General features: G+C 61.9%; 42 protein-coding genes and 1 pseudogene (1 of these 43 cut by a window edge). 26 read left to right on the forward strand and 17 right to left on the reverse strand.

Going from position 1 to position 42,466, the window contains the following annotated elements; translation table 11 throughout:
* The 7 genes from fabD to gmk all read left to right on the forward strand — a co-directional run.
* On the forward strand, nucleotides 1-106 hold the 3' portion of the coding sequence (gene fabD, locus AC0L3E_RS12870; protein ID WP_473604893.1) for an ACP S-malonyltransferase. Its footprint begins 836 nt before the window's first position; 106 of the gene's 942 nt are visible here — the last part of the coding sequence; its start codon lies off the left edge, out of view; its stop codon occupies nucleotides 104-106.
* Between the two features lie 57 nt (nucleotides 107-163).
* Nucleotides 164-901 carry a 3-oxoacyl-[acyl-carrier-protein] reductase gene (gene fabG / locus AC0L3E_RS12875; RefSeq protein ID WP_127271122.1) on the forward strand — a complete coding sequence of 246 codons (738 nt, stop codon included), beginning with the start codon at nucleotides 164-166 and terminating at the stop codon, nucleotides 899-901.
* A gap of 210 nt (nucleotides 902-1,111) precedes the next feature.
* Nucleotides 1,112-1,348, forward strand: a complete 237-nt coding sequence (locus AC0L3E_RS12880) for an acyl carrier protein (RefSeq protein WP_006203723.1) — start codon at nucleotides 1,112-1,114, stop codon at nucleotides 1,346-1,348.
* Between the two features lie 34 nt (nucleotides 1,349-1,382).
* Nucleotides 1,383-2,645, forward strand: a complete 1,263-nt coding sequence (fabF, locus tag AC0L3E_RS12885) for a beta-ketoacyl-ACP synthase II (RefSeq protein WP_128309554.1) — start codon at nucleotides 1,383-1,385, stop codon at nucleotides 2,643-2,645.
* Nucleotides 2,646-2,747: 102 nt separating this feature from the next.
* A complete protein-coding gene (gene mltG / locus AC0L3E_RS12890; protein WP_473604894.1) occupies nucleotides 2,748-3,998 on the forward strand; it encodes an endolytic transglycosylase MltG in 1,251 nt (416 codons plus the stop codon).
* Nucleotides 3,999-4,153: 155 nt separating this feature from the next.
* Nucleotides 4,154-5,044 (forward strand): YicC/YloC family endoribonuclease, encoded by an 891-nt coding sequence (locus AC0L3E_RS12895; RefSeq protein ID WP_256745642.1) that lies wholly within the window; start codon nucleotides 4,154-4,156, stop codon nucleotides 5,042-5,044.
* 3 nt (nucleotides 5,045-5,047) lie between these two features.
* Nucleotides 5,048-5,704, forward strand: coding sequence for a guanylate kinase (gene gmk, locus AC0L3E_RS12900; protein WP_013532512.1), 657 nt, complete (start codon nucleotides 5,048-5,050; stop codon nucleotides 5,702-5,704).
* A 137-nt stretch (nucleotides 5,705-5,841) separates the two neighbouring features.
* Here the strand turns inward: gmk and rsmA are convergent, their stop codons facing one another.
* The 6 genes from rsmA to lptF all read right to left on the reverse strand — a co-directional run bounded on the left by rsmA (nucleotide 5,842) and on the right by lptF (nucleotide 13,473).
* Entirely contained in the window at nucleotides 5,842-6,681 is an 840-nt protein-coding gene (gene rsmA / locus AC0L3E_RS12905) for a 16S rRNA (adenine(1518)-N(6)/adenine(1519)-N(6))-dimethyltransferase RsmA (protein WP_473604895.1), read from the reverse strand.
* Between the two features lie 10 nt (nucleotides 6,682-6,691).
* On the reverse strand, nucleotides 6,692-7,720 hold the full coding sequence (pdxA, locus tag AC0L3E_RS12910) for a 4-hydroxythreonine-4-phosphate dehydrogenase PdxA (protein WP_127268605.1): 1,029 nt from the start codon (nucleotides 7,718-7,720) through the stop codon (nucleotides 6,692-6,694).
* Between the two features lies 1 nt (nucleotide 7,721).
* Nucleotides 7,722-8,651, reverse strand: coding sequence for a peptidylprolyl isomerase (locus AC0L3E_RS12915; RefSeq protein ID WP_127321184.1), 930 nt, complete (start codon nucleotides 8,649-8,651; stop codon nucleotides 7,722-7,724).
* 99 nt (nucleotides 8,652-8,750) lie between these two features.
* Nucleotides 8,751-11,189 carry an LPS-assembly protein LptD gene (locus AC0L3E_RS12920; RefSeq protein ID WP_473604896.1) on the reverse strand — a complete coding sequence of 813 codons (2,439 nt, stop codon included), beginning with the start codon at nucleotides 11,187-11,189 and terminating at the stop codon, nucleotides 8,751-8,753.
* Entirely contained in the window at nucleotides 11,189-12,274 is a 1,086-nt protein-coding gene (gene lptG, locus AC0L3E_RS12925; RefSeq protein WP_031213741.1) for an LPS export ABC transporter permease LptG, read from the reverse strand. Before lptG ends, AC0L3E_RS12920 begins: the two co-directional genes overlap by 1 nt.
* Complete coding sequence (gene lptF / locus AC0L3E_RS12930; RefSeq protein WP_127267686.1) at nucleotides 12,271-13,473, reverse strand: LPS export ABC transporter permease LptF; 1,203 nt, start codon at nucleotides 13,471-13,473, stop codon at nucleotides 12,271-12,273. Before lptF ends, lptG begins: the two co-directional genes overlap by 4 nt.
* Before the next feature lie 352 nt (nucleotides 13,474-13,825).
* Between lptF and AC0L3E_RS12935 the strand changes: the two genes are divergently transcribed.
* Entirely contained in the window at nucleotides 13,826-15,337 is a 1,512-nt protein-coding gene (locus AC0L3E_RS12935) for a leucyl aminopeptidase (protein WP_128308106.1), read from the forward strand.
* A gap of 28 nt (nucleotides 15,338-15,365) precedes the next feature.
* Complete coding sequence (locus AC0L3E_RS12940) at nucleotides 15,366-15,815, forward strand: DNA polymerase III subunit chi (protein ID WP_023813773.1); 450 nt, start codon at nucleotides 15,366-15,368, stop codon at nucleotides 15,813-15,815.
* A 57-nt stretch (nucleotides 15,816-15,872) separates the two neighbouring features.
* Here the strand turns inward: AC0L3E_RS12940 and AC0L3E_RS12945 are convergent, their stop codons facing one another.
* Both AC0L3E_RS12945 and AC0L3E_RS12950 read right to left on the reverse strand, forming a co-directional pair.
* Nucleotides 15,873-16,391 (reverse strand): DUF995 domain-containing protein, encoded by a 519-nt coding sequence (locus AC0L3E_RS12945; protein ID WP_473604897.1) that lies wholly within the window; start codon nucleotides 16,389-16,391, stop codon nucleotides 15,873-15,875.
* A gap of 133 nt (nucleotides 16,392-16,524) precedes the next feature.
* Nucleotides 16,525-17,448: a glycoside hydrolase family 26 protein gene (locus tag AC0L3E_RS12950; protein WP_127319805.1), complete on the reverse strand. Its 924-nt coding sequence runs from the start codon at nucleotides 17,446-17,448 to the stop codon at nucleotides 16,525-16,527.
* A 611-nt stretch (nucleotides 17,449-18,059) separates the two neighbouring features.
* Between AC0L3E_RS12950 and AC0L3E_RS12955 the strand changes: the two genes are divergently transcribed.
* A complete protein-coding gene (locus AC0L3E_RS12955) occupies nucleotides 18,060-19,940 on the forward strand; it encodes a glycosyltransferase family 2 protein (protein ID WP_473604898.1) in 1,881 nt (626 codons plus the stop codon).
* 257 nt (nucleotides 19,941-20,197) lie between these two features.
* Nucleotides 20,198-20,605 (forward strand): hypothetical protein, encoded by a 408-nt coding sequence (locus AC0L3E_RS12960; protein WP_256745637.1) that lies wholly within the window; start codon nucleotides 20,198-20,200, stop codon nucleotides 20,603-20,605.
* A 261-nt stretch (nucleotides 20,606-20,866) separates the two neighbouring features.
* Here AC0L3E_RS12960 and AC0L3E_RS12965 read toward each other — a convergent pair whose 3' ends face one another.
* From AC0L3E_RS12965 to AC0L3E_RS12975, 3 genes are all read right to left on the reverse strand, one after another.
* Complete coding sequence (locus AC0L3E_RS12965) at nucleotides 20,867-21,868, reverse strand: glycosyltransferase family 2 protein (RefSeq protein ID WP_473604914.1); 1,002 nt, start codon at nucleotides 21,866-21,868, stop codon at nucleotides 20,867-20,869.
* Nucleotides 21,869-21,912: 44 nt separating this feature from the next.
* Nucleotides 21,913-22,839 (reverse strand): lysylphosphatidylglycerol synthase domain-containing protein, encoded by a 927-nt coding sequence (locus AC0L3E_RS12970; RefSeq protein WP_473604899.1) that lies wholly within the window; start codon nucleotides 22,837-22,839, stop codon nucleotides 21,913-21,915.
* Nucleotides 22,840-23,027: 188 nt separating this feature from the next.
* Entirely contained in the window at nucleotides 23,028-24,653 is a 1,626-nt protein-coding gene (locus AC0L3E_RS12975) for an ArnT family glycosyltransferase (protein ID WP_352584842.1), read from the reverse strand.
* A 328-nt stretch (nucleotides 24,654-24,981) separates the two neighbouring features.
* On the opposite strand from AC0L3E_RS12975, the gene AC0L3E_RS12980 reads away from it, so the two are divergent.
* Both AC0L3E_RS12980 and AC0L3E_RS12985 read left to right on the forward strand, forming a co-directional pair.
* Complete coding sequence (locus tag AC0L3E_RS12980; protein ID WP_473604900.1) at nucleotides 24,982-25,485, forward strand: DUF995 domain-containing protein; 504 nt, start codon at nucleotides 24,982-24,984, stop codon at nucleotides 25,483-25,485.
* Nucleotides 25,486-25,834: 349 nt separating this feature from the next.
* Entirely contained in the window at nucleotides 25,835-26,275 is a 441-nt protein-coding gene (locus AC0L3E_RS12985; protein ID WP_473604901.1) for a hypothetical protein, read from the forward strand.
* Here the strand turns inward: AC0L3E_RS12985 and galE are convergent.
* Both galE and AC0L3E_RS12995 read right to left on the reverse strand, forming a co-directional pair.
* On the reverse strand, nucleotides 26,229-27,308 hold the full coding sequence (galE, locus tag AC0L3E_RS12990; RefSeq protein ID WP_473604902.1) for a UDP-glucose 4-epimerase GalE: 1,080 nt from the start codon (nucleotides 27,306-27,308) through the stop codon (nucleotides 26,229-26,231). The two genes, AC0L3E_RS12985 and galE, sit on opposite strands and share 47 nt — an antisense overlap.
* The gene (locus AC0L3E_RS12995) at nucleotides 27,305-28,342 is read right to left on the reverse strand and encodes a UDP-glucuronic acid decarboxylase family protein (RefSeq protein ID WP_127270640.1); all 1,038 of its coding nucleotides are present in this window, start codon (nucleotides 28,340-28,342) and stop codon (nucleotides 27,305-27,307) included. Before AC0L3E_RS12995 ends, galE begins: the two co-directional genes overlap by 4 nt.
* 706 nt (nucleotides 28,343-29,048) lie before the next feature.
* On the opposite strand from AC0L3E_RS12995, the gene AC0L3E_RS13000 reads away from it, so the two are divergent.
* The 6 genes and pseudogenes from AC0L3E_RS13000 to AC0L3E_RS13025 all read left to right on the forward strand — a co-directional run.
* Entirely contained in the window at nucleotides 29,049-29,654 is a 606-nt protein-coding gene (locus tag AC0L3E_RS13000; RefSeq protein ID WP_128310088.1) for a hypothetical protein, read from the forward strand.
* A gap of 62 nt (nucleotides 29,655-29,716) precedes the next feature.
* Nucleotides 29,717-30,571 carry a 23S rRNA (adenine(2030)-N(6))-methyltransferase RlmJ gene (locus AC0L3E_RS13005; RefSeq protein WP_473604903.1) on the forward strand — a complete coding sequence of 285 codons (855 nt, stop codon included), beginning with the start codon at nucleotides 29,717-29,719 and terminating at the stop codon, nucleotides 30,569-30,571.
* A 193-nt stretch (nucleotides 30,572-30,764) separates the two neighbouring features.
* Nucleotides 30,765-31,217, forward strand: a complete 453-nt coding sequence (locus AC0L3E_RS13010) for a hypothetical protein (RefSeq protein WP_127268684.1) — start codon at nucleotides 30,765-30,767, stop codon at nucleotides 31,215-31,217.
* A 133-nt stretch (nucleotides 31,218-31,350) separates the two neighbouring features.
* The gene (locus tag AC0L3E_RS13015) at nucleotides 31,351-31,932 is read left to right on the forward strand and encodes a TetR/AcrR family transcriptional regulator (RefSeq protein WP_473604904.1); all 582 of its coding nucleotides are present in this window, start codon (nucleotides 31,351-31,353) and stop codon (nucleotides 31,930-31,932) included.
* Nucleotides 31,929-32,765 carry an EamA family transporter gene (locus AC0L3E_RS13020; RefSeq protein WP_473604905.1) on the forward strand — a complete coding sequence of 279 codons (837 nt, stop codon included), beginning with the start codon at nucleotides 31,929-31,931 and terminating at the stop codon, nucleotides 32,763-32,765. Before AC0L3E_RS13015 ends, AC0L3E_RS13020 begins: the two co-directional genes overlap by 4 nt.
* Before the next feature lie 28 nt (nucleotides 32,766-32,793).
* Nucleotides 32,794-33,105, forward strand: a pseudogene (locus tag AC0L3E_RS13025) (LysE family translocator); the annotation flags it as partial.
* A gap of 21 nt (nucleotides 33,106-33,126) precedes the next feature.
* Here the strand turns inward: AC0L3E_RS13025 and AC0L3E_RS13030 are convergent.
* Entirely contained in the window at nucleotides 33,127-33,432 is a 306-nt protein-coding gene (locus tag AC0L3E_RS13030; RefSeq protein ID WP_473604906.1) for a transcriptional regulator, read from the reverse strand.
* 465 nt (nucleotides 33,433-33,897) lie between these two features.
* Nucleotides 33,898-34,479 carry a hypothetical protein gene (locus AC0L3E_RS13035; RefSeq protein ID WP_256745626.1) on the reverse strand — a complete coding sequence of 194 codons (582 nt, stop codon included), beginning with the start codon at nucleotides 34,477-34,479 and terminating at the stop codon, nucleotides 33,898-33,900.
* 417 nt (nucleotides 34,480-34,896) lie between these two features.
* On the opposite strand from AC0L3E_RS13035, the gene AC0L3E_RS13040 reads away from it, so the two are divergent.
* The gene (locus tag AC0L3E_RS13040; protein WP_473604907.1) at nucleotides 34,897-35,493 is read left to right on the forward strand and encodes a glutathione S-transferase family protein; all 597 of its coding nucleotides are present in this window, start codon (nucleotides 34,897-34,899) and stop codon (nucleotides 35,491-35,493) included.
* A 118-nt stretch (nucleotides 35,494-35,611) separates the two neighbouring features.
* Here the strand turns inward: AC0L3E_RS13040 and AC0L3E_RS13045 are convergent, their stop codons facing one another.
* Nucleotides 35,612-36,274, reverse strand: a complete 663-nt coding sequence (locus tag AC0L3E_RS13045; RefSeq protein ID WP_292567147.1) for an outer membrane protein — start codon at nucleotides 36,272-36,274, stop codon at nucleotides 35,612-35,614.
* Nucleotides 36,275-36,687: 413 nt separating this feature from the next.
* On the opposite strand from AC0L3E_RS13045, the gene AC0L3E_RS13050 reads away from it, so the two are divergent.
* The 6 genes from AC0L3E_RS13050 (at nucleotide 36,688) to AC0L3E_RS13075 (ending at nucleotide 41,812) form a co-directional block, all read left to right on the forward strand.
* Nucleotides 36,688-37,452 (forward strand): SDR family oxidoreductase, encoded by a 765-nt coding sequence (locus AC0L3E_RS13050; protein ID WP_256745625.1) that lies wholly within the window; start codon nucleotides 36,688-36,690, stop codon nucleotides 37,450-37,452.
* Complete coding sequence (gene uvrC / locus AC0L3E_RS13055) at nucleotides 37,449-39,512, forward strand: excinuclease ABC subunit UvrC (RefSeq protein ID WP_256745624.1); 2,064 nt, start codon at nucleotides 37,449-37,451, stop codon at nucleotides 39,510-39,512. Before AC0L3E_RS13050 ends, uvrC begins: the two co-directional genes overlap by 4 nt.
* Before the next feature lie 97 nt (nucleotides 39,513-39,609).
* On the forward strand, nucleotides 39,610-40,206 hold the full coding sequence (pgsA, locus tag AC0L3E_RS13060) for a CDP-diacylglycerol--glycerol-3-phosphate 3-phosphatidyltransferase (protein WP_023673449.1): 597 nt from the start codon (nucleotides 39,610-39,612) through the stop codon (nucleotides 40,204-40,206).
* A 1-nt stretch (nucleotide 40,207) separates the two neighbouring features.
* Entirely contained in the window at nucleotides 40,208-40,465 is a 258-nt protein-coding gene (gene moaD / locus AC0L3E_RS13065) for a molybdopterin converting factor subunit 1 (protein WP_127267618.1), read from the forward strand.
* A 1-nt stretch (nucleotide 40,466) separates the two neighbouring features.
* Nucleotides 40,467-40,937 (forward strand): molybdenum cofactor biosynthesis protein MoaE, encoded by a 471-nt coding sequence (locus AC0L3E_RS13070; RefSeq protein WP_473604908.1) that lies wholly within the window; start codon nucleotides 40,467-40,469, stop codon nucleotides 40,935-40,937.
* 110 nt (nucleotides 40,938-41,047) lie between these two features.
* Nucleotides 41,048-41,812 (forward strand): YbaY family lipoprotein, encoded by a 765-nt coding sequence (locus tag AC0L3E_RS13075; RefSeq protein ID WP_128310011.1) that lies wholly within the window; start codon nucleotides 41,048-41,050, stop codon nucleotides 41,810-41,812.
* Nucleotides 41,813-41,876: 64 nt separating this feature from the next.
* Here AC0L3E_RS13075 and ndk read toward each other — a convergent pair whose 3' ends face one another.
* Nucleotides 41,877-42,299 carry a nucleoside-diphosphate kinase gene (gene ndk, locus AC0L3E_RS13080; protein WP_013532476.1) on the reverse strand — a complete coding sequence of 141 codons (423 nt, stop codon included), beginning with the start codon at nucleotides 42,297-42,299 and terminating at the stop codon, nucleotides 41,877-41,879.
* Nucleotides 42,300-42,466 lie beyond the last annotated feature (167 nt).

The raw sequence follows: 42,466 nt of genomic DNA on the forward strand, positions 1-42,466 counted from the left end.
CGGCAAGGTGCTTTCAGGATTGGCGCGGCGCATCAGCCGCGATGTCGCCACCGCGTCGGTCGGCACCGCGGCTGACGTCGAGGCGGCCATGGCGGCGCTTGCATAAAGCGTCATTTGATCCCATCCCTGTAAAGGGTGTTCTCTTCTCAATCAGGAGACAAAAATGTTCGAATTGACTGGCCGCAAGGCGCTCGTCACCGGCGCATCCGGCGGCATCGGCGAGGCGATCGCCAGGATGCTGCATGCGCAGGGCGCGATCGTCGGCCTGCATGGCACCCGCGTCGAGAAACTGGAAGCGCTGGCTAGCGAGCTTGGCGACCGGGTCAAGCTGTTCCCGGCCAATTTGTCCAACCGTGAGGAGGTCAAGGCGCTCGGCCAGAAAGCCGAAGCCGATCTCGAAGGCGTCGACATCCTGGTCAACAACGCCGGCATCACCAAGGACGGCCTGTTCGTGCGCATGTCGGATGCCGACTGGGACAGCGTGCTCGAGGTCAACCTGACCGCCGTGTTCAGGCTGACCCGCGAACTCACCCACCCGATGATGCGCCGCCGCCATGGCCGCATCATCAACATCACCTCGGTGGTCGGCATCACCGGCAATCCCGGCCAGACCAATTACTGCGCCTCAAAGGCCGGCATGATCGGCTTCTCCAAATCGCTGGCACAGGAGATCGCCACCCGCAACATCACCGTCAACTGCGTCGCCCCGGGCTTCATCGAATCGGCGATGACCGACAAGCTCAACGACAAGCAGAAAGAGGCGATCATGGCGGCGATCCCGACGCGGCGCATGGGCACCAGCGTTGAAGTCGCGTCCGCCGTCGCTTATCTCGCCTCCAACGAAGCCGCCTACGTCACTGGCCAGACCATCCACGTAAATGGCGGCATGGCTATGATTTGACGAGGTTCGGCAGCAACGCCGGCGGGTTGTGAAAAGAGACCATTTCGGCTTGGACCTCAGCTATTTTTCGTGTAATGCGGCCCGCAACCCGGCGGTTCGGGCAAAAACCGGTCCGTAGTCGTTGCGTTTTCGGCAGGACCATCTTTCAGCTTGATTAGCGGCATTCTGCCCGCTAACGAAGACAGACAAACAAAAGACGAGGATGCCCAAATGAGTGACACCGCAGAGCGCGTCAAGAAGATCGTCATCGAGCACCTTGGCGTCGATGCCGACAAAGTGACGGAGCAGGCGAGCTTCATCGATGATCTGGGCGCCGACAGCCTCGACACGGTCGAACTCGTCATGGCGTTCGAAGAAGAATTCGGCGTCGAGATTCCCGACGATGCGGCTGAGACCATCCTGACCGTTGGCGATGCCGTGAAGTACATCGACAAGGCTTCGGCCTGACGCTTTCCGCAGTCATCACCGGGGAGGACCTGCGATGAGGCGTGTCGTCGTCACGGGCCTTGGGTTGCTGTCGCCGTTCGGCATGGGCTTCGAGCACAGCTGGAAGGAACTTCTGACCGGCCGCAGCGCTGCCAAGCGCATCACTGAGTTCGAGGTGGAGGATCTTGCCTGCAAGATCGCCCACGTCATTCCGCGTGGTGGCGGCAGCAATGCCACCTTCAATCCGGAGGCCGTGCTCGAGCCGAAGGAACTGCGCAAGATCGGCGACTTCATCCTTTACGGGATTGCCGCCGCCGACGAGGCGCTGAAGGATTCCGGCTGGGAGCCCAAGACGCATGAAGAGCGGTGTGCCACCGGCGTTCTGATCGGCTCCGGCATCGGCGGCATCGAGGGCATCGCCGAGAACGCGATGATCCTCAAGGAGCGCGGCCCGCGCCGCATCAGCCCTTTCTTCATCCCGGGCCAGATCATCAATCTCGTCTCCGGGCAGGTTTCGATCCGGCACGGACTGAAAGGCCCGAACCATGCCGTCGTCACGGCCTGTTCGACCGGCGCGCACGCCATTGGCGATGCTGCCCGGTTGATCATGTGGGGCGATGCCGACGTGATGGTCGCCGGTGGCGCCGAAGCGCCGGTGACGCGGCTGTCGATCGCCGGCTTTGCCGCATGCCGGGCACTGTCGACGGAACGCAATGATTCGCCGCAAACGGCGTCGCGACCCTATGATCGCGACCGCGACGGCTTCGTCATGGGCGAGGGCGCCGGCGTTGTCGTGCTCGAGGAGCTCGAACATGCCAGGGCGCGCGGCGCCAAGATCTATGCCGAGGTGACGGGTTATGGTCTCACCGGCGATGCGCATCACATCACCGCGCCCGCCGAGGATGGCGATGGTGCCTTCCGTTGCATGACGGCGGCACTGAATCGGGCCAAGTTGACGCCGGCCGATGTCGACTACATCAACGCGCACGGCACCTCGACCATGGCCGACACGATCGAGCTCGGCGCTGTCGAGCGGCTTGTCGGCAATGCCGCGTCGAAGATTTCGATGTCGTCGACCAAGTCGTCGATCGGCCATCTGCTTGGGGCGGCGGGTGCCGCCGAAGCGATCTTCTCGATCCTGGCCATCAGGGACAATGTCGCGCCGCCGACCATCAACCTCGACAACCCGGAACGCGAAACCGCGATCGACCTGGTGCCGAACAAGCCGCGTGCCCGCCAGATCGACGTGGCGCTGTCCAATTCCTTCGGCTTTGGCGGGACCAACGCGTCGCTGGTCTTCCAGCGCTACAATGGCTGATCGTCCGGCTGCCGGGCCGCGCTTTGGCGTGCCGTCAATTTTGCCATATTCGCCCCTACTCTGCCGCTGGGGATTCGTCGGGCGATCAAACGGTAGGGCGAAATGAACACAAATCCGGCAGGCAACGGAGAATTCGGGCAACGGCCGCCGACATCCGGCCCGATCGTGCCGAAAACGGCCAGCGAAGCGTTGCGGCCGGAGGCTGGCACGCCGCCGCCGAAGCGCTCGCGTGCGTCACGCAGCCAGGTCGTCGTGTTCATGAACTTCGTCATCTCCTCGGTGATGCTGGTGGTTCTGGCGGCCGGCGTCGCGGTCTATTTCGGCAAGCAGGAATTCACCGAACCCGGACCTTCGGCCAATGGCGACACCTTCCTGGTCAAGCCGAGCACCGGCGTCCAGGATATCGCCGACCAGCTCGAACGCCGCGGGTTGATCAGCGACGCCCGGGTATTCCGCCTTGGCGTGCGGGCCTTCGGCAATGATTCCGCGCTGAAAGCCGGCGAGTACGAGATCAAGCCCAGGGCATCCATGCGCGATATCATGGAGCTTCTGAAGAGCGGCAAGTCGGTGATGTATTCGCTGACCATTCCTGAAGGACTGACGGTCGACCAGGCATTGCAGCGCATCGCCGAGGAGACTGCGTTGAGCGGCGACATGCCGGCAACCACGCCGCCGGAGGGCAGCCTCGCCACCGACACGCTGCGCTTCACGCGCGGAGCGACACGCCAGCAGATGGTCGACAAGCTGCTGGCGGATCAGAAGAAGCTGGTCGACGATGTCTGGCAGCGGCGCGCGCCTGACCTGCCGCTGGCCAACGTCGAGGAGTTCGTCACGCTGGCCTCGATCGTCGAGAAGGAGACGGGCAAGGGTGACGAGCGTTCGCGAGTTGCCGCCGTCTTCCTGAACCGGCTTGCCAAGGGCATGCGCCTGCAATCCGATCCGACCATCATTTACGGGCTGTTCGGCGGCAAGGGAAAGCCGGCGGACCGGCCGATCTACCAGTCGGACATCCAGAAACAGACGCCCTACAACACCTATGTGATCAATGGCTTGCCGCCGACGCCGATCGCCAATCCGGGTCGTGCAGCGCTGGAGGCGGTGGCCAATCCGTCGAAGACCGCCGACCTCTATTTCGTTGCCGACGGCACCGGCGGGCACGTCTTTGCCGCGACGCTGGACGAGCACAACGAGAACGTCGCCCGCTATCGCGCGTTGCTGAAGAAGCAGGCCGATGATGCCGCCAAAGCCGCCAAGACGACTGGCACCGGCGACAGCAATGCCGTCAAACCCGCTGGCGGTGGGCCGGCTGACGGTGCCGACGACAGCGGCGGTGACGCGGGCGCTGCCCAGTAAATGAAGAAAGGCGTTGCCCGGCAGGCAACGCCCTGACATTTGGAAGAGCGCCGCGCGTCCGGTTTCGGCGCGCCTGCGGCGCAGTCTTTTTCAAGCCGCACTCGCTCTGTCCGGAAAGCCGGTTCAGGGCGATGTGCCAGGGACGTGTGGGCGATATGAATTTGCAGAGCATGACCGGTTTTGCACGTGCCGTCGCCGAGCACGAAGGCACCTCGATCGCCTGGGAGGTCAAGTCCGTCAACGGCAAGAGCGTCGAGGTACGGCTGCGGCTGCCGCAAGGCTTCGAGCGGTTGGAACCTGCTGTCCGGCAAATACTTCAGAAACGTTTTGCACGCGGCAATTTCCAGGCGACGCTGACCATCGGCCGTGCCGTTGGCGCGCAGGCGCAGCCGGTCGTCAACGAAGCCTTCCTGAAGGACCTTGCTGGGCTCGCCAAGCGGCTGCAGGAGCAATTCGGCGTTGCTGCGGCGACGTCGGATGGATTGCTTTCGCTGCGCGGCGTGCTCGACATTCCTGAAACCGTCGAAACCGAGGAGGCGAGGGCCACGCTCGATGCCGCGATCATGGCCGCGCTCGAAGTGGCCTTGAACGGGCTCGAACAGGCACGGCAGGGCGAAGGAGCCGCGCTGGCTTTGCTGTTGTCGGGTCATATCGACACGATCGAGGCGCTGACGCTGCGGGCAGAAGTGGATCCATCCCGCGAGACCGCGGTGATCCGCGAACGCATCGCCGAGCAGGTCAGGCTGCTGATGGACGCTTCCGCCAATCTGGATGCCACCCGACTGCATATGGAGGCGGCGTTCCTGGCCACCAAGGCCGATATTCGCGAAGAGATCGACCGGCTGAAAACGCATGTCGCATCCGGCCGGGCACTGCTGGTGGGCGGCGGCGCGGTCGGTCGCAAGCTCGATTTTCTGGCACAGGAATTTAACCGCGAATCGAATACGCTGTGTTCCAAATCGAATGCCGCAGCCATCACCGCGATCGGCCTGGACCTGAAGGCGGTGGTCGACCAGTTTCGTGAACAGATCCAGAATCTGGAGTAGCCGATGGTTGCCAAGGATTTGGGGTCCCGCATACGCCGCCGGGGCCTGATGCTCGTCCTGTCGTCGCCGTCCGGCGCCGGCAAGTCGACGATCGCGCGCAATCTTCTGGAAAGCGATTCCAGCCTCGAACTGTCGGTCTCGGTCACCACCAGGCCGCGCCGTGGAAGCGAGATCGAAGGCGTCCACTATCATTTTCGGACGATGCGCGAATTCGAGCGGCTTCGTGATTCCGACGCGCTGCTGGAGTGGGCCGAGGTGCATGGCAATTGCTATGCGACGCCGCGCGAACCGGCCGAACTGGCGCTGTCCGAGGGGCGCGACATGCTGTTCGACATCGACTGGCAAGGCGCCCAGCAGCTCAAGGAGAAGATGCGCGCCGACATTGTCTCGATCTTCATCCTGCCGCCATCGATGAAGGAGTTGAAGGCGCGGCTGAAACGTCGCGCTGAAGACCAGGAGGCGGTGATCGAGACGCGGCTGAAAAACGCCCGCAACGAGATCGAGCACTGGAAGGAATATGATTTCGTCATCGTCAATGATGACCTTGACCGCGCCTTCGCCGAAGTGCGCGGCATCGTCGTCGCCGAGCGGCTAAGACGCGACCGCCGGCCAGGCCTGTTCGATTTCGTCTCTGGACTGTTGGACGAGAAGACGGGCTGAGACCTCTTCCTTCGCCCCGTTCACGGGGAGAAGGTGGCCCGAAGGGCCGGATGAGGGGCGGTGCTGGCATTTCAAGGTTCGTGCTGCCCCCTCATCTGCCTGCCGGCATCTTCTCCCCGTAAACGGGGAGAAGAGAGCTACACGGCATTGGTCAGCCGCACGAATTCCTCGACGCTGAGCGTCTCGGCGCGGCGTGTCGGATCGATGCCGGCGCGTTCGAGCAGGGCCTCGCCGCCGAGGTTTTTCACGCTCTGCCGCAGCATCTTGCGACGTTGGCCGAAAGCGGCTTCTGTGACGCGGCCGAGTTTCTTCACCTCGGCGGGCAGGGGCGTCGGGCGCGGCACCAGATGCACCACCGAGGAGGTGACCTTTGGCGGCGGCGTGAATGCCTGTGGCGGTACGTCGAAGGCGATCCTCGCCTCCGTCCGCCAGCCGGCAAGAACCCCCAGCCGGCCATAGCTGTCGCTGCCGGCAGGCGCGACGATGCGCTCGGCCACCTCGCGCTGGAACATCAAAGTCATCGAGGTGTAGAAAGGCGGCCAGTCGCTGACCGTCAACCAGCGCACCAGCAGCTCCGTGCCGATATTGTAGGGCAGGTTGGCCACGATCTTGACCGGGCCGCCATTGCCGGTCGCTCGACTGGCAAGGCCTGTGAAATCCGTCTTCAGCGCATCGCCGGAAACAACCTCCAGACGGCCGGGATAGTGGTCGGACACTTCGGCAAGAGCAGCCAGGCAACGTTCGTCACGCTCGATGGCGATGACGTGACGCGCGCCGTTGGAAAGCAGGGCGCGGGTCAGCCCGCCGGGACCGGGACCGACCTCGATCACGGTTGCATCGGACAAGTCGCCGGCGGTGCGCGCGATCTTGCCGGTGAGGTTGAGGTCGAGCAGGAAATTCTGGCCGAGCGCCTTCTTTGCCTGCAGCCCATGACGCTCGATCACCTCGCGCAGCGGCGGCAGCCCGTCGATGCTCATGCCCGAGATCTCATACCGCAACCGCCTTCGTGTTCGTGTCGGCCAGCCGCCGGGCAAGCTTCAGCGCCGCTATCAGGCTGTCGGGCCGCGCCACACCCTTGCCGGCGATGTCGAAGGCCGTGCCGTGGTCGGGCGAGGTGCGGATGAAGGGCAGGCCGAGCGTGACATTGACCGCCTCGTCGAAAGCCAGCGCCTTGGCCGGGATCAGCGCCTGGTCGTGATACATGCAAAGGGCCGCGTCGTAGCCCGCCCGCGCCCGGACATGGAACAACGTGTCGGCCGGCAAAGGGCCGAAAGCGTCGATGCCATCGGCACGCAGGATGTCGACCGCCGGGCGCACGATCCGCTCGTCCTCGAGGCCCATGGCGCCGCCTTCGCCGGCATGCGGGTTGAGCCCGGCAATCGCCAGCCGTGGCTTGGCGATGCCGAAGCGGCCGGTAAGGTCGGCGGCGGTGATGCGCGCGGTGGCGACGATCAGCTCGGTGGTCAGTGCCTTCGGCACCTCGGCCAGCGCGATGTGGATGGTGACGGGAACGGTGCGCAGGTCGGGTCCTGCCAGCATCATCACCGGCATCGCCTCGACGCCGCTGTGCCGGGCCGCCAGATGCGCCAGATACTCGGTGTGGCCGGGGAAGCGAAAGCCGGCGTCGTAGAGCGGCTTCTTGGCGATGGGGCAGGTGACCACGGCCGAGGCTTCGCCGGCAAGGCAATCGGCGACGGCGCGGTCGATGGCCTCGATGGTGGCGGCCGCATTGGCCGGATCCGGCCGGCCGGGACTGTCGATGCAGCGGGCAGTCAGTGGAACGATCGGCAAGGCGCGGGCAAAGACCTGCGCCGCTTGCGCTGATGTCGTTTCGACGACCGGCAGCGAAATGCCGAGCAGGCGCGCCCGGGAGGCGATCAGCGCCGGATCGGCGAGCAGGTAGAAGGGGGGCAGGGCGGCAGCTTCGCGCGCCATAAAGGCGGCGATGGCGATCTCCGGCCCAATGCCGGACGGATCGCCGGCGCTCAACGCGAGCGCAGTCACTGCGTTGCTCACGTCAGCGCTTGACGATGCGGGCTTTTGCCTTCAGCTCGTCGACATATTTCTTGCTGAGCGCGTCGGCATCCTTGTCGCCGCCGGAGCCTTCGGCCTGAAACGCCATCTGGGCGACCTTGTCGTCGGACACTTCGCGCGACGAGCAGATGCCGATGAATTCGACGCCGCGTTCGGTTTCGCGCGTGGCGGTGGCACCGCCGACTTTGGTCGCCTTGATCTGCTCGGCCCAGTCCGGCGGCAGCTGCGGCGCCAGCACCCGGCCCAGATCCCGAACGGTGACGTCGATCAGGCCCTTGGCGAATTCGCGCGTCGTTTTGCAGCCGTTGAAGCGGGCGCGCATGGCGTCGGCCTCGCGCTTGCGTTTGCCCAGCGTCGCGCTGCGTTCAGCTGCCGGCACCACGAAGATGACCTGCTGCAGCATGTATTCGGTGGCGCTCGGTTTGGCGCCGCCTTTTTCGAGCATCTTCCTCACGAGATCCTGCTCGCTGACGGCACCGGTGCCGTCGCCAGAACGGTAGCGCGCGCTCAAAGCCTGGTTCCAGGCCATCTGGGCGCGGATGAATTCCTTGAAGTGGCTCTTGGTGACGCCTGACTTCTCCATGACGCCGTCAAGCTGGCTGAGCTGCATCTTGTTGCTCGAGGCAAAGCGCTGATACGCCGCCTCGACTTGTGCGTCGCTGATGCGGATGCCAAGCCGCTTGGCCTCGGCCATACGAAGCGTCTGGTCGATCATTTCCTGGCCGGCATCGCCCTTCTTGCGCTGCAGCTTCAGGAAGGCGGCGCGATGGGCTATGTCGCCGGTGGTGACCGGAATGTTGTTGACGACGTATTTGATCTCGCTGGCGAAAGCCGGCGGCGTCATTGCAGTGATCGACACGGACGTCGCCGCCACGAGCAACGCGAAACCTGCTGAAAAGAGGTATTTCCTCATCGTTGGTATCCCAATTCTATCCCGGTCCCGCCCAATTTCATCTTTCCAGGTGCGCGAAATCCGTGCCAGCCCTATGCGGCGAAACGATGTCGCCGATTGTTACTGGATCGTGTCGATGGCACTGGTCGACGAGCCGAATTCGCCGAGGGTGCGGAACGACAGATTGAAGCCGATGGTCTGCGACACCTCCCTGGTGTTCAGATCGCGCGACTGCGAGTAGGTCATCAGATAAGTGAAGCAGGAATCGTTGTAGGCGAAGCCGACACCGTCCTTGACCAGCAGGCTTTGCTGCAGGTCGTAGGTTCCTGTGCCGAAGACGCGCCAGTTTTCGGCCAGATGCGTGGATGCACCAAGTGTGACTTCGTGACGGTCTTCCGTGAAACCGTACAGCGGCTGGGCCTGGATGAACGCGTATTTGGCGCTCAGCGACACAGGCAGGCCGGAATAGGCGGCCTTCAACTCGGCACGGCGGACCTCGAAACTCTGTTCGTCGAAACGGCCGCTGACCGAGGCCGCGAAGCCGTTGGGGCTGTTGATGCCGAACAGGCCGACATAGTCGGACTTGGTCGTGTCGAGGCCGGAATTGGCGCCGACATTGACCAGATCCGGCGCGGCGAAAGAGTTCTCGCCGCCGATCTGATAGGATTGGCCGAAAATGGCATTGGTACCCCAGCCATTGTTGTACGAGCCGGAATAGCGGAGGCCGACATTGGCGCGCGAACCGCCTTCGACGCGGTCGTAACCGGAGAACTTGTCGCGCTCGAACAAGGTGGTCGCGTCGAAGACCATGCTTTGGGCGTCTTCGTTGGGCACTGAGAGGCCGCCGACATATTGCTCGTTCGGACGCATGAAGACCTGCGCCATTGGCTCGATGACATGGCTGGACCCGCTGGCCATGGAAAACAGCACCGGCCAACGCATCTCAAGGCCCGCGGTTGCCATGTAACGGGCAAATGACGAGCGCATATCGTCCTGCTCGCCCAAATGCGTTGCCATTCGGTCGATGGCGTCTAGCGAAGCCGACGATGCGTTGAGGTAATCCACATCGCCCTGCAGCGCGAGCAACGGCGTTAGCACCAGTCCGTCATCTGTGACGAAACTCCGCTTCCACTCGGCCTCGGCGGTGAGACGGCCCGATTCGCCTTCGATGCCGCGGACGCGCTGTGTGGGAGTGAGGGCATTGTAGGGCTGGACGAAGGTCTCGTCGACATCGTCGCGGCGGATGACACGCGCGTTGACATTGAGGGACAGCTGGCCGCCGGCCACCGAGGCATCAGGAATATAGGCGTAATCGAGCGACGGCAGCACCCAGGGCTGTTGTCCGCTTCGCGCAGAGATATTGTCGTCAGGCGTATCTTCCTGCACATCGAAATGCATGGCGCGCACGTCGAAATAGTTGCGGCCGTTGAGACCCGTCAAGTAGACCGACGACTGGTGGACGCTGCTATTGTACTTGTCGATGCCGTAGGTGTTCGAGAAGTTCTTGTCGGTCTGCAGCAGCACGTCCCAGCCGAAGTTCCAGCGTGAGTTGATGGCGAACTGCCCCTGGGTACCCATCATGCCGCGGAATTTGTTGGGATCGCCGGCGCTGCCCGAATTGACGTTGTGGCCAGAGCTGGATGGGAAGGCAGTGGTGTCGAGGAAGGCGTCGGGATTCTGCTGGTGTATCCCGGCGATCTTCAAGCTGTACTCGCCATTGTCGAAGCGCTGACGCCACTCGGCCTCACCGAGGAAGCCCTGCTTGGTATAGCCGGTGCCGGTGACGGTCAGGTCGTAGGTCGGCGCCAATGCGAGATAATAGGGGACTTTCACGCCGACGCCGAGATCGCTCTTGTAGATGATGCTCGGGATCAGGAAGCCGCTCTTGCGCTTCACCGTCGGGTCGGCAATTTCGAATGCAGGCAGATAAGCAAGCGGAAAACCGAAGAACTCGAAATTCGCATTCTCGAAGCGAACCGTCTTCTTCTCGCCGTTCCAGATGATCTTCTTGGCCTTGACGCGCCAGGTCGGCGCTTTATCCGGCTTATCCTCGCACGGCTCGCAGGCGGTGTAGACGCCATTGTGGAAGGTGGTCAGCACGCCGCCCATGCGTTCGGCGCTTTCGGCGGCGAAATAGGCCTTGTCGATGGTCTCGACCCGCAACGCGTTGACGAAGCCGTCGGCGAAGTCATCGGTGATGTCGATATGTTGCGAATTGATCTTGGTGCCGTCGCTGTTGATGACTTCGACGTTGCCGCTCGCGACCATCCGCTTGGTGTTGCGGTTGTATTCGACGCGCTGGGCGACAAGGCGATTGCCACCATAGTCGATCTGCACACCGCCGACGGCGGTCACGGTCTGGTTGTCGTTGTTGTAGACCAGCGTATCGGCCGCCAGCAGCATTTGCGAGCCGGCCGGAACCGATGTCGCCATGTCGCCGACGTCCTGCGCAAGCGCCGGTGCCGGAACGGCGTAGGCAAGCACGCACGCCAAGGCGGTCGCCGCATAGAGGCGCGCCAAACCGGCCTGCCTGTTGCTGGGCAAAAACGCCTCCCTCACTAGCCGTCTTCCTTGTATAGCAGGAAAGTCACCCCGAAGAACATAGCCACCATGACCGGTACCCAGGCGGCTACGACAGTCGGCACGAATCCCGCCACGCCGAATGCCTTCACCAGCACCGAAACGACATAAAGCAGAAAGCCAGCGATGATGCCACCCAGAATCATCGTCGCCGACTGCCCCATCCTAGCAAATCGCATTGAAACCGTTGCCGCGATCAGCGTCATGGCGACGAGAAGGAACGGCAACGCCACGAGCGAATCAAACTGCATGGCAAAAGCATTTGCCTTGAGGCCGAAGGAGCGGGCAACCTCGACCTTTCCGGGCAGGTCATAGAAGGGGATGGTTTCGGGGCGCGCCAGCCGCTCTTGCACGAATTCGGGCTTTAGATTGGTCGGTACGCGATCGGTTGCCGATGCCTGGATCGTGCCGTTCTGGAATGTCTTGACGTCCTGCAATTCCCAATAGCCGTCGCGCAGGAAGGCACGGGCGGCGTCCTTGCGCTCGACGATGTTGCCTTGCGGGTCGAGAATGAAAAATACGACATCGGCCATTTCCAGGCCCTGGTTCAGGATGGCCCGCGCACCGATGATGGTGTCGCCCGAACTGGTTTTCTGCCGGATCCAGGGCGCGGCATCGGCCGAGACCGTATTCGATTTGCCGGAACGCAGCTGGGTTTCGATCTGCTCGGACCAGGAGAATGCGTGCGCGGCGAGTGGATTGATGACGCCAACCGACAGGACGCCGAACAGCAAGGCTCCGATACAGCAGGGCAAGAGGAACTGCCAGGCGGAAACACCGGCGGAACGGGCGATGACCAGCTCGTAGCGCCGGTTCAGCGACACCAGCGTGGCCATCGCCGAGAAGAGACCGACGAACGGCACCGTCTGCAGCATGATCATCGGCATACGGAGGCCTGAAATGGCTACCGCCGTGCCGTAGGTGAAGCCGGGCAGGCCGGTGGTGCGGCCGGACAGCTCGGTGAAGTCGATCAGGAACACCAATGCCAGGAGGCCGATGAAGAACCAGATGGTGATCGTCACATAGCGGAAGAAGAAGTAGCGGCCCAGTGTCCAGCCCATCAGCCGACCCCTTGCCCTGATGCGCCGCGCCTGGACAAACGCAATTTGAAAGCATTCCAGCTGTCAGCGATGCGCGTGGCGAAGTTTGTCATCCAGTCCGCCCAGGTCACCGGCAGTTCCAGTGTTCGGTTGGAGACGATGAACCAGATCGCCACCGCGGAAGCCACGATCGGCACGCCATAGACCATATACGCATATTGCGGGACCTCATCCGCCTTGCTGGCGGCAAAAAAGCCCAGCCAACGCACGAACAGCGATATCGTGATCGCCGTGATCAGCGGATTGACGCGCGCCTCGCGGTGCGAGCGCGCATCCCCGGCGACCGCAAGCGCGATCAGCGCGAAAACCATGGAATAGGTCCATTCCGAGAACCGTTGGTTGACCTCGGCCCGGTATTCGTAGGGGTTCTGCTGATAGTACTTGTCGTTGGCGCCCGGGTTGAGCAGGTACTGCGTCGTCTGGTCCTTGGGCAGGAGCGTCACCGCCGAAGCCGCCGCCATGAAGGCCGACATGTCGAAGGCATAGGAGGTAAAGCGGATGACGGAGAGATCGCCGGTCAGCGTTTTGCGATGGATGACGCCGTCATTCATCATCAGCACCTTTTCACCGCCGCGTTCGACGATGCTGCCGGTCTTGGCGTAGTAGACGAGGTTGACGCCTTCCTCGCGCGAATCGGCGACGAAAATGCCACCCAGCCGGTTGTCGGGAAGGCGCTCACCGATCTGCAGGAACAGCCCGTCGTCAATCTTGCGGAAGGTGCCTTCCTGGATGATCAGCGACAACAGATCCGCGCGCGACGAGGCCACCAGTGCCCGGTTCTTCTGCCGTGCGTAAGGGTCGATGCCGTTGTCGACGGCAAAGGAAAAAACGGCGGCGGCGAGCGCCAGCAACATGATCGGCCGTACGATCGTCCAGCGCGAGGCCCCCGCGGCGTTGACGACGGCGAGTTCGGAATCCGAATTCATCACACTGAGTGTCTGTGCGACTGCCACCACCAGCGCAAAAGGCACCACGATCGGGATGATCGACGGAAGGATGAGGGCGGCGACTTCGAAGAAGGTCAACGCCGACTGGCCGCTGTCTGTCACCAGATCGATCTTTGCCAGCACCTGTGTCGTCCACACGATCGCCAGCGTCCACACAAGAGCGGCCATGAAGACCACGAAAGCGCGGCGCATGATGTAGCGTTCAACGACCTTCATGAAGGCTTTTCTCGATTTTTTCGAACGGCATCATGCCACCGAACAAGGTAGCTGTCCGGCAGCGCCTGCACAACTGGCTCCATCAGATGGTCGATCCGGGTTCTGTCCCACATTACGCCCCCCGGCTGGGCGGAGTGTCGGCGGGAATGGATAAGAAAGGGCGAACATCGATGGTTAACAACAGGTTGCGGCAAAAAGCGGGGCCGTGCCGCGACGAATCGTCATCGATTCCATAGGTCATATGGGATGCCAATTCGGCAAAGTCTTGCCAAATGCCGGAAAACGACCAAATGTCGCGCATCGTTTCGAACCGCTTCCCCAAAAGTCGCGCATTCCCTGAAAGCAGGACATGATGAATCAAAGACCGTCGATCGCCTTCGCCAAATTTTCCGGGTCCCAGAGCGCGGTAAACAAGAAGGGCACTGTCTTCGTGTTCGCGGCGGATGAGGGCGGCCTGAGTGACGTCGCCAAGGCCGGCGATCCCGGCAAGACATTGGAGCGGGCCTTTCCCGTGGCTGAGTTCATGGGCAAGTTCGCCAGCACGGTGGAAGTTCTGGCGCCGCAGGGAGCGTCGCTCGACAGACTCGTGGCGATAGGCACCGGCAAGGTGTCGGGACTGGACGAATATGCGTGGCTGAAGCTTGGCGGCACCGTTGCCGCGTCGCTGCGCAAGGCGACCGAAGTGGCGGTGGTCCTCGATGTGGCCGGCGCCTCGCCGAGTGCGAAGGATGCGGCAAACCTTGCCGCGGGCATTCTCCTGCGCAGCTATTCCTTCGATAAGTACAAGACCAGGAAGGACAAGGACGACAGCAAGGCAGAGCCGAAGAAGCCGGTCAAGGTGACCATCCACACCGCCGATCCGGCCGCTGCGAAGAAGGCCTTCGCCGATGCCGAGGCGGTGATAGACGGCGTCCTGCTGGCGCGCGACCTCGTCAACGAACCGGCAAACGTGCTTGGACCGGTCGAGTTCGCTGCCCGCGCCAAGGAACTCGAGGCGCTAGGCGTCAAGGTCGAGATATTGGCTGAGAAGGAAATGAAGAAGCTCGGCATGGGCTCGCTGCTCGGTGTCGCGCAAGGCTCGCCGCGCGGCGCCCGCATGGCGATCATGCAGTGGAACGGCGGCAAGCCGAAGGACAGGCCGATCGCCTTCGTCGGCAAGGGCGTCACTTTCGACACCGGCGGCAATTCCATAAAGCCGGCCTCGGGCATGGAGGATATGAAGGGCGACATGGGCGGTGCCGCCGCCGTCACCGGCTTGATGCATGCGCTGGCGGCCCGCAAGGCGAAAGCCAATGTCGTCGGTATCATCGGACTGGTCGAAAATGCTGTCGACGGTCATGCCCAGCGTCCCGGTGATATCGTCACTTCGATGTCGGGCCAGACCATCGAGGTGCTCAATACCGATGCCGAGGGCCGCCTCGTGCTGGCCGATGCGTTGTGGTACTGCAACGACCGCTTCCAGCCGAAATTCATGGTCAATCTGGCGACGCTGACCGGCGCCATCATGGTGGCGCTCGGCCAACATTATGCCGGCCTGTTTTCCAACAATGACGAGCTGGCCGAAAAGTTGTCGGCGGCGGGGCAGGCGACGCAGGAACGGCTGTGGCGCATGCCGCTCGGTGCCGAATACGACAAGCTCATCGATTCCAAGAACGCCGACATGAAGAACATCGGCGGCCGTTTTGGCGGCGCCACCATTGCGGCGCAGTTTCTGCAGCGCTTCGTCAAGGAAACGCCATGGGCTCATCTCGACATTGCCGGCACGGCGATGGGGGCGCCGTCGAACGAGATCAACCAGTCCTGGGGTTCCGGTTTCGGCGTCAGGCTGCTCGACCGGCTGGTGCGCGATAATTATGAGCAGTGAACGGGTTCAATCACTATAGGCTGAAGCGATGGCCGACGTCCTGTTCTACCACCTGACCGAATCGACGTTGGAGGATGCGCTGCCAGGCCTCCTGGAGCGCAGCGTCGACCGTGGCTGGCGCGCCGTGGTGCAGACAGGCACCGAGGAACGCCGCGATGCGCTCGACCAGCATCTGTGGACCTTCCGCGACGATTCGTTCCTGGCGCACGCAACCGATCGTGAGGCTCATCCCGGTGAACAGCCGATTCTGTTGACCACCGGCGACGGCAATCCCAACGACGCCAAGATTAGGTTCCTGGTCGACGGTGCGGTGCCGCCTGACCTTGGCGGCTACGAGCGCGCGGTGTTCCTGTTCGATGGCCACGATGCCGCCCAGCTCGAGGCGGCGCGAGGGCACTGGAAGGTGATGAAGAGCGCTGGCCACGCCGTCACCTACTGGCAACAGACGCCAGATCGCCGCTGGGAGCGCAAGGCTTAAGCAGGTCGCCTGAACGTTCAGGCGACCTGCTTGACCTGTGCCGCGTCACGACAATATCTACTGCTTTGCCTTGATCCGGTTCATTTTCGTTGTGACATAGTCGCCGTATTTCAATTTCATCGACTCGTCCGACCGGTTTCGACGCGGGCTCTTGAAAACGTACCATTCGCCATCAGGCGATTTACGCTTGTAGATAACCTCGCCCACTTGGCGATGCTCGAAGCAGGTCATCGAGCCCTTCACCCCCCAGGAGCCATGCCATTGCGCGCGGTAGCAGAGCTTGCCGCCGCCGGGAATGAACCACATGCCGTCGCCATAGCCCGACTTGCCCTTGTCGTGAGTCCAGGCATCGAACTGCCTCTGCTTGACGGCAAAGAACCCGGCGCCCTTCTTGCCCCACAGCCACGAATGGTTCTGATAAATCTGGTAGACGCCTTCGTCAGGAACGACTGTGGCTTTTTGCGCCTGCTCGGCGATCCTTGTCGCCGTCTTGGCCGTCGCAGGAACCTGAAAGGCAAGAACAAGAACGGAGCAGGCGAATGCCGCTCCGAGATAATTTCCCACTACCCGTTTCACGAAACTTCTCCACAGACTGATTTACGCTACGCCTCAACCCTCATCCCGAACCGCTGGTTCGAGATGGATCATGATCAAACAAGGAGATTGGAAATCGATCCCGATCGCGTCGAGATCGATCAGCACGATGCGTCTACGGCAGGACGTGCTGGGTCACCCTCCAGTCGGGCAGACCATAGCCACCCAGCCACGGCCACACTTCCTTCTGGTTGAAGTAGACGACCGAAGTCAGCGCCGGGAACTCCGCGTAGGATTTGCGGGAATCTTCCTGCCATTTCGAGACATAGTCCTGCTTTCCGACATAGCCGAGTTCCGCAACGACGATCGGCTTGTTGAACACTGCAACGCGGTCATAGCCGGGCTTCAGCAGCTCAGCGAAGGTACGGTCATGACCGGCCTCGTCATTGTCCTTTTTCTGCAGACCGAACACCGACAGGCCGATGACGTCGACATAGTCGTCGCCGGGGTAGTATTTTTCCAGACCCTCTTCGCCCTTGGGCGACCACATATACTTGGCGGCGGGGGCAGCCTTGCGGCAGATATCGACCTCGCGCTTGTAAGCGGAGATCCAGTCCTTGGGAGCCCAGTTGGCCCAAGTGAAGCGGCCGTTCTTGTCTTCCATTTCCTGAGCCCAGCGAATGGTCACCGGGCTCTTCATCTGTCCCACCAGGCCGCAGATTGCCTGCATGTTGGCGTCATATTTGCCGCTCAAAATGCCGTCGCGCAATTCGGGCGGGGTGATGCGCCAGTCCTTCGACCAGGTCCACGGCTCAACCGTAATCAGCAGCGAACGTCCGCGTTGAAGCGCATAGGCGTCGGCAAGCGGCAGCGTCGACAGGTCGACGTCTTCCCAAGGCAGGAACAGCTCTTCGATGCTGGCACTCTTGTCGGCGCTGAAGTCGCCGTAGGGATCATAGGATCCGAACGCCGAGGCGGCGCTGCTCGTTTGGACGGGGTCCGTCGCGGCTACCGAGCCAGCGCCTCCTGCCGTGGGGAACGCGGCGCTTCCGCCCAATGCCAGCGCGATTGCGAGTGCTTTTACTGTGGAGTATTTCATGTCGATCTCCCATGGCCCCAACCTCTTTCGGAAGTTAAAGCTTCGCCCGTGCGCATCGATGCCTGATCGACACGACTACCCAAAAACCGATCGGCTCTATTTGGCAGAATCTGCGGGATTTCGGAGCGACCCCATTGGCGGATGTGCGAACCTGGCACAGAGCCACCCAAAATTACCTCTCAAGCCCCTATACAGGGGGCGTTCGAGAGAAAGTTCGCCGCGATACTCACAAATTCGCGTCAAAATCCCGATATATCATCCCTGGCTAATTTAAGAGCCGGTCAGGGCCAAGAGTCAAGCACAATTAACGGTTGCTTAACCTTGACGACCGCAACATGGTTAACGGCTTTGGCCGGATCCCCTCCGACTGCCTCGACCCGTCGATGAATTTCCAGCACCGAAGAGTTTACCGGCTCGCCGCCAGACTGACTGCTCGGTAGCGGCTATTCCTCCCCCGATAAGCGTAAGGTTAACCAAATCTCAAGAATCATATTCAACAAACAATTAATTTAGTTGACGCTAAGAAAGCATTAGCTAATTCTAATCCTGGGATTTTGGGAGCTTCCAGCCACCTTGTCGGCGGAAGCCCAAAGTGGCGGGCGAGTTAGTGTATGAGTGCTTCCGTGCATGATGGCGTCGTCGGCCATAAGAGCAGACGGGCGCATCGATCTGAGGCGGCTCTGGCAGTCACTGCGCAGAAGGGGCCCTTTCTGGTGCCCGTGCTGTCGGCCATTCAGCAATGGATCCTGAGACTGGCGCTGGCTTTCTGGTTCTGCACACTCGGGTTTTTCTGGATCTGGTGGCTGAAGCCGGAGCATGTCGAACATCTCGGGCCATACACGTTCGCAACACTCATCCTGGTATGGCTCACGCTCATGCCGTTGTACTTTCTCTTGAACGTGCATGCGTCGAAAAAACCGTCCAAGCTTCACACGATCCCGAAGCGTTCGCGGGTCGCGATGGTGGTCACCAAGGCCCCCTCCGAACCGTTTGCCGTCGTTGCGCGCACGCTCGAAGCGATGCTGGCACAGGATTACCCGCACGATACCTGGCTGGCCGACGAGGATCCCTCCGAAGAGACAGTTCGCTGGTGCGACGCTCACGGCGTGATGATTTCGACGCGGCGCGGCAGGCAAGACTATCACCGCACGACATGGCCACGCCGGACGCGCTGCAAGGAAGGCAATTTGGCGTTCTTCTACGACCACTATGGCTACGAGCGTTACGATTTCGTCGCCCAGATGGATGCGGACCATGTACCGACGCCAACCTATCTGAGGGAGATCCTGTTTCCCTTCGCCGATCCCTCGGTTGGCTATGTCTCGGCGCCGAGCATCTGCGACAACAACGCCGCCGAGAGTTGGGCGGCGCGCGGCAGGCTGTTTCCGGAAGGGATGTTTCACGGACCGCTGCAGTCCGGCCATACGAGCGGTGGAGCTCCGCTCTGCATCGGCTCGCATTATGCCGTGCGGACCAAGGCGCTGAAGCAGGCGGGCGGTCTCGGTCCTGAACTGGCGGAAGATCACTCCACCTCCATGTTGATCAACGCGGCCGGATGGCACGGCGTGCATGCGCTCGACGCCATCGCCCATGGCGATGGCCCGCAGACCTTCGCCGACCTCATCACCCAGGAATTCCAGTGGTCGCGCAGTCTGATGACGATCCTGCTCGAATATTCGCCGAGCTATCTCCCAAAGCTGTCGCCGCGGCTGAGATTCCAATTCCTCTTTTGCCAGCTCTGGTATCCGCTGTTCGCCGTCTTTGCGTTGCTGATGTACGTCATGCCGGTCTATGCGCTGTCTACCGGGCGCAACTTCGCCAATGTCATGTATCTCGACTTTTTGTTCTACTATCTGCCGAACGCGGTCGCGCTGGTTGGCCTGGTGATGCTGCTGAAGGCGTTCGGCCTCTCGCGCCCGATGACGGCCAAGACGATCAGCTGGGAAGGCACGCTGTTCCTCTTCTTCGCGCGTTGGCCTTGGGTGCTGGCCGGCACGTTGTCGTCGATCCGCGACTATCTGACCAAATCATTCGTCGATTTCCGCGTCACGCCCAAGGGCAGCGGCCCCAAGCACCTTCTGCCGGCTCGCGCCCTCACTCCCTATGTGGCGCTGGCCATCGGCGCGGCACTGCCTGTCCTGCTCGTTGAGCACCCCTTCGATGCCACGGGCTTCTACTGGTTCGCCGCCTTCAACGCCTTCCTCTACGGGCTGCTGGTTGTTGTGATTGTCGTAAGGCACGTCATCGAAAACAGGATTCCGTTGCGCGCCAATGCGGCGAAAGTCGCCTTTCAGGGGTCGCTTGCCGTGCTGGCGCTGATCGTGCCCGCCGCGGGCTTCTACGATCGCGGCATGGAAGGCGTCTACGGACTGCAGCAGGGCGCCGGTGGCCTGCGCATCGTGCGCATCGCCTATGTGGTTTCCGGCGCAGGCCAGGGCAACATCGGTGGCCGCAATTTCTACTTCGATCCAGGTTGGGAAACGCGGCGCTGAATGCTGGGAGGCGTCCGCGTAGCGGGCCGGCACTCTGGAACGGCTGCAGGCACGAGCCCAAAAGATCAAACTTTAATTATATCCGATCGATTGCCGAAAGGCCGCGTTCATCGTGTCGTTTGCATGATCTTTAATAAGTTTCCCCTAATATACAATCCATGATGTGAGCGGCGATAGGCTGCTCGCGTGGCGCGGAAGCCAAAAAAGCAAATAGATCTCCGCGCTGCAACGAATTATATTCGTGGTAGGGGACAATGATGAACAAAGTTATGGAAAGAAGGGCAAGGATCGGCACGAAATATGCTTGTGCATTTGCCGCCGTTGCATTGATCTCGATACTCTCAGGTTGCCAGAGCAAGGACGCGACCAAGACCAGCTCGATCGGCACAAAGTCCGTGGTGCATACGCTCGGCAAGAAGGTGCACGACGTCAAGAAGAAGCGGCTGCATCTGTTCAACCGCAAGCCGCTCACACAGACGACCATGGTGACGCGTACGAGGGAGGAGGCCTATGCGGCCTTCGTGCGGCCGCAGCGTGTCGGCAGGCCGGCGCCGGTGAAGGTCTCCTACCGTCTGGGCAATGGCGGCCCCTTCCTGGGCCGTTCGCCTTGGATTTGTGGCCCGAGCGGTTTCGGCCAGCGCGCCAGCTGCCGTTCGCGCTACTAGAGCATCAGACCTAAAAGTGGCGGCGCGATTTGAATGAAGGATCCGCCGCTCTTGTCTTCGCCAGGGGGCGCGAGTCGAGGGCGAGAGGTTGGCGCAGACGTTGCGCCTTGCCTCTTGCCCTCAGGCCGCCATTCCTGGGATCAATGAACCCTGCCAGTCCGCCGTCGGCCTGAAACCAAAATCCCTCCCAGCAAGCTATCGATGAAGCCACTGCCCCGGTCAACGCTGGGGACGGAGAGCCTCGATGGCGTCCCGATCACCTCATGATGCCCGGCGCGGGCGGAGCCAGCCGTCATTGTCACTGCGCGCCGGCTGTGGCCGCGCGACATAGGCCGATGCTCCATTCGCTTCGTGATAGACCCGTGCCAGCATTTCAGCCAGTACGCCCGACGTCACCATCTGCACCCCGGCGATGAGCAGGAAGAAGCCGGTGAACAGCATCGGTCGCGTTCCAATGTCTTCGGCGAAAAGCAGCTTCAGGCAAAGCAGGTAGGCAAGGATCAGCGAACCCAGAGCGCCAAGCACGATGCCGATGCCGCCGAAGAAGTGCCCGGGCCGCGTGCGATAACGCATGAAGAAGTACATGAAGACTAGATCGAGCACGACCCTGAAGGTGCGCGAAATGCCGTATTTGGATTGGCCATGGATGCGGGCGTGATGCGTCACCACTTCCTGCGCGATGCGTCTGGGGGTCGTCACGGTGGCCAGCCATGCCGGGATGAAGCGGTGCATCTCGCCATAGAGCTTGACGCTGCGGATGACGTTGCCGCGATAGACCTTGAGGCTGCAGCCATAGTCCTTGAGGCGCACCCCGGTGACGCGCGCGATCAGCGCGTTGGCGATGCGCGAGGGCAGCCTGCGCATGAAAAAACCTTCCTGGCGATCCTTGCGCCAGCCCACCACCAGGTCGAGATCCTCGCTCAACAGGCGGTAGACCATACGCGGAATGTCGTAGGGATCATTTTGCAGGTCGCCGTCGATCGTGGCGATGACGTCGCCGCGCGCTGCGTCGATACCGGCTTGCATCGCGGCGGTTTGCTTGTAGTTGCGCACCAGCTCGACCGCATGCACATGCGGGCCGTAATGCGCCGCCAGGCGCCTGATCTCGCTCACCGTCGCGTCGGTGCTGCCGTCATCGACCAGCACGACCTCCCACGGCTGGCCGTAGCGTTCCATCGCCTGGTGAATCCGCACCAGCAGCGGTTCGACGTTTTCGGCCTCGTTGTACATGGGCACGACGATGGACAGTGTATGGTCCGGCATCACCGCGCCGTCAGGCAGTCCCGAAGCAGGGATGGGCAATACGCTCATAGGGATGGCTTCCTTGCAGGGCCGACGGCCGGGTTCCCCGGCAGTGTCGATTTCGAGGGAAACAGCCAGGCGATCGCACCCGTGGCGATTGCCGAGCAGAAGATGAACAGATGCAATGCCAGCGCTGCCTGAAGGCCGCTCTTCATGGCAACGCCGGAGGTGAGCAGCGCCGCCGCTGCACCCGCTTCGTAGGTGCCGAAGCCGGCGACGCCTTGCACCGGTAGTATGGCGGCGCCTTCGGCCCCGACGACGCCCGGAAAGGCGGTCGAAAAGGATGTCCCCAGTAGCATTGCCAGCAACCATCCCTGCACAGTGAGCTTCAGCGACCAATTGGCGATCGTCCACCACCAGCCATAACGCGATCGGCCGGTCGCCTCGGTGAAGACATCGCGCAGCCTGCCGAGTTTCGCCACGATCTTGCCGCGGCCTGCCCAGTCATGCGGCGCACGCGCCCAGCGCGGCAGGTACCAGGCGGCAGCGATTACCGCGGCCACGCCCGCGATTCTTATCGCCGGATGCAGGCCCGGCCACACAGCCAGGGCCAGCACGCCGACGACGAAGGCGTCCTGCAGCCTGAACCACAGCAGCGAGGCGCTGGCACGCATGATCGGTATGCCGAAGACCTGGCGCAGGAGCAGGGGAAATGCCGTCTCGCCGCCGCGGAAGGGCACGACGTTGATCATCGCATTGTGGATCAGAATGACGCGCAGGCAGGCGCCGAAACGGCCATGCACCTCCTCGCGGAACTCGTCGCAGACGCGCAGCGCGCGCAGCACGTAGGTGACGAACAGCGCAAGCGCCACGGCCGCGAAAGCGCCGGGCGTGATGCTCGCGAAAGCATCGCCCACCATCTTCCAGCGCGAGTCGCTGGCGACCCACGCTAGTAGGGCCAGGGTCACGATTATTGAGATTGCTCTTTTCAACCAATTCTCCGCCGGTTTCCACCGCCGAGTTCAAATGGCAGCACCGCGTGGTGCCCGAGTATCCCTACCGCCATCCGGGATCGGTTCGCCTGGCCCACCGGCTTGCCGAGTTTCGGCATGAGAACGCGACCGCCGAACCGTCGGGACAATATCCTGTCCAAGGCCCACAGCCCCAGACTGTCGCGGTTCTATGGACGGCTGATCCTATAGACCAGCAAATCGTCCGAATCCACAAGCTTGGTTGCGGTCTTGTCGAGATAGTCGATGACCCCGTCATGATGCTCGAGGAACAGCCGGTCCTGCTTGTCGGCGGCGTTCTTGGCCGTGCCGAACAGGTCCGCGCCTTGCGCGCGCAATTCCTCGAGCTGCGCGATCGCGGTGGCATCGTCCGCTACGAATTTCGACCATTCGACATCGCCGCCGCCAGGCGGGAACACCCAGCCGCGCGCTCTGCTGTAGTAGACGGCGACGGGATCGCCGACCTCGGGCGCAATGGCGACGACGAGGTCGCCCGGCTGCGCTAACCGCGCCAGTTCGTCGCCAAGCAGCTTGCCATTCATGGCGATCGGCGTCTTCATTGTCCTGACAAGGGGAAAAGTCGACCAGACCAGCGTGACGGCCGCGATGCAGATCGCGCGCAGCACGACCGCCGGGGACAAAACGGGTCCCGATGCAAGCGTTGCCAGGAGAAACGCGCCGCGGCCGCAGAACATCGCGAATGGCACATGGAAGATGTGGTAATTCCAGGGATTGCTGGTGATCTCGCGCGCTGCCGCCAGATAGATGACGATGGCCGCAGCCAGCCAAACATAAGGGATGGCCGAAAGAGTGCGTTGCTTGGGGTCTTCGACGGGTCTGGGCGGCAGCCAGAAGCCGATCGCGATCAGCACCATGAACGGATAGCCGTAGAACCACCAGACTGAGGTGTTCCATACGGATTTGAAGTAGAAGCTGTTCCTGAAGAATGTCCAGAAACCGGAATCCCAGATATAGCCGCTGCCCGCGACATGAAACGGCGGATAGCTGCGGCCGAGATAAATGGCCCAGCTGAAATAGGCGCCGATGATGGCCAAGCTCAAAAGCCCCAACAGGAAGACCTTGGCCGCCTGCTTTCGCTTGTTCTCAAGAACCCAGGAAACCATGAGGTAGAAGATGACGGCGCCGGCGGCGAGGCCCGGCGGCTTTGCCAGCACGCCGAGCGAGAAGCTCGCCGTGGCAAGCGGCAGGAGCCAGCCGCTGCCGCCGGCCCAGTATTTCGCGAACAGCCAGACGCCGAGCGTCACCAGGGCCAGCATCGCGGGATCGGGAAGAAACGAGCTGTCGATCATGATCGCCGCCGGCATCAGCGCGTAGGCAAGTGCTGCGGCGTGAGCGTGGGTCTCGTCCCAGCATAACGCCGTTAGCCTGTGCAGCGAAAACACCGTCACCAGACCGAAGAAGGCCGCTACCATGCGGCCGAACCAGTCGTGCCAGCCGAAGAGTTGATAGAGCAGGGCGGTCAGATAGCTGACGATCTGGAACTCGCGGCCCTGATAACTTGGCCCGGGTCCGGTCCAGCTGACCTCCGGAAAGAAGATGTTCCAGCTGCGCTGCTGGAAATTGTCGGCCATCATTGCCGTGCTTACCTCGCGCCAGCTGAAGGCATCGACGAGTGGCAAGGTGATGTTGTGGAACCTGAACACGACCGCAATGAACAGGATGCCCAGCAATATCGCCATGTTGGGGCTCAGGGTGCTGCTAGCAGCCATCTCCCGGTCGCTTGACTGCAGGTATTGCTGACCTTCGGCCTGATTCAACTCCGGGTCGTCCGTCATTTGAAACCGCGTCCTCCCTAACGTCTGCGGATGTTGCTTTTGAGCGCGATTGTCGGAGGTGGAGGAATATACGACGCAATTCTTAATTTTGACGATTGCGGCTGCGTGTGTCTCGAATAGTTGTTGTTTATCCGCTTGGCGAAGGTTGACATCACCGTTCTCGCGACTGTTAAATAGTTTCCTAGGCTGTCAGAGCGCTGATAGTGCTACCTTGGGCCAAACAGGCATGCGCACGCCAATTGTACCGACAGATCTGACCAGATTGCCGCCGCTTTGCGTCGACCGTCGGCAACACAGACCCCGTCGGTTCGCAAGTTGCACGCAGCTTATGTTTCTCCTGGCTCTCTGCGGCCAGACGGCGCTTTCGGGAACAGCGCACGCGGCTGCCGCCAAAGACAGCGGACCGGCGCAAGCGGTTGTCGCCACCGTTCCGACTGCCTACGAGCTGTCGCTTCTTTACGCCGATCGCACATGGGTGTGGAAAAACGGAGCAGCCTATTTCGCACAGGGCAATCGACGCCTCGAGGCCTGGACGTCCGGGCCGGACACGGCATCTTTCGCGGCGGGCAGATGGCTGGTCACCAGCAACGGTAAGATGTGCATGGAACTCGCCTGGCGGTCGAAGGGCTACACCGGCAAGCAAAAACGCACCTGCTACAGCCACCGGATTCAGGGCGGGAACATCGAGAAACGCGAGGATCCGGATGGGGAATGGTACAGTTTCAAGCGATCTCCCGAGGATACTTCCGACGAATACCGGAAATTCGAAGTGGGCAACCCGAAGAGCGCGCAGTTCGAAGAGACCCGCAAGCTGGTCGATTCCAAAAATTAGGTTGCGCAACCGACCCATCCTGACGAGTTGAACAAAACCACTCAATCCCGCTTTCGAGAGCGGACTGCGTTGCAAGGCACCTGTCAGGGATCTGGCGAATCGCTTATGGTAGGACACCAAGCAGTTCGGCTGGAGCCGTCGGTGCGCCGATCGTTGGTTGATGACATTCAACTTTATCTGACAGAACGACGAGACGATGGGCCCTACCATACGGTTTTGATGAAATTTAATAATTAGTGATGTCTAATATTGACGTGTGATGTGCGAGTGGTCACTCATGCGGCGTGAGAGCGGCGAAGCATAGTATGTCGCGATGCGCCCTTGGCTTATACTTGATAGCAAGGGACACATGATGAACAATTCAGCGATGGGTGCAGTCAACCCAAGCAAAAATATCATATTTATTAAAAATATCGTGGCTATCGTTGCGGCCGCGGCGATGATCTCTGTGGTTGCAGGCTGTCAGAGTATGGATGCGACCGAAACCAATTCGGTCCTCGTCAAGCCTGTGGTCCACGCCATCCGCAGCCAGCCCGCGGTCCAGCCCGTGCAGGCCGGATTTCTCGTGCGCTCGCTCCGGGCCGACCTTCCGATCCAGATGACAAGCACAACAGGAACCGAAAGTGCCTACGCCTTTGCACCACCGCAACGGATCAGAGCCAGCACGCCGGCGCCGGTGAAAATCTCGTTCAATCCTGGCGATGGCGGCACGTTCTCCGGCGGCTCGCCTTATATCTGCAGCCCTAGCGGGTTTGGCCAGCGCGCGAGCTGTCGCCCCCGCTATCTCTGACCCGTCGAGCGGCGACCGACGTTGCCGCCCTGGCTGGCGGCAGTTTCATTGGCCTGGTCTTCAGTCCGAAAAAAGGAGCGGCTGTCCTGACAATCGTATCGATGTCTGAAAGTTCCGGCACAAAGCCAAGATGTTCGCGTGCGCTTCCCGGATCGGCGTAGAGCTCCGCCGGATCTCCGGGGCGCCGGCTTCTGAACACTGCCGGGACCGGTCTTGACGTCATTCGGCCGACCGCCTTGACGATTTCCTTGATGGAGACGCCCCGCCCGGTGCCGAGATTGACCGCCAGGCTTCGCCCGCCACCCTCGAGATGCATGAGCGCTTTCAGGTGGGCGCGGGCCAGATCGGTGACGTGGATATAATCCCTTACACAAGTGCCGTCCGACGTGTCGTAGTCGGTGCCGAAAACCTCGATCGCGTCGATGATGCCCGATGCGGCCATGAGCACTCTGGGAACCAGGTGGGTTTCCGGCGAATGCCACTCACCAAGCTCGCCGTCGGGATCGGCGCCACAAGCGTTGAAATAGCGCAGGATAGCAAATTTCATTCCATACGCGGAAGCATAGTCGCCGATGATCTGTTCGCCCATCAGCTTGGAGCGCCCGTAAGGGCTGATCGGATTTTGCGAGGAGGTCTCGCGAACGGGTAACGCTTCCGGCACGCCGTACGTCGCACAGCTGCTGGAGAAGATGATGTTTTCGACCGAACAAGCGCGTGCGGCATCGAGCACCGCGATGGTGCCTGTCACATTGGTTGAATAATATTCGGCCGGCTCGCGAACGGACTCTCCGACATAGGCCAGCGCCGCAAAATGGATCACAGCCGTCGGCCGGTGCGTTTCCATCGCCCCCTTCAATGCATCCCGATCCCGGATATCGCCGACGACAAGCGGACCCCAGGCGACGGACCTCTCGTTGCCGCGGCTCAGATTGTCGAAAACCACCGGCATGTAGCCGGCGGAGGCCAACTGCTTGCAGGTGTGGCTGCCGATGAAGCCGGCTCCACCCGTCACCAGGACTGCCGGCCGGCTCATGAGGCGGCAGCTCCTCTGGCAATGCGGTTTCCGTAGAGCAGGGTGTCAAAATACTCGACGGTACGCGCGAGCCCCTGGCTCAAGCTGATTTTCGGCTCCCAGCCGAGATTGGCCTTGGCAAAAGAGATGTCCGGCTTGCGCTGCCTGGGGTCGTCGACGGGCAGCGGCCGATGCACGATCTTCGATCGGGCGTTGGTGTAATCGACGACCAGCGTCGCCAGTTCCATGATGGTGAATTCGGCAGGGTTGCCGAGATTGACCGGGTGGGTGGGCGCGCTCGGCGCGTTCATCAGCCGGACAAAGCCCTCGATCAGGTCGTCGGCATAGCAGAAGGAGCGCGTCTGCTGGCCGCTGCCATAGACGGTCAGGTCCTCGCCGCGCAGCGCCTGGACGATGAAGTTCGAAACCACGCGCCCATCGTCGGGCTGCATGCGACGCCCGTAGGTGTTGAAAATGCGGGCGACACGGATATCGAGGCCATAGGTTCTCGAATAATCGAAGAACAGGGTTTCGGCCGAGCGCTTGCCTTCATCATAGCAGGAACGCGGTCCGTGCGTGTTGACGTTGCCGAAGTAGCTCTCGGGCTGTGGATGCACGAAGGGATCGCCATAGACTTCGGACGTAGAGGCCTGGAATATCTTGGCCTTGTTCTGTCGCGCGAGTTCCAGAAGGTTCAGCGATCCAAGCACGCTTGTCTTGAAGGTGTGGATCGGGTCTGCCTGGTAGTGCGGCGGAGAGGCGGGGCAGGCGAGATTGTAGATCTCGTCGCACTGAAGATCCGAAGGCAGTGCATCGACGATGTCATGCTCGATGCAGGTGAAGCTCGGATTACGCAGAAGGGTATTGAGATTGTATCTTTTGCCGGTGTGGAAATTGTCCAGCGCGACAACGTCGTATCCGTCCCGCAAAAGACGTTCGCACAGATGCGATCCTAAAAAACCCGCTCCTCCGGCGACAAGGGCGCGTCGTCGGCTTTGGTTGGCGCCCCTTTGGCTGCCGGATTCCAGTTTCAGAACCTTGACAAGCTTACCCATGCTTTCCTCGCACGCACCGCACACGCTACCGCCGGGGCCGGGACAAAGCATCGCCCGGCCACGTTCCTGAGAACGTGGCAAACCTCCGCGTCTGCGGAATCGCCATCACTGATGTGCGTTAATTGTTCTTTGGCTTTCGCGAAGCTGGTACGACTACACGACCTCCGTGCTGCCGCTCAGCATTCTCTGCGCCCCGAAAACGCGGTCACCCGCTCGGTGTCACCATCGCCGATTGCTCGCCCAAATTGCACATCCCAACATATCGAAAATATACCTGTGGAAATTATAGTCAACTAAATTAGTGATTTCTTAACCAAGTGCGCTCGCGGATGGTTAACATGAGGGGGCGACGGTCTCTCGGGCTGAAACATGGCGCGTACGGAAAATCCTCTTTACTAATCAGCATATTGGCTCGATCGACGACAATGTATGACCGGACGCGGAAGCTGTCCCCTGAGGTAGAATCGAAACTTGACAGCAAGGACGGCCGAGAATGAGCCGACAGCGATGTCAGCGCAGCGCGCGAAATACTCGGCTTAATTTTTGAGCGCATAGGTAGAACCTTGAATTGTTGCGCGGCCACGCCGCCAATCTGGTTGCGCTCGCACCCGCACGGCCCACCTCCAGGTGGCTGCCCGCAACTGGCCATCGCCTTTTGGCCGTCGGGGCGCTATTGGCAAGGTCACGATACGCCATGGTGATCTGAATGCGCTTTCTGTTTGTCCTGATCCTGCTCGTCGGCGCCGGCATCGGTGTCGTCTATCCCTGGGCGATGAGCAACTTCTCCGGCCATGAGATCGGCACCTGGCGGGTCTATGAGCAGGGCCGCTTCAAGCCGCTGACGGTGCCGCTCTCCGGCCGCGACGCGCCGGTGCGGGTGCTGGTCGACCTGACCGCAAGAGCAGAGCGCATCGTTTCGCAGCAGCGCACCGTGCTGACGCTGACCGCTGCAAGCAATGGCCGCACGGTGCTCGCCTCGACGCTGCAGTTCAACCATTCCGACAACCCTCGCCAGGTCAGTCCGCAACTGCCCGACAAGATCTTTCGCGACGAGGCCGGCGTGATCGCGACCGTCAGTCCGGGCCCCTATACCTTCACCGTTGGAGCGGGTGATGCCGACGACATACCGATGCGGGCGGTCGATCTCATCCTGCGCTCCGGCGCCGGCGAGATCGACAGCCGTGCACGGCCGGTCGGCTTCGCGCTGATGGCGATCGGCCTGATCGGATTCTTGCTGACTTTGCGCACTCGTGGCGGCCGGCCAGAAAATCCGAACTCGCAGCCGCCACCGCCGCGTTGGGGCAGGGGCTGATGCATGTCGCCCAAAAGTGTGCAGCGGTTTTGGGACAACGACATGCATAACGGCACAAAACCATGAACTACCGCCACGCCTATCATGCCGGGAATTTCGCTGACGTCGTCAAGCATGTCGTGCTGACGCGCTTGCTCGAGTATCTGAAGCAGAAGGATAAGGCGTTTCGGGTCGTCGACACCCATGCCGGCATCGGCCGCTACGACCTGTCGTCCGCCGAGGCGCAGAAGACGGGTGAGTGGCAAGGCGGCATCGGCAGGCTGATCGATGCCCCGTTCGCCGCTCCGGTGGCGGCGCTGCTCGCGCCTTATCTGGAGACTATACGGTCGCTCAACCCCGAGGGTGGCATCCAGAAGTACCCCGGCTCGCCGTTGATTGCGCGCCATCTCATGCGCAAGCAGGATCGGCTGACGGCGATCGAGCTGCACCCCAATGATGCCGCGAGGCTGAGGACGTTCTTTGCCGGCGATTTCCAGGCCCGGATCATCGAGCTCGATGGCTGGCTGGCGCTCGGCGCGCATCTGCCGCCGAAGGAAAAGCGCGGCCTTGTCCTCATCGATCCGCCATTCGAGGAAGCGGGTGAGTTCGAACGCCTCGTCGACGGGCTGATAAGGGCGCACAAGCGGTGGCCCGGCGGCATCTACGCGCTCTGGTATCCGATCAAGGACCGCAAGGCGATCATCGCCTTCCGCAAGGCGCTGAAGCAATCCGGCATTCCGAAGCTGCTCGATATCGAGTTCGAGATCAGGCCGGCCTCTTCGGAACCCAGCCTCGACGGCAGCGGTCTGCTGGTCGTCAACCCGCCGTTCACGCTGGAGGGCGAGTTGCGGACGCTGCTGCCGGCCCTGCACAGGCTGCTTGCGGTGGGGCGGCCGGCGCACTGGTCGCTGGAATGGCTGGCCGGCGAGCAGGCTTGAGGCGGTCTCATCGACGACCCGGGGACCGCGTGCTCTTGGGTCTGGATATGAACGTGCCAGAGCCATTCCGGTGCGTGCAAATTCGGCTTTGGTCAAAAAGCGGTTTCAAACTGGGAAACCATTGTCAACGCAACCGCTTGACCGCCGCCGAGCGAATCCGCACAGTGCGCGCAATCGACCTTGAGAGGCTGCCATGACTCGCTTCGCCAAATCCGCCCTTGCCGCCCTGATTTCGCTCTTCACCCCGCTTGCTGCGCCTCTCGGTATCACTCAGACCGTGCAGGCCGCCGATCTTACGGTCTATTCCGATGAAGACAGCGGGGTCTGCGGTCAGCCCTGGGTACTGAACAAGATCACCAGCCGCTTTTCCTATCAGGTGCATCACGTGCCGCATCTGCCTGACGTGCAGATCACCGATTTCCGGCGCATCCACCAGCATCGCTATCTGGCGGCCAACGATACCTGGCCGATCGGTCGCCGTTATTGCGGCGCCACCGTCAGCCTGTCCGACGGCCGCGATCGCACCATCTGGTACCTGATCGAGGAAGGCCAGGGCTTTGCCTCGATCGGCGACAATGTCGAATTCTGCGTCTCGGGCTTCGACCGCTGGATGGTCTACAACGGCCGCTGCCGCATTCTGCGCTAGACCCGGTTTCCCCTTCCAATCTCTTTCGCGCCTGTGGCCTGATCGGCCGCAGGCGTTTTTTCGTGCCGTTGACAGCAGGTTCGATCCATCGCATACAGGCGAGACAGACCTGTCTCACTACTAGGTAACCTCCATGACGCCGTCGTCCGCTTCCGGCAAGCGCCAACACGTCGTTGACACGGCCTACGTGCTGTTCAAGCGCGCCGGCTTCCATGCCACCGGTATCGACCGGATCATCGCCGAAGCCGATGTGGCCAAGATGACGATGTATCGCCACTTTCCCAGCAAGGACGAACTGATCGTCGAGGTGCTCGACTATCGCGCTATGCGTTTCGACCGCCAACTCGACCGGCTCGCCCAGGAGGACGTTCCGCCGGAGCAGAAAATCGGAAAAATCTTCGACTGGCATGCACGCTGGTTCCGCAGCCCGGATTTCCATGGCTGTCTGTTCGCACATGCGCTGGCCGAGTTCGGCGATCCCGGGCATCCGATTTTCGAGGCCGTTGTCAGGCAGAAGAACGGCCTCAAGCGGCGCATGCAGTCTATCCTCGAAGAGATGATGCCGCGCGGCCGCGCCGAGAGCGTGGCGGCGACGCTGCTTATGCTGATCGAAGGTGCGACCTTGCTGGCGCAGATGGGGCAGGCCGAAGCCGCCATTCGCGACGCCCGCAAGGCGGCCATGGGCATCGTCGCCGCCTCGCGCCGGCCGCAATGAGCCCGCTGGTCATCGGGCTCGCATTGTTTGCGGCGATCCTGCACGCAAGCTGGAACGCGTTCCTGCGCACGGGGGCCGACAGGTTGTGGACCGTCACCGTCATGAGCTTTTCAAGCACGGCGCTCGCCATCCCCTTCGCCTTCTTCCACGACCTTCCGGCCGCGCCGGCCTGGTCCTATATCGTGCTCTCGGCCTGTCTGCAGGTTGGCTACACCTTGTTTCTCGTGGCCGCCTACAGATATGGCGAACTGGGGCAGGTCTATCCGATCGTTCGCGGCAGCGTGCCGCTGCTTGTCACGCTCGGCGGGTTCTTCCTGGCCAACCAGCAGCTCACTGTGCCGCAGACCGTCGGCGTCGCGCTGGTCGCTGGCGGCATCATGGGCCTTTCACTCGGACGGGGCAGGGCCGCCACGACATCGATATTCTATGCATTGGCAACGGGAGCGATCATCGCCGCCTATGCGACGGTCGATGCGCTCGGCGTTCGGGCGGCGGGAAATGCCGGCGCCTACACCGCATGGGTCCTGCTGATTTACGGCGCGTTGCTGCCGGCGGCCTTCGTCGCCTGCCGTGGCCGGCTCATTGTCGACCTGCGCGCGCCTGAAACCTGGAAGGCGCTGGGCGGAGGCCTGTTTGCACTTCTGGCCTACGGTGTCGTGGTCGCGGCCTTCGCGCTCGGACCAGCAGGTCCGATCACTGCGATCCGCGAAACCAGCGTCGTCTTCGCGGCCTTCATCGGACGCCTGTTCCTCGGCGAGATGCTGACGCCACGCCGGGTCGGCGCCTGCGCTATCGTCGCGCTCGGCGCCATCTGCCTCGGCTATCAGCCATGACGGAAATGCGGATCGCGAAGATTCTGGACTGCAGCCCGTCTCAGGACGGCGAGGGCTGCTGACGATTTTTGCCACCGGCGTCGCGCTCAATCTTGGCAATCCGAAGATGCCGTTGTTCTACGTTGCGTTGTTGCCTAACGTCGTCGGCGCATCGCTCAATGCTGCTCATCTTGGTGTGCTGATGATGGTGATCCTGGCCGTTGAAGTGGTGGTGATCGGCGGTCATGTCATCCTCGCCGGTCGCGCCCGCAGCTTGTTGCGCACGCCAGGGATCGTACGCCGGGTGAACCGCGCGGCGGGCGGTGTGATGATCGGCGCCGGCGTTGCCGTTGTTGCCTGAGCGGATTGCCCAGTCGCCACGCTATTTCCTGCGCGGCATCGCCTGATCGATGATTTTGCGCAGGAATGCGGCGTGGCCGCGGAACGCGCGCCGTCCGTTGGTCGTCGCCTTGACGCGCGTCTGCGGTCGGCGGCCGACGAACAGCTTTTCGATGTCGACATAACCGGCCCTGGCCAGCGTATCGAGATGCGCGCCGAGATTGCCGTCGGTGACGTCCACGATGGCCTTCAGCCCGGTGAAGTCCAGCGTTTGGCGTCTTTCCAGCATGTTCAGCGCGGCCATGATCCTGAGCCGAGTGCTCTGGTGGATGATTTCGTCGGCACTCATCGATCGGCTCCGGTGCAGCCAAGCCGGAGGCCACCGACAACCATGCCGCCGCCGTGGCGGACCGTCTTGGCAATCTCGAACGGCGACAGCGCCATTTGCCCCTGTGCGATGGACATCGAAGTACTCCGGCATGCCGTGCAGAATACTCTGCCATATAGAGTAGTCTGTCAATTCACGAGCAATCGGGTCTGCGATCGCGCTTGACAAGGTGATGCGTTGGCCGGCTGTCGCATTGCAGTATAGATCGTCCGCCTGCATGAGATGATCGCACCGCTGAGGCTGTGGTCATGATATTGGCGAACGAAGATCGACACGCAAAGCTGTTCGCTGATCTTCGGAGCTTCACGAGAAGAGCGCCCCCGCGGAGTGTGGAGAATGTCGGCGACACATTCTAGCCGATGGTCGAAGATCAGCAGTGAATTTCTGCGACGATCAGCACGATCATGTGCCGATCGTAACCGAAAGTTAAGTTGCGAAAATCAGTCTATTGCTTCGCTGGCTAGCAAGCCGCGAGTCAGATATGCATGAGCGCGCCGGGTCATTACGGCCGTCGGCACAACGGAAGGGGCATCGCATGGCTAAGCAGTCATCCAAAGCGCCGGCGTCGAAGGCACCGGCAAAGAAAGCACCCGCAAAAGCAGCGACGGCGAAGGTCGCAGCTGCAGTGAAGAAAGCAGCACCCGCTGCCAAGCCGAAGGCCGCGGCGGCCAAGGCAAAAGCAGCACCGGCCAAGAAGCCGGCAGCGAAAGCTGCTGCGAAACCGGCAGTGAAGAAAGCAGCACCCGCCAAGGCAGCGGCAAAGCCGGCGGCGAAGGCGGCACCAGCCAAGAAGCCTGCAGCGAAGGCTGCGGCGAAACCCGCAGCGAAGAAGGCAGCACCTGCAAAAAAACCGGCTGCCAAGGCTGCACCTGCCAAGGCTGCACCGGCCAAGAAGCCGGCTGCGAAGGCTGCTCCGGCAAAGAAGGCTGCGGCAGCGAAATCTTCAGCACCGGTGAAGAAAGCGGCACCTGCGGCCAAGCCGAAGGCAGCACCCGCGAAGGCCGGCAAGAAGTAGTCGCGTCTTCCCTCGCCGGGGGTGGTGCCGAAACAGTCAAGGGCGGGTGCCTGACAGGCGCCCCGTTCGTTGTTTGGCAGTCGGAAGGCGAGAACAGAGGCGGACGGAGGATATCTTTTCGCAGCTCCCAGGACTTCGCCATAGGGCGGAGTCCGGTGGGGCTTTTTGTGCCATTCATGCGCTTGATGAAATATCGGCGCGAGGCCCTTCGGTCATGGCTGTCGGCTGAGTGATCCCTGCGATTCTGGCAACTCGGCGACTATGTGATGAAGCACCGTCTTCATGGAGCGCTCGCCAAACGGCCCCGGCCGATGAGTCCGCTCGCTGGCGGCCGGGTTTTCCGCTTCTGGCCATTGCTCGATCGCGCTTGATCGGTCAACACTGCCGGCCTGCAAAACAGGAAACCGATCATGCCCAGACTGCTCTATGCGTCCTCCTCTCCCTACAGTTCCAAAGTGCGCATGGCAGCCGCCTATGCCGGCATCGACATCGAAACGGTGGCGGTCAAAACGGACGACAAACCGGCCGAACTGATCGGCGCCAACCCGCTCGGCAAGATCCCGGTTCTGGTGCTCGACGACGGCCGCTCCATCCACGACAGTCGCGCCATCACCCAGCATCTCAACCGTTTGTCGAAGAGCGCGCTTTTTCCACGCAATCCCGACAAGCGGCTCGAGGCTGAAGTGCTGGAGGCATTGGCCGACGGCATTTGCGACTGCGCGCTGTCGATGGTCTATGAACGGCGCACGCGGCCCGAGGAGATGGTCTATCAGCCTTGGCTCGATCGCCAGTGGGCGAAGATCACGGCGGCACTCGACCTGCTGAATACCAACCCGCCGAAGCTGCCGAAGAAGATCACCGCCGGCCAGATGGCGCTGCGCGCCTGCCTTGGCTATCTCTCGCTGCGTTTTGCCGGAAAATGGGAGAAGGGTCGCGCCCGGCTGACGCGATGGGCGGCACGCTTCGACGAGAAGTTTCCAGAACTGAAGCCCTGCATTCCTGGTTGATAGCCGATTGCCCGGAATTGATTTCCCGGGTTATCGATTCGATCACCGGGAAAATCACTCAGATACAAAAAAAAGCCGGGCGCGAGGCCCGGCTTTTTCGTGTCGTGGCTTGAACGACTTAGAACTTCATACCGACGCCGAAGGTGACGCGGTTGTCGGTGGCCTTGACCTTGCCGATACCGTCGAAGCTCTTGCTGCCGAAGTCGGTGTAGCGGTACTCGACGCGGCCGAAGACATTGTCGGTCAGCTTGATGTCGGTGCCGAGACCGGCGGTCCAGCCGAGCATCGTGGCGCGGTCCGAACCGTATGCGTCGTCTTCGACCTTCAGGCTCCTTCCGGCGAGACCGCCGGTGCCATAGAGCAGGATTTCCGGGGTCACGGCGTAGCCAAGACGGGCACGCAGCGAACCTTCGAAGCCAGCCTTGGAATTGACGCCATTCTCGTCGCCCTTGACGCCGTTGTAGCCGAGTTCGGCCTCAGCGCCGTAGACGAAGTTCTCCTGCTGCCACTGATAGCCGCCGAAGACGCTGCCGACGAAACCCTTCGTGCCGACGTCAACATTGTCAACACCCAGATCCTTTTCCTTGGTATGGCCGCTGAAGCCATAGCCGACGTTGAGACCGGCGTAGGGTCCGGCCCACGAAGCGACCGGAAGTTCAGCGATCGGCGCAGGTGCCGGCGGCTCTTCCGAAACCACGTCAGCAGCATAGGCAGTTCCGCTGAGGGCGAAGAGCCCAAGCGCAACGGCCAGCGGCCGTGCGAATTTGAGATTGGCTTGCATTGTTCTTTACTCCTTAAGCCACAGGACACAGGCTTGTTTCTCACGATCGCCATCTACCCGTCCGGGGGGTGAAACGGATCTGGCGTTCGTCGGTTCCAAATGTCGTGTCAAAATGCGGCTGAAGCGAACCTGAACTTGGGTCATTCCCCGGCACGAATGAGGCAGAACCTTGACGTTGCATCTTCGCAACAGCGAAATGGCAGGAACCATCCCATGCTGCGCTGCACACCGCTTGGTGCAAGGACTCCAGCACCCTATATTGCGGTCGGGCGCGCCCGAGCCCAGGGCGGGCCGGGATGTCCAAACGGCCGTTTCGCCACAATGCTGCCCAAGGTGCGAACACCATTTAACGCATGCCGGGCCATATTTCGCCGGCACCGCTTTTTCGGGCCGAAATTGAGGATTGACACCATATGAGCAAAGCCACTGTCACGGCGCTGGTGACGGGCGGGGCCAGGCGGATCGGCAGGGCGATCGTCGAGGATCTCGCCGCGCACGGTTTTGCCGTCGCCATCCACTGCAACCGCTCGCGCATCGAGGCCGATGCGTTGGCTGCCAAAATCATCGCCGGAGGTGGCCGCGCCGCCGTGGTCGCCGCCGACCTGACCGATATGGACGCCGTCGACGATCTCGTCGGCCAGGCGCAAGCAGCGCTCGGGCCGATCCCGCTGCTGGTCAACAATGCGTCGCTGTTCGAGGACGATTCGGTTCTGGATTTCGACTGGCGTGCCTGGGACCGGCACTTTGCCGTCCATGTGAAAGCGCCCGCGCTGCTGGCGCAGAATTTCGCCCGGGCGTTGCCGGCAGGGCAGGAGGGCCTGATCGTCAACATGATCGACCAGCGCGTCTGGCGTCCGACGCCGCGCTACTTCTCCTATGCGCTGTCCAAGTCGACGCTGTGGACGGCCACCCAGATGATGGCGCAAGCGCTCGGCCCCAGCATCCGCGTCAATGCCATCGGCCCGGGGCCGACACTGAAGAACGCGCGTCAGGACGACAGCGATTTTGCCGCACAGGTGGATGGCTTGGTCCTCAAGCGCGGCCCGGAATTGCCGGAATTCGGCGCCACAATCCGCTATCTCTGGGAAGCGCGCTCGGTCACCGGCCAGATGATCGCGCTTGATGGCGGCCAGCATCTTGCATGGCAGACGCCAGATGTGACAGGCATGACGGAATGAGTCCTGTAGACCACAAAAGCACGCCGCGCGGCGGCGCCGACGATCTGCCCCCCGATATCGACCTCGAGGACGAGGCGGTCGAGGAGATCGTTGAAACCGTCGGCCCCGATGTCGCCTTCACCGCCATCGACTGGACACCGCATGCCGGCGACGCGGAAGGCATGATCGGCGCCGAGGTGATCCAGACGCTGGTCAAGCGGCTTCCCAACGCGCCCGGCGTCTACCGCATGATGAACGCTGCCGGCGATGTGCTCTATGTCGGCAAGGCGCGCAGCCTGAAGAAGCGCGTCACCAACTACGCGCAAGGCCGCTTCCACACCACCCGCATCGGCCGCATGGTGCGTGAGACGTCGACGATGGAGTTCGTCGTCACCCGCACCGAGATCGAAGCGCTGCTGCTCGAAGCCAACCTTATCAAGCGCTTGCGGCCGCGATTCAACGTCCTGATGCGCGACGACAAGTCGTTTCCCTACATTCTCTTGACCGGCGACCATGTCTCGCCGGGCATCTACAAGCATCGCGGCGCGCGCTCGCGCAAAGGCGATTATTTCGGCCCGTTTGCCTCGGCCGGTGCCGTTGGCCGTACCATCAACTCCCTGCAGCGCGCCTTCCTGCTCAGGAGTTGCACCAACTCGTTCTACGAGAACCGCACGCGGCCATGCCTGCTTTATCAGATCAAGCGCTGCGCTGGTCCCTGCACCGGCGAGGTCTCGCATCAGGACTATGCGGAACTGGTCGGCGAGGCGAAGGACTTCTTGTCCGGCCGCAGCCAGAAGGTGAAGACGGAAATCTCGGCCGCCATGCAGCAGGCGTCGGAAGCTCTCGATTTCGAGCGCGCCGCGATCTATCGCGATCGACTTGCGGCCCTGTCGCATGTGCAGAGCCACCAGGGCATCAATCCGGCGACCGTCGACGAAGCCGATGTCTTCGCCATCCATCAGGAAGGCGGCCAGGTCTGCATCCAGGTGTTCTTCTTCCGCACCGGCCAGAACTGGGGCAACCGCGCCTATTTCCCCAAGGCCGATCCGGCGTTGGAAGCAGCCGAGGTGTTGGGTTCGTTCCTGGCGCAGTTCTATGACGACAAGCCGACGCCGCGGAACATTCTTCTGTCGCATGGCGTCGAGGATCAGGAACTGCTGGCCGAGGCGCTCTCCACCCGAGCTGGCCGCAAGGTCGCGATCTCCGTGCCGCAGCGCGGCGAGAAGAAGGACCTGACCGACAACGCTTTGCAGAATGCCCGCGAAGCGCTCGGACGCCGGCTGGCTGAAACCTCCACCCAGGGACGCCTGCTTGCGGGTTTCGCCGAGACATTCGGCCTGGCCAAGCCGCCGGTGCGCATCGAGGTTTACGACAACTCACACATCATGGGCACCAACGCGGTCGGCGCCATGGTCGTCGCCGGACCGGAAGGGTTCGTGAAGAACCAGTACCGGAAATTCAACATCCGCTCGACCGAGATCACACCTGGCGACGATTTCGGCATGATGCGCGAGGTGATGGAGCGACGTTTTTCGCGGCTGCTGAAGGAGCATGGCGATGTCCCGGCTGGGGATGCGGCTGATGGTTCGGCGGACGATATGGAGGACGATATCTCCGGCAGCTTCCCGGCCTGGCCCGATGTCATCCTGATCGACGGTGGCCAAGGCCAGATGACTGCGGTGCGCAAGATCCTCGCCGATCTCGGCATCGAGGACCGGGTGGTGGCCATCGGCATCGCCAAGGGCCAGGACCGCGATGCCGGCCGTGAGCGTTTCTTCGTCAAAGGCAGGGACTCGTTTTCGCTGCCGGTTCGCGATCCCGTGCTCTATTTCGTCCAGCGCCTGCGCGACGAGGTCCACCGTTTCGCCATCGGTTCGCATCGGGCGCGCCGCAAGAAGGAGATGGTCAAGAGCCCGCTCGACGAGATCAGCGGCATCGGTCCCGGCCGCAAGCGGGCATTGCTGCTGGCATTCGGCACCGCCAAGGCGGTCAGCCGCGCGGCCATCGAGGATCTGCGGAAAGTCGACGGAATTTCCGAACAGGTGGCGAAACTGGTCTACAATCATTTCCACGAGAGTTGAAAAATCCGGCACTTTCATCTGGCCTGTCGAATCTGGCCTGTTGACCCCCTACATTCGCATCTGATTTGAGTAGGCAGGCAGAAAGAGTTTCCCAGACATGGCCAAGCGCGCGTTCAACCTGCCCAATATGCTCACCTACGCCCGCATCGTCGCGGTGCCGCTGGTGGTGCTGTGCTTTTTTCTCGAAGGACATCTGAAGTCGAGCGACTTTGCCCGCTGGTCGGCGCTGATCATCTTCCTGCTCGCCTCGATCACCGATTATCTGGACGGCTATCTGGCACGCGCCTGGCAGCAGACCTCCAACATCGGCAAGATGCTCGACCCGATCGCCGACAAGCTGCTGGTCGCCACATGCCTGCTGCTGCTGGCCGCCGATACCGATCGCCATGCGGGCATTGCCGGCTGGTCGTTGTGGGCGGCGATCATCATCCTGTGCCGTGAAATCCTGGTTTCGGGCCTGCGCGAGTATCTGGCGGCGCTGAAAGTCTCGGTGCCGGTGACGCAGTTGGCAAAATGGAAAACCGCGATCCAGATGGTCGCCATAGCGTTCCTCTTGGCCGGACCGGCCGGCGACAAGATCTTTCCGCTGACCACACAGACCGGGCTGGTTCTGCTGTGGATCGCGGCGTTGGTCACGCTCTACACCGGCTACGATTATTTCCGCGCCGGCCTCAAGCACATCATGGACGAGTGAGATGACGACACGGCTCATCTATTTTGCCTGGGTGCGCGAACGCATCGGCATGGCTGAGGAGGATGTCGACCTGCCTGCGGGCATCGAGACGGTGACCGATCTCCTGCGCTGGCTGAAATCGCGCGGCGATGGCTACGAGCACGCTCTGCAATATCCCGACGTGATCCGCGTCGCCATCAACCAGGAACATGTCGAGCACCGCGAGAAGATCGCGGGCGCCCGCGAAATCGCGCTGTTCCCGCCGATGACCGGGGGCTGACATGAGCGGCGCGGTCTTGCCTGTCGTGCGCATTCAGCGCCAGGATTTTGACGTCGCCGCCGAGATCGCCAGACTGACGCAAGGCCGCGCCGATATCGGCGCCGTGGTGAGCTTCTCCGGCCTTTGCCGCGACGAGCAGGGCGCGCTCTCAGCGCTCGAGCTCGAACACTACCCCGGCATGGCCGAAGCGGAAATCGCCCGCATCGCTGTTGAAGCGGTCGAGCGTTGGCCATTGCAGGGGCTCACCGCCATCCACCGCCACGGGAAGATCGCGCCCGGCGAGAACATCGTGCTGGTGGTGGCAGCCTCGGCGCATCGCCATGCGGCGTTCGAGGCGGCGAATTTTCTGATGGACTATCTCAAATCGCGCGCGCCTTTCTGGAAGAAGGAGCATCGGGCTGACGGCTCGGAGGGTGGCTGGGTCGAGGCCAAGGAAGCCGATGCAAGGGCAGCGCAACGCTGGAAACCGTAAGATCCGCCGCAGCCATGCATTGACCGCAATCCTTTGGCCAATTGGCGGGATTGGTAAGCCCGGGCATTGGCAGCCCGGGGCATTGGCAGCCCGGGGTGAGGGAGATGGTCATGCTGGACAGGATCGCGGAGTTCTTGATCTTCGGTTTCGTGCCTCTGGTCGTCGGCATATTGGCCGTTCCGGAGCAGTCTGTTGCCGCCGAAAGGGCCGTGAGAGGCGAGGTGATCTATCGCGAGCGCATTGCCTTGCCGCCCAGTGCCGTGCTCTCCGTCCAGCTGGCGGACGTGTCGCTGGCCGACGCGCCGGCCACCATCATCGGTGAGCAGCAAGTAAAGCCGGCAGGCCAGGTGCCGATCAGCTTCGAGATCAAATTCGACCCTTCGGTCATCCGGTCGCAGATGACTTACGCGTTGCAAGCCCGCATCACCGTCGACGACAAGCTGCTGTTCATCTCCGATATGCGCCATCAGGTCGATCCGTTGGCCGACGTGCCGCAGACCATCATGCTGAAGATGGTCACCCCGAGTGCCGAGCCGACGGCTTCCGTCTTCGACCAGCTCTGGCTGGTCGACTATATCGACGGCATCGGCGCTATTGCTGCCCCGCAAGCGACGTTCAGGGTCAGCGGGGCCGGCAAGGCGGGCGGCAGCGGCCCCTGCAACACCTACTTCGCCACCGCCAAACTCGATGGGCAAACGATCGCGATCAGGGACATCGGCTCGACCTACAAGGCCTGTGCGCCCGAGGTGATGGCCGAGGAAAAGGCGCTGTTCGATGCGTTGGCCAAGGCGGCGTCATACCGTGTCGATGCCGGAAAGCTCATCATTGTCGACAAGGATGGCCGCGAGATCCTGCGCTTCAGCGCGGCGAGCTGACCCCGACGAAAAAGGCCGGCGAAACGCCGGCCTTTTCACGTAATCCAAGGTCTGGATTATCGGCTCAGCCGACGATCTCGGTGTCCGAGAACCAGTACTTGATCTCTTCTGCCGCGGTCTCCGGCGCGTCGGAGCCGTGCACCGAGTTTTCGCCGATCGACAGCGCGTGAACCTTGCGGATGGTGCCTTCGGCGGCGTTGGCCGGGTTGGTGGCGCCCATCACTTCGCGGTTCCTGGCAATGGCGTTCTCGCCTTCCAGCACCTGCACGACGGTCGGTGCCGACGACATGAATTCAACCAGTTCGCCGAAGAAGGGGCGGTCCTTGTGGACGGCATAGAAGCCTTCCGCTTCGCGGCGGCTCATCCAGACCCGGCGCGAGGCGATGACGCGCAGGCCTGCCTCTTCCAGCATCCTGGTGATGGCACCAGTGAGATTGCGCCGGGTTGCGTCCGGCTTGATCATGGAAAATGTGCGTTCGAGCGCCATGGGTCGTCCTTGTCTGAGAATGGAATTGAGAGTGGCGGGCTCTATACAGCACCTGTCTCTTATACACATCTGACGCTGCCGACGACGGAGAGAGTGTAGATATCGGTGGTCGCCGTATCATTAAAAAAAAAAAGGGGGGGGGGGGGGGGGGGGGGGGGGGGGGGGGG

The sequence above is a fragment of the Mesorhizobium sp. WSM4822 genome (assembly GCF_055811155.1).

Bases quoted from the DNA above. Each gene is read 5' to 3' on its own strand.
- fabG (WP_127271122.1), top strand. From the start codon at position 164: ATGTTCGAATTGACTGGCCGCAAGGCGCTCGTCACCGGCGCATCCGGC.
- AC0L3E_RS12880 (WP_006203723.1), top strand. From the start codon at position 1,112: ATGAGTGACACCGCAGAGCGCGTCAAGAAGATCGTCATCGAGCACCTT.
- fabF (WP_128309554.1), top strand. From the start codon at position 1,383: ATGAGGCGTGTCGTCGTCACGGGCCTTGGGTTGCTGTCGCCGTTCGGC.
- mltG (WP_473604894.1), top strand. From the start codon at position 2,748: ATGAACACAAATCCGGCAGGCAACGGAGAATTCGGGCAACGGCCGCCG.
- AC0L3E_RS12895 (WP_256745642.1), top strand. From the start codon at position 4,154: ATGAATTTGCAGAGCATGACCGGTTTTGCACGTGCCGTCGCCGAGCAC.
- gmk (WP_013532512.1), top strand. From the start codon at position 5,048: ATGGTTGCCAAGGATTTGGGGTCCCGCATACGCCGCCGGGGCCTGATG.
- rsmA (WP_473604895.1), bottom strand. From the start codon at position 6,681: ATGAGCATCGACGGGCTGCCGCCGCTGCGCGAGGTGATCGAGCGTCAT.
- AC0L3E_RS12915 (WP_127321184.1), bottom strand. From the start codon at position 8,651: ATGAGGAAATACCTCTTTTCAGCAGGTTTCGCGTTGCTCGTGGCGGCG.
- lptF (WP_127267686.1), bottom strand. From the start codon at position 13,473: ATGAAGGTCGTTGAACGCTACATCATGCGCCGCGCTTTCGTGGTCTTC.
- AC0L3E_RS12935 (WP_128308106.1), top strand. From the start codon at position 13,826: ATGAATCAAAGACCGTCGATCGCCTTCGCCAAATTTTCCGGGTCCCAG.
- AC0L3E_RS12940 (WP_023813773.1), top strand. From the start codon at position 15,366: ATGGCCGACGTCCTGTTCTACCACCTGACCGAATCGACGTTGGAGGAT.
- AC0L3E_RS12950 (WP_127319805.1), bottom strand. From the start codon at position 17,448: ATGAAATACTCCACAGTAAAAGCACTCGCAATCGCGCTGGCATTGGGC.
- AC0L3E_RS12955 (WP_473604898.1), top strand. From the start codon at position 18,060: ATGAGTGCTTCCGTGCATGATGGCGTCGTCGGCCATAAGAGCAGACGG.
- AC0L3E_RS12960 (WP_256745637.1), top strand. From the start codon at position 20,198: ATGAACAAAGTTATGGAAAGAAGGGCAAGGATCGGCACGAAATATGCT.
- AC0L3E_RS12965 (WP_473604914.1), bottom strand. From the start codon at position 21,868: ATGCCGGACCATACACTGTCCATCGTCGTGCCCATGTACAACGAGGCC.
- AC0L3E_RS12975 (WP_352584842.1), bottom strand. From the start codon at position 24,653: ATGACGGACGACCCGGAGTTGAATCAGGCCGAAGGTCAGCAATACCTG.
- AC0L3E_RS12980 (WP_473604900.1), top strand. From the start codon at position 24,982: ATGTTTCTCCTGGCTCTCTGCGGCCAGACGGCGCTTTCGGGAACAGCG.
- AC0L3E_RS12985 (WP_473604901.1), top strand. From the start codon at position 25,835: ATGATGAACAATTCAGCGATGGGTGCAGTCAACCCAAGCAAAAATATC.
- galE (WP_473604902.1), bottom strand. From the start codon at position 27,308: ATGAGCCGGCCGGCAGTCCTGGTGACGGGTGGAGCCGGCTTCATCGGC.
- AC0L3E_RS12995 (WP_127270640.1), bottom strand. From the start codon at position 28,342: ATGGGTAAGCTTGTCAAGGTTCTGAAACTGGAATCCGGCAGCCAAAGG.
- AC0L3E_RS13000 (WP_128310088.1), top strand. From the start codon at position 29,049: ATGCGCTTTCTGTTTGTCCTGATCCTGCTCGTCGGCGCCGGCATCGGT.
- AC0L3E_RS13005 (WP_473604903.1), top strand. From the start codon at position 29,717: ATGAACTACCGCCACGCCTATCATGCCGGGAATTTCGCTGACGTCGTC.
- AC0L3E_RS13010 (WP_127268684.1), top strand. From the start codon at position 30,765: ATGACTCGCTTCGCCAAATCCGCCCTTGCCGCCCTGATTTCGCTCTTC.
- AC0L3E_RS13015 (WP_473604904.1), top strand. From the start codon at position 31,351: ATGACGCCGTCGTCCGCTTCCGGCAAGCGCCAACACGTCGTTGACACG.
- AC0L3E_RS13020 (WP_473604905.1), top strand. From the start codon at position 31,929: ATGAGCCCGCTGGTCATCGGGCTCGCATTGTTTGCGGCGATCCTGCAC.
- AC0L3E_RS13030 (WP_473604906.1), bottom strand. From the start codon at position 33,432: ATGAGTGCCGACGAAATCATCCACCAGAGCACTCGGCTCAGGATCATG.
- AC0L3E_RS13040 (WP_473604907.1), top strand. From the start codon at position 34,897: ATGCCCAGACTGCTCTATGCGTCCTCCTCTCCCTACAGTTCCAAAGTG.
- AC0L3E_RS13045 (WP_292567147.1), bottom strand. From the start codon at position 36,274: ATGCAAGCCAATCTCAAATTCGCACGGCCGCTGGCCGTTGCGCTTGGG.
- AC0L3E_RS13050 (WP_256745625.1), top strand. From the start codon at position 36,688: ATGAGCAAAGCCACTGTCACGGCGCTGGTGACGGGCGGGGCCAGGCGG.
- uvrC (WP_256745624.1), top strand. From the start codon at position 37,449: ATGAGTCCTGTAGACCACAAAAGCACGCCGCGCGGCGGCGCCGACGAT.
- pgsA (WP_023673449.1), top strand. From the start codon at position 39,610: ATGGCCAAGCGCGCGTTCAACCTGCCCAATATGCTCACCTACGCCCGC.
- moaD (WP_127267618.1), top strand. From the start codon at position 40,208: ATGACGACACGGCTCATCTATTTTGCCTGGGTGCGCGAACGCATCGGC.
- AC0L3E_RS13070 (WP_473604908.1), top strand. From the start codon at position 40,467: ATGAGCGGCGCGGTCTTGCCTGTCGTGCGCATTCAGCGCCAGGATTTT.
- AC0L3E_RS13075 (WP_128310011.1), top strand. From the start codon at position 41,048: ATGCTGGACAGGATCGCGGAGTTCTTGATCTTCGGTTTCGTGCCTCTG.
- ndk (WP_013532476.1), bottom strand. From the start codon at position 42,299: ATGGCGCTCGAACGCACATTTTCCATGATCAAGCCGGACGCAACCCGG.